Annotated in this window: 57 protein-coding genes and 1 pseudogene (1 of these 58 cut by a window edge); 33 read left to right on the forward strand and 25 right to left on the reverse strand. The window is 70.3% G+C overall.

The genetic code is table 11. The features are described 5' to 3' along the window. From QMK34_RS17635 to QMK34_RS17645, 3 genes are all read right to left on the reverse strand, one after another. A partial coding sequence (locus tag QMK34_RS17635) for a transposase (RefSeq protein ID WP_326415118.1) occupies window positions 1–208 on the reverse strand: 208 nt, incomplete at its 3' end. 478 nt (window positions 209–686) lie between these two features. Then, on the reverse strand, window positions 687–917 hold the full coding sequence (locus QMK34_RS17640; protein ID WP_326415119.1) for a hypothetical protein: 231 nt from the start codon (window positions 915–917) through the stop codon (window positions 687–689). A 41-nt stretch (window positions 918–958) separates the two neighbouring features. Next, window positions 959–2,230, reverse strand: coding sequence for an MFS transporter (locus QMK34_RS17645; RefSeq protein ID WP_326415120.1), 1,272 nt, complete (start codon window positions 2,228–2,230; stop codon window positions 959–961). Window positions 2,231–2,322: 92 nt separating this feature from the next. Between QMK34_RS17645 and QMK34_RS17650 the strand changes: the two genes are divergently transcribed. After that, window positions 2,323–3,327, forward strand: a complete 1,005-nt coding sequence (locus QMK34_RS17650; protein WP_326415121.1) for a DUF5937 family protein — start codon at window positions 2,323–2,325, stop codon at window positions 3,325–3,327. Window positions 3,328–3,336: 9 nt separating this feature from the next. Here the strand turns inward: QMK34_RS17650 and QMK34_RS17655 are convergent, their stop codons facing one another. Then, complete coding sequence (locus tag QMK34_RS17655) at window positions 3,337–4,152, reverse strand: GAF and ANTAR domain-containing protein (protein ID WP_326415122.1); 816 nt, start codon at window positions 4,150–4,152, stop codon at window positions 3,337–3,339. 153 nt (window positions 4,153–4,305) lie between these two features. Continuing rightward, a complete protein-coding gene (locus QMK34_RS17660; RefSeq protein ID WP_326415123.1) occupies window positions 4,306–4,461 on the reverse strand; it encodes a DUF6131 family protein in 156 nt (51 codons plus the stop codon). Between the two features lie 299 nt (window positions 4,462–4,760). On the opposite strand from QMK34_RS17660, the gene QMK34_RS17665 reads away from it, so the two are divergent. Then, the gene (locus tag QMK34_RS17665) at window positions 4,761–5,921 is read left to right on the forward strand and encodes a thioester domain-containing protein (protein WP_326415124.1); all 1,161 of its coding nucleotides are present in this window, start codon (window positions 4,761–4,763) and stop codon (window positions 5,919–5,921) included. Window positions 5,922–5,987: 66 nt separating this feature from the next. On the opposite strand, the gene QMK34_RS17670 is transcribed toward QMK34_RS17665, so the two are convergent. The 4 genes from QMK34_RS17670 to QMK34_RS17685 form a co-directional block, all read right to left on the reverse strand. After that, window positions 5,988–6,461: a DoxX family protein gene (locus tag QMK34_RS17670; protein ID WP_326415125.1), complete on the reverse strand. Its 474-nt coding sequence runs from the start codon at window positions 6,459–6,461 to the stop codon at window positions 5,988–5,990. A gap of 161 nt (window positions 6,462–6,622) precedes the next feature. Further along, entirely contained in the window at window positions 6,623–7,282 is a 660-nt protein-coding gene (locus QMK34_RS17675) for a DUF899 domain-containing protein (protein WP_326415126.1), read from the reverse strand. Next, on the reverse strand, window positions 7,279–7,719 hold the full coding sequence (locus tag QMK34_RS17680; RefSeq protein WP_326415128.1) for an SRPBCC family protein: 441 nt from the start codon (window positions 7,717–7,719) through the stop codon (window positions 7,279–7,281). The genes QMK34_RS17675 and QMK34_RS17680 overlap by 4 nt, the downstream gene beginning before the upstream one ends. Next, window positions 7,712–8,050 carry an ArsR/SmtB family transcription factor gene (locus tag QMK34_RS17685; protein ID WP_326415129.1) on the reverse strand — a complete coding sequence of 113 codons (339 nt, stop codon included), beginning with the start codon at window positions 8,048–8,050 and terminating at the stop codon, window positions 7,712–7,714. Before QMK34_RS17685 ends, QMK34_RS17680 begins: the two co-directional genes overlap by 8 nt. A 144-nt stretch (window positions 8,051–8,194) precedes the next feature. Here QMK34_RS17685 and icmF point away from each other — a divergent pair, with 144 nt between their 5' ends. Then, window positions 8,195–11,431, forward strand: coding sequence for a fused isobutyryl-CoA mutase/GTPase IcmF (icmF, locus tag QMK34_RS17690; protein ID WP_326415130.1), 3,237 nt, complete (start codon window positions 8,195–8,197; stop codon window positions 11,429–11,431). Between the two features lie 69 nt (window positions 11,432–11,500). Here icmF and QMK34_RS17695 read toward each other — a convergent pair whose 3' ends face one another. Beyond that, on the reverse strand, window positions 11,501–12,229 hold the full coding sequence (locus QMK34_RS17695; protein WP_326415131.1) for a class I SAM-dependent methyltransferase: 729 nt from the start codon (window positions 12,227–12,229) through the stop codon (window positions 11,501–11,503). Between the two features lie 110 nt (window positions 12,230–12,339). Here QMK34_RS17695 and QMK34_RS17700 point away from each other — a divergent pair, with 110 nt between their 5' ends. From QMK34_RS17700 to QMK34_RS17710, 3 genes are read left to right on the forward strand one after another with little or no spacing between them, the layout of a single operon-like run. Continuing rightward, window positions 12,340–13,170 carry an LLM class F420-dependent oxidoreductase gene (locus QMK34_RS17700; protein ID WP_326415132.1) on the forward strand — a complete coding sequence of 277 codons (831 nt, stop codon included), beginning with the start codon at window positions 12,340–12,342 and terminating at the stop codon, window positions 13,168–13,170. A 19-nt stretch (window positions 13,171–13,189) separates the two neighbouring features. Further along, window positions 13,190–14,020 (forward strand): LLM class F420-dependent oxidoreductase, encoded by an 831-nt coding sequence (locus QMK34_RS17705; protein WP_326415133.1) that lies wholly within the window; start codon window positions 13,190–13,192, stop codon window positions 14,018–14,020. 21 nt (window positions 14,021–14,041) lie between these two features. Continuing rightward, window positions 14,042–15,034 (forward strand): TIGR03557 family F420-dependent LLM class oxidoreductase, encoded by a 993-nt coding sequence (locus QMK34_RS17710; RefSeq protein WP_326415134.1) that lies wholly within the window; start codon window positions 14,042–14,044, stop codon window positions 15,032–15,034. Window positions 15,035–15,585: 551 nt separating this feature from the next. Here the strand turns inward: QMK34_RS17710 and kstR are convergent. Further along, window positions 15,586–16,227: a cholesterol catabolism transcriptional regulator KstR gene (gene kstR / locus QMK34_RS17715; RefSeq protein ID WP_326415135.1), complete on the reverse strand. Its 642-nt coding sequence runs from the start codon at window positions 16,225–16,227 to the stop codon at window positions 15,586–15,588. 162 nt (window positions 16,228–16,389) lie between these two features. Here kstR and QMK34_RS17720 point away from each other — a divergent pair, with 162 nt between their 5' ends. Genes QMK34_RS17720 through QMK34_RS17730 form a run of 3 tightly spaced genes read left to right on the forward strand, consistent with a single transcriptional unit; the run spans window position 16,390 to window position 22,417 of the window. After that, a complete protein-coding gene (locus QMK34_RS17720) occupies window positions 16,390–18,441 on the forward strand; it encodes an acyl-CoA dehydrogenase (protein ID WP_326415136.1) in 2,052 nt (683 codons plus the stop codon). 44 nt (window positions 18,442–18,485) lie between these two features. Then, window positions 18,486–21,230 carry a DEAD/DEAH box helicase gene (locus tag QMK34_RS17725; RefSeq protein ID WP_442785167.1) on the forward strand — a complete coding sequence of 915 codons (2,745 nt, stop codon included), beginning with the start codon at window positions 18,486–18,488 and terminating at the stop codon, window positions 21,228–21,230. Further along, window positions 21,230–22,417: an SWIM zinc finger family protein gene (locus QMK34_RS17730; RefSeq protein WP_442785168.1), complete on the forward strand. Its 1,188-nt coding sequence runs from the start codon at window positions 21,230–21,232 to the stop codon at window positions 22,415–22,417. The genes QMK34_RS17725 and QMK34_RS17730 overlap by 1 nt, the downstream gene beginning before the upstream one ends. A gap of 241 nt (window positions 22,418–22,658) precedes the next feature. Here the strand turns inward: QMK34_RS17730 and QMK34_RS17735 are convergent, their stop codons facing one another. Then, the gene (locus tag QMK34_RS17735) at window positions 22,659–23,909 is read right to left on the reverse strand and encodes an alpha/beta hydrolase (protein WP_326415138.1); all 1,251 of its coding nucleotides are present in this window, start codon (window positions 23,907–23,909) and stop codon (window positions 22,659–22,661) included. Between the two features lie 95 nt (window positions 23,910–24,004). Here QMK34_RS17735 and QMK34_RS17740 point away from each other — a divergent pair, with 95 nt between their 5' ends. The 7 genes from QMK34_RS17740 (at window position 24,005) to QMK34_RS17770 (ending at window position 30,966) form a co-directional block, all read left to right on the forward strand. Continuing rightward, window positions 24,005–25,405 (forward strand): WS/DGAT/MGAT family O-acyltransferase, encoded by a 1,401-nt coding sequence (locus QMK34_RS17740; RefSeq protein ID WP_326415139.1) that lies wholly within the window; start codon window positions 24,005–24,007, stop codon window positions 25,403–25,405. Window positions 25,406–25,569: 164 nt separating this feature from the next. Further along, window positions 25,570–26,637, forward strand: coding sequence for an acyl-CoA dehydrogenase family protein (locus QMK34_RS17745; RefSeq protein WP_326415140.1), 1,068 nt, complete (start codon window positions 25,570–25,572; stop codon window positions 26,635–26,637). A gap of 2 nt (window positions 26,638–26,639) precedes the next feature. After that, window positions 26,640–27,812 carry an acyl-CoA dehydrogenase family protein gene (locus tag QMK34_RS17750; RefSeq protein WP_326415204.1) on the forward strand — a complete coding sequence of 391 codons (1,173 nt, stop codon included), beginning with the start codon at window positions 26,640–26,642 and terminating at the stop codon, window positions 27,810–27,812. Beyond that, window positions 27,809–28,717 (forward strand): bifunctional MaoC family dehydratase N-terminal/OB-fold nucleic acid binding domain-containing protein, encoded by a 909-nt coding sequence (locus QMK34_RS17755; RefSeq protein WP_326415141.1) that lies wholly within the window; start codon window positions 27,809–27,811, stop codon window positions 28,715–28,717. Before QMK34_RS17750 ends, QMK34_RS17755 begins: the two co-directional genes overlap by 4 nt. Then, window positions 28,714–29,118: an acyl dehydratase gene (locus QMK34_RS17760; protein WP_326415142.1), complete on the forward strand. Its 405-nt coding sequence runs from the start codon at window positions 28,714–28,716 to the stop codon at window positions 29,116–29,118. The genes QMK34_RS17755 and QMK34_RS17760 overlap by 4 nt, the downstream gene beginning before the upstream one ends. Then, window positions 29,115–30,281, forward strand: coding sequence for a lipid-transfer protein (locus QMK34_RS17765; RefSeq protein ID WP_326415143.1), 1,167 nt, complete (start codon window positions 29,115–29,117; stop codon window positions 30,279–30,281). Before QMK34_RS17760 ends, QMK34_RS17765 begins: the two co-directional genes overlap by 4 nt. Window positions 30,282–30,375: 94 nt before the next feature. Continuing rightward, window positions 30,376–30,966: a DUF5134 domain-containing protein gene (locus QMK34_RS17770; RefSeq protein WP_326415144.1), complete on the forward strand. Its 591-nt coding sequence runs from the start codon at window positions 30,376–30,378 to the stop codon at window positions 30,964–30,966. Here QMK34_RS17770 and QMK34_RS17775 read toward each other — a convergent pair. Both QMK34_RS17775 and QMK34_RS17780 read right to left on the reverse strand, forming a co-directional pair. Next, window positions 30,942–31,451 (reverse strand): riboflavin kinase, encoded by a 510-nt coding sequence (locus QMK34_RS17775; RefSeq protein ID WP_326415145.1) that lies wholly within the window; start codon window positions 31,449–31,451, stop codon window positions 30,942–30,944. The genes QMK34_RS17770 and QMK34_RS17775 overlap by 25 nt on opposite strands. A gap of 132 nt (window positions 31,452–31,583) precedes the next feature. Then, window positions 31,584–32,369, reverse strand: a complete 786-nt coding sequence (locus QMK34_RS17780) for a methyltransferase domain-containing protein (RefSeq protein ID WP_326415146.1) — start codon at window positions 32,367–32,369, stop codon at window positions 31,584–31,586. Between the two features lie 114 nt (window positions 32,370–32,483). Here QMK34_RS17780 and QMK34_RS17785 point away from each other — a divergent pair, with 114 nt between their 5' ends. Both QMK34_RS17785 and QMK34_RS17790 read left to right on the forward strand, forming a co-directional pair. Then, window positions 32,484–32,882, forward strand: coding sequence for an NUDIX hydrolase (locus QMK34_RS17785; RefSeq protein ID WP_326415147.1), 399 nt, complete (start codon window positions 32,484–32,486; stop codon window positions 32,880–32,882). A 78-nt stretch (window positions 32,883–32,960) separates the two neighbouring features. Further along, window positions 32,961–33,407, forward strand: a complete 447-nt coding sequence (locus QMK34_RS17790; protein ID WP_326415148.1) for a GNAT family N-acetyltransferase — start codon at window positions 32,961–32,963, stop codon at window positions 33,405–33,407. A gap of 151 nt (window positions 33,408–33,558) precedes the next feature. Here the strand turns inward: QMK34_RS17790 and QMK34_RS17795 are convergent. Next, window positions 33,559–33,867, reverse strand: a pseudogene (locus QMK34_RS17795) (VOC family protein); the annotation flags it as partial. Beyond that, window positions 33,864–34,220, reverse strand: a complete 357-nt coding sequence (locus QMK34_RS17800) for an ArsR/SmtB family transcription factor (protein WP_326415205.1) — start codon at window positions 34,218–34,220, stop codon at window positions 33,864–33,866. The pseudogene QMK34_RS17795 and the gene QMK34_RS17800, both read right to left, overlap by 4 nt. Window positions 34,221–34,413: 193 nt before the next feature. Between QMK34_RS17800 and QMK34_RS17805 the strand changes: the two genes are divergently transcribed. Together QMK34_RS17805 and QMK34_RS17810 are read left to right on the forward strand one after the other, a co-directional pair. Further along, the gene (locus QMK34_RS17805; protein WP_326415149.1) at window positions 34,414–34,923 is read left to right on the forward strand and encodes a mycothiol transferase; all 510 of its coding nucleotides are present in this window, start codon (window positions 34,414–34,416) and stop codon (window positions 34,921–34,923) included. 71 nt (window positions 34,924–34,994) lie between these two features. Then, window positions 34,995–35,144, forward strand: a complete 150-nt coding sequence (locus tag QMK34_RS17810) for a hypothetical protein (protein ID WP_326415150.1) — start codon at window positions 34,995–34,997, stop codon at window positions 35,142–35,144. A 148-nt stretch (window positions 35,145–35,292) separates the two neighbouring features. Here the strand turns inward: QMK34_RS17810 and QMK34_RS17815 are convergent, their stop codons facing one another. From QMK34_RS17815 to QMK34_RS17835, 5 genes are all read right to left on the reverse strand, one after another. After that, complete coding sequence (locus QMK34_RS17815; RefSeq protein WP_326415151.1) at window positions 35,293–35,592, reverse strand: hypothetical protein; 300 nt, start codon at window positions 35,590–35,592, stop codon at window positions 35,293–35,295. Between the two features lie 94 nt (window positions 35,593–35,686). Next, on the reverse strand, window positions 35,687–36,658 hold the full coding sequence (locus QMK34_RS17820) for an NAD(P)-dependent alcohol dehydrogenase (RefSeq protein WP_326415152.1): 972 nt from the start codon (window positions 36,656–36,658) through the stop codon (window positions 35,687–35,689). Beyond that, complete coding sequence (locus tag QMK34_RS17825; RefSeq protein ID WP_326415153.1) at window positions 36,655–36,888, reverse strand: helix-turn-helix transcriptional regulator; 234 nt, start codon at window positions 36,886–36,888, stop codon at window positions 36,655–36,657. Before QMK34_RS17825 ends, QMK34_RS17820 begins: the two co-directional genes overlap by 4 nt. Next, window positions 36,882–37,310, reverse strand: a complete 429-nt coding sequence (locus QMK34_RS17830; protein WP_326415154.1) for a hypothetical protein — start codon at window positions 37,308–37,310, stop codon at window positions 36,882–36,884. Before QMK34_RS17830 ends, QMK34_RS17825 begins: the two co-directional genes overlap by 7 nt. A gap of 135 nt (window positions 37,311–37,445) precedes the next feature. Beyond that, the gene (locus QMK34_RS17835; protein ID WP_442785169.1) at window positions 37,446–37,877 is read right to left on the reverse strand and encodes a MerR family transcriptional regulator; all 432 of its coding nucleotides are present in this window, start codon (window positions 37,875–37,877) and stop codon (window positions 37,446–37,448) included. Between QMK34_RS17835 and QMK34_RS17840 the strand changes: the two genes are divergently transcribed. Further along, window positions 37,876–38,616, forward strand: a complete 741-nt coding sequence (locus QMK34_RS17840; RefSeq protein ID WP_326415155.1) for a methyltransferase domain-containing protein — start codon at window positions 37,876–37,878, stop codon at window positions 38,614–38,616. The two genes, QMK34_RS17835 and QMK34_RS17840, sit on opposite strands and share 2 nt — an antisense overlap. 7 nt (window positions 38,617–38,623) lie before the next feature. Here the strand turns inward: QMK34_RS17840 and QMK34_RS17845 are convergent, their stop codons facing one another. Then, window positions 38,624–39,523: a LysR family transcriptional regulator gene (locus QMK34_RS17845; RefSeq protein ID WP_326415156.1), complete on the reverse strand. Its 900-nt coding sequence runs from the start codon at window positions 39,521–39,523 to the stop codon at window positions 38,624–38,626. Between the two features lie 113 nt (window positions 39,524–39,636). On the opposite strand from QMK34_RS17845, the gene QMK34_RS17850 reads away from it, so the two are divergent. From QMK34_RS17850 to QMK34_RS17900, 11 genes are all read left to right on the forward strand, one after another. After that, entirely contained in the window at window positions 39,637–40,665 is a 1,029-nt protein-coding gene (locus tag QMK34_RS17850) for a YncE family protein (protein ID WP_326415157.1), read from the forward strand. Window positions 40,666–40,758: 93 nt separating this feature from the next. After that, complete coding sequence (locus tag QMK34_RS17855) at window positions 40,759–41,640, forward strand: SIS domain-containing protein (protein ID WP_326415158.1); 882 nt, start codon at window positions 40,759–40,761, stop codon at window positions 41,638–41,640. Window positions 41,641–41,647: 7 nt separating this feature from the next. Next, window positions 41,648–42,586 carry an ROK family protein gene (locus QMK34_RS17860; RefSeq protein ID WP_326415159.1) on the forward strand — a complete coding sequence of 313 codons (939 nt, stop codon included), beginning with the start codon at window positions 41,648–41,650 and terminating at the stop codon, window positions 42,584–42,586. After that, window positions 42,583–43,503 (forward strand): 1-phosphofructokinase family hexose kinase, encoded by a 921-nt coding sequence (locus tag QMK34_RS17865; RefSeq protein ID WP_326415160.1) that lies wholly within the window; start codon window positions 42,583–42,585, stop codon window positions 43,501–43,503. The genes QMK34_RS17860 and QMK34_RS17865 overlap by 4 nt, the downstream gene beginning before the upstream one ends. Window positions 43,504–43,648: 145 nt before the next feature. Further along, window positions 43,649–44,479: a class II fructose-bisphosphate aldolase gene (locus QMK34_RS17870; RefSeq protein ID WP_326415161.1), complete on the forward strand. Its 831-nt coding sequence runs from the start codon at window positions 43,649–43,651 to the stop codon at window positions 44,477–44,479. A gap of 154 nt (window positions 44,480–44,633) precedes the next feature. Continuing rightward, window positions 44,634–46,046 carry an ABC transporter substrate-binding protein gene (locus tag QMK34_RS17875; RefSeq protein ID WP_326415162.1) on the forward strand — a complete coding sequence of 471 codons (1,413 nt, stop codon included), beginning with the start codon at window positions 44,634–44,636 and terminating at the stop codon, window positions 46,044–46,046. Next, window positions 46,046–47,008: a carbohydrate ABC transporter permease gene (locus tag QMK34_RS17880; protein ID WP_326415163.1), complete on the forward strand. Its 963-nt coding sequence runs from the start codon at window positions 46,046–46,048 to the stop codon at window positions 47,006–47,008. Before QMK34_RS17875 ends, QMK34_RS17880 begins: the two co-directional genes overlap by 1 nt. A 10-nt stretch (window positions 47,009–47,018) precedes the next feature. Next, window positions 47,019–47,948 (forward strand): carbohydrate ABC transporter permease, encoded by a 930-nt coding sequence (locus tag QMK34_RS17885; RefSeq protein WP_326415164.1) that lies wholly within the window; start codon window positions 47,019–47,021, stop codon window positions 47,946–47,948. Window positions 47,949–47,960: 12 nt separating this feature from the next. Continuing rightward, window positions 47,961–49,046, forward strand: a complete 1,086-nt coding sequence (locus QMK34_RS17890; protein WP_326415165.1) for an ABC transporter ATP-binding protein — start codon at window positions 47,961–47,963, stop codon at window positions 49,044–49,046. Then, window positions 49,043–50,932 carry a DUF5107 domain-containing protein gene (locus tag QMK34_RS17895; protein WP_326415166.1) on the forward strand — a complete coding sequence of 630 codons (1,890 nt, stop codon included), beginning with the start codon at window positions 49,043–49,045 and terminating at the stop codon, window positions 50,930–50,932. The genes QMK34_RS17890 and QMK34_RS17895 overlap by 4 nt, the downstream gene beginning before the upstream one ends. Beyond that, window positions 50,929–51,714, forward strand: a complete 786-nt coding sequence (locus tag QMK34_RS17900) for a DeoR/GlpR family DNA-binding transcription regulator (protein WP_326415167.1) — start codon at window positions 50,929–50,931, stop codon at window positions 51,712–51,714. The genes QMK34_RS17895 and QMK34_RS17900 overlap by 4 nt, the downstream gene beginning before the upstream one ends. Before the next feature lie 449 nt (window positions 51,715–52,163). Here QMK34_RS17900 and QMK34_RS17905 read toward each other — a convergent pair whose 3' ends face one another. The 3 genes from QMK34_RS17905 to QMK34_RS17915 form a co-directional block, all read right to left on the reverse strand. Continuing rightward, window positions 52,164–52,799 carry a hypothetical protein gene (locus QMK34_RS17905; protein WP_326415168.1) on the reverse strand — a complete coding sequence of 212 codons (636 nt, stop codon included), beginning with the start codon at window positions 52,797–52,799 and terminating at the stop codon, window positions 52,164–52,166. Next, a complete protein-coding gene (locus QMK34_RS17910; RefSeq protein ID WP_326415169.1) occupies window positions 52,796–53,062 on the reverse strand; it encodes a hypothetical protein in 267 nt (88 codons plus the stop codon). The genes QMK34_RS17905 and QMK34_RS17910 overlap by 4 nt, the downstream gene beginning before the upstream one ends. Window positions 53,063–53,215: 153 nt before the next feature. Continuing rightward, the gene (locus QMK34_RS17915) at window positions 53,216–53,656 is read right to left on the reverse strand and encodes a hypothetical protein (RefSeq protein WP_326415170.1); all 441 of its coding nucleotides are present in this window, start codon (window positions 53,654–53,656) and stop codon (window positions 53,216–53,218) included. Window positions 53,657–54,506: 850 nt separating this feature from the next. Here QMK34_RS17915 and QMK34_RS17920 point away from each other — a divergent pair. Beyond that, window positions 54,507–55,795, forward strand: the start of a protein-coding gene (locus QMK34_RS17920; RefSeq protein WP_326415171.1) for a DEAD/DEAH box helicase. It continues 1,600 nt past the right edge of the window; only the first 1,289 of its 2,889 coding nucleotides appear in the window; its start codon is at window positions 54,507–54,509; its stop codon lies beyond the right edge, outside the window.

Genomic DNA, 55,795 nt, shown 5'->3' on the forward strand with positions numbered 1-55,795 from the left:
ACCGATGATGCCGTTTCCACACCGTCTGCCACGGCCCGAAATCGGTGGGCAGGTCCCGCCACGGACAGCCCGAGCGGAACCGCCACCCGATTCCCTCCAGCATCAACCGATGATCACCGAACCTGTTGCCCCGCTTGCCCTCATCCGAGGGCATCACCGATTCGACAGCCACCCAGAACTCATCAGAAATCACACCCACCCGCGTCACCAACCGATCCTCGCTGATCAGGACGCAGATATTTGGGAGACACGGCCCTAGTCGGCAGGCCCCCAGTCGAGGGCAACCAGCTGTGGTCAGCGCCGCCACCAAGGCAGGCCAGGCGATCACCCAGCCGCCAAGGGCCTGGGCCGCACCATCCACACCGTGTCCGGGGCACCGCGCGCGGCACTTCCGGATCAGCATCGCGCAGGGAGCGGCCCTTTCGCCACGTGCCAGCCGAACCAGCGGACGCCGTTGTTGTCGTTGCACCACCACTTTGCCTGCGAGTTGCCGTTGCCGGGTTGTACTTTCGCCGAGTACCAGCAGTTGCCATCGGAGGCGAACTGGATTCCACCGCGGCCCCATCCGTCGTCCGGCACGGACCAAGGCTCGTAATCGCTGGAGCCGTAAGGTCTGATCGCCGCGCCGCCCATTTCAAGAATCTCCCCGAACTGTGCGACTTTCGCCAGCAGGTAGCGGCGCAGTGCTAGTCGGCAGGTCCGCGCAAGGTCAGCACGACCCGCAGGACGTGTTCGACCGCGGAAGGGAACAGTGCCCCGCGCAACTCGCCGCGGGTCGCGAGGTTCCGCGACGCGAACTCCAGCATCTGCTCGGGTCCCGCGCGCCGGACGACGAGCGCCGCGATCTCCTCCAGGTCGAGACCCGGATTGTCCAGCCGTGTCAGCGCGAACTCGACCAGGAGCTCTTCGTCCGTCATGGTCCCTCCCTGGCTACTCCGTCGAGAATAGGCGGCGTGGTTCACGGACGCCGCCGGGATCCCCGCCGTTCGCGACCCGGCCTGTCACCGTGCCCAGTGGGCGAGCTGCTCCCGAGGCGAAGGCGCTTCGTGTGACGGCGAAGCACGGGCACGAGGACGAGCGTCCCGGAACCGGCGAGGACGAAGGCCGCGCGGGCACCCGCCAGGTCGACCAGCAGACCACCGGCCGTGTAAGCGAAGGCGGCTCCCAGCTGGGCGGCGGTCCCGATGGTGCCGAACACCCGGCCCAGAAACGCCCGGGGCACCAGGCACTGCACGAGGGTGTCGTAGCCGATGTTCTCCCCGGCGTTGCCCGCTCCGGCGAGCAGCTGTGCCGCGACGACGACGGCCAGCACCGGGGCCAGACCCGTGAGCGCGGTGCCCGCGCCGGTGGCGGCGGTCGAGACGAGCAGCAGCGCCGCCGGTGAGCGGCCGCGGGCCAGCCGCGTGCACGCTGCCGCTGTCACCAGCATCCCGGCGCCGAACGCGCCGGTCGCGAGGCCGTAGCCCGCCGGTCCGGTGGCGAGCTGGTCGCCGGTGAGGAAAACGAGCGCGACGTTGTCCACCCCGGCGAAGGCGACGATGAGGAACAGGGTGAGGACCAGGACCCGGACCTGCCGGTGCGCCCCGACGTAGCGCAGGCCCGCCGCGGCTTCGGCCCACACCCCGGTGACCGCCTCGGGATCGCGGGCGGGCGCGAGGGCGGGAAGCCGGGCGAGCAACAGCGCCGAGACGACGAAGGTCGCGGCGTCGACCGCCAGCGCCGTGTGGACCCCGCCGGGCCCGGCCGCCAGCAGGCCGCCGAGCCCCGGGCCGACGGCGAGTTGCAGGGTCCGGGCGAGCCCGAACAGCGCGTTGGCCGGGGCGCGGTCGGCCGGGCCGACCAGGACCGGCACCAGTCCGCGCCCGGCCGGGTTCCGGATGGTGGCCAGGGCACCGGCCGCCGCCACGAACGCGACCAGCACCGGCAGTGGCGGCAGGGTGGCCGCGATCAGGCCCGCGACCAGCGCCGAGGCCAGCTCGCAGCGCATCATCAGCGTGCGCGTCACGACCCGGTCGGCGAGCGCCCCGGCCAGCGGCCCGCCGAGGCGAGGTAGCGCGTTCGCGAGGAGCAGCAGGCCCACCCCGGCGGGCCCGTCCTGGTCGGCGGCGAGCAGTACGAGCACCGTGGCGGTGATCCCGTCGCCGGTGAACGACACCGCGCGTGACGCGCACAACGCCCGGAAAGCCGGGTTCCCGCGTAGAAGACGGGCGCGGGCAGCGGGTTCGGCCATGACCGCCAGGCTGCGGCCGTCAGCACCCGGCAGCCAGGATTCGGCGTACACCGAATCCTGCGGTGGCGTCCGGGGCTGTCATCCTGGGCGGTGTGACGCTGGTGTTGAGGTTCGGGCCGGGTGACGCGGCGCGGTGCCGGTTCGCGGTGTCACCGCTGCAGGAGACGATGTCGGCACTGCTGGTGCTGACCGAACCGGGCCGCCACTGCTGGTACCTGCCGTGGCTGCGCGAGGTCGAGCACGTCGTCGCCGGGCTCGACCTGGACCTGCTGCGCGCCGCCGCGCCGGTGCGCGGGCATGGGCCGGATTTCCTGTGGCCGAGCCCGACCGGCCCCCTCACCACGATCGAGGACGACCTCGCCAGGGTGCGGGCCACCGAGCCGGGCGTAGTCGCCGCGGAGCTCGCCGATCAGGTCCGCCGCCTCGATCGGCGCACCCTGCCCGCGAAGCTGTATCGCGTCCTGACCGGCGACCCCGCCGAGGCCCGGGACGAGGTGGTCGCGCAGCAGCGGCTGGTGTGGCAGACCCTGATCGCACCCCGGTGGGACCGGATACGCGGCCTGCTCGACGCGGACATCATCACGCGCGCCCGGCAGCTGGCCGACGGTGGTTTGGAGGGGCTGTTCGCGAACCTGCACCCGCGGGCGGTGTGGGAGAACGGATCGCTGCACCTGACCGGCCTTCGCAGCGGGACGGTCGACCTGCGTGGCCGCGGCCTGGTTCTCGTCCCGACCGCGTTCGGCTGGCCCAACCTGGGAATCGGCCCCACCGAGGACACCGAGGACACCGCCGCCACGGCCCCGGCCCTCGTCTACCCGATGCTCGGCGCGGGGCGGCTCTGGGAGCCGTCCTCGCGGCCGACGGCGATGGCGCGGCTCCTGGGCACCGGACGAGCGGCCGTGCTGGCCGAAACCCTGGTCCCCAGCACGACCGGTGGCCTGGCCCAGCGGGTGAACCTGGTTCCCGCGACCGTCTCGCAGCACCTCGCGGTTCTCCGCGATGCAGGCCTCGTCACCGCCGAGCGTCGCGGCCGCGAAGTGTTCTACCGGCAGACCCCGCTCGCGGCGCTCCTGCACTCGGGCCCCGGGCGCGAATAGCCCGCCAGATCAGCCTGATGGCTTGCTGGGCGTCCGGTCCAGTTCGGCGTGGCGGATGGTGAGTGTCTTCGCGAGGTCCGCCAGTTTGACGTTGAGGTCCTGTGAGGTGCGGCGCAGGACATCGAACGCCTCGTCGGCGGTGATCTTCCGGCGGTTCATCAGGATGCCCTTGGCCTGCCCGATGACGTCGCGGGTGTCGATCGCCTGCCGGAGCTGGACCTGCCGCAGCGCCGCGGTGGTGACGGCCTGGGTGGAGGCGAGCGCGAGGGAGGCGAGGGTGCTCAGCAGGAGCGCGAGGTCCTGATCCTGATCACCGAAGCCTTGTTCCCGGCGGGAGTAGAGGTTGAGCGCGCCGGAGAGCTGGGGTGGCCGCGAGTCGGGCAGCAGCGTGGTGGCCAGCAGCGATCCGTAGCCATGTGCGGCGGCCGCCGGGCCGAAGGTGGGCCAGGTCGCGGTGGTGGCGAGGTTGTCGCAGCGGGCGTGGCCAGGGCCGGACATGCGCGCGGCGTCCAGGCAGGGGCCTTCGAGGGCGGCGTACTGCAGCTGGTCGATCTCCGAGGCCTCGGGCGCGGTTTCGGCCGGGGTGTAGAACGTGCCATCGGGGCCGCGCAGGGTGACGCTGACCAGGTCCGCGCCCGGCACGATCAGCTCGGCCGCGGCGACGACGCGGTTCAGCATCCCGGCGACCGAGCTCGCGTCGAGCAGGGTGCGTGTCAGCTGGGCGAAGTGCCACGCCAGCGGGCCATTCGAGCTTCCGTGACCACCGGCGGCGAAGGCTGCCCTGTCGGCTTCCCAGCCCTCTTCGTGGGCTTCCTGGGTGGACACGGATCCCCTCCTCGTCGGCTGCCGGTGGTGGCTCACGTCATCCAACCACGGGCGGCCCTTCCCGCGGGGACGCCGCGAGAGCGCTGAAAGCCGCAAAAAAGCGGTGGTGGCCGGAACCCCGAGGGTCCGACCACCACCGCCGCGGATTTGCGCTCAGAACCAGTGGGCCCGGCCGCCGACCTTCCGGCCGCTCCGCCCGACCAGGGCGAGGACGGCGCCGATCACGATCAGCACGATGCCGATGGTCCAGAGGATGGAGATCTTCGCGAGGAAGCCGACAAGGAGCAGGATGACGCCGAGCACGATCACAGGTGAACTCTTTCTCGAGGCGAACCGGTGGGGAGGGGTTCGCTGCTGGTGGGGACTGGCGAGTCAAGGGGTACCCACGCGGGGACGGTTCAAACCTGTCGCCTCATGCCGTCTTCCACCGAGAGGGTGAACCGACGCAAAGGGGGACACCCAAAATGACCCTGTGTGTGGCGTGTGTATGCTCCGGTGTCGCTGGAACAGGTGATCATTCACCTACAAGCGGTAGCCGGTTGTGGTCGGGGAATTGGTCATCCCACACGGCTTGTCGTCTTCGTGGTCTGGGCTCGGATAGGAGACATATGCAGGTCAGGTCAGGTCTGGTGCGAGGCGGGATCGCGGCGCTCGCCGCGGCCGCCGCGATGATGGTGGCCGCCCCGGTCGCCGGTGCTGATGACGGCGCCGCGCGGGGCAGGGTCATCGACAGCGCCGGCGCCGACGGGTTCAGCGTCAACTTCGACGGCGGAACGCATTTCGTCGCCAAGTTGTTCGGGCTGAAGCTTTCCGACGGCAGCATGCTCAAGGTGTACTGCGTGCAGATTGACGTCGGGTTGCGCACCGACCAGGACATGATCGAGCGTCCGTGGGCCAAGTACCCCGAGGCGTCCTCGCCGTTCAACAAGAACCGCGACAAGATCAACTGGGTGCTGCACAACGGCTACCCGGGCAACGAGCTGACGGCGCTGGGGAAGACGCTCGCCAAGAAGGGCGCGACGCTCCACGACGGGGTGTCGAAGGAGGAGGCCATCACCGCGACGCAGGCGGCGGTGTGGCACTTCAGCGACGGCAAGAACGTCGACCGCGCGAAGCCGCTGCCGTACGAGGACGCGGACGCGTCGGCCGATGTGCTCGCGATGTACGACTACCTGGTCGGCAGCGACAACGCCGGCATCGGCCAGCAGCCCAAGCCGACGCTGAACATCAGCCCGGCCAAGGCGGACGGCGCGGCGGGCAGCCGGATCGGCCCGTTCAGCGTGGCCACCACCGGTGACATCGCCAACCTCACCAGCGAGCTGCCCGAGGGCGTCCGGCTCACCGACGCCGAGGGCAAGACGCTCAAGGCCGGTGACATCAAGGACGGCACCAAGCTCTACGTCGACGTCCCGAAGGACGCCAAGCAGGGCACCGGCGGCTTCGTGCTGAAGGCGATCGGGCACCTGGACACCGGGCGCCTGTTCGTCGGCGAGAACTACGACAAGGTCCCGGCGCAGTCCTTGATCGTCGCCGAGTCGGAGAAGACGCAGGTGAGCGCCAACGCCGCCGCGAGCTGGACCCCGGCGGCCGTCACGCCGTCGACCAGCGCGACCGCGCCGCCGACGACCCCGGCCGGCGCCCCGTCGGGCGAGGGCCTGGCGAACACGGGTGTCTCCGCCGCGGTTCCGCTCAGCCTCGGCGTCCTGCTGCTCGGCGCCGGTGGCGTGCTGATGCTGCTGGTCCGCCGTCGCCGGAACAGCGCCAGCTGACAAGCGAATTCGCAGTGACGAGCGGGGCCGGTCCACAAGGGACCGGCCCCGCTTCGTGTTCGCGGCTCAAGCGTTCTGCACTTCCTGGGGCGCGTCGACCTGGACGAGGCCGAGCCCGCCGGGAACCGCGTCGAGCGACTTGGCCTGCCGCGCCGCCCTGACGACGCCGCTCAGCGCGTAGGCGCCGGGGCCGGTGATCGCGATCAGCAGCAGCGCCCAGCAGAACAGCGCGGAGGCTTCGCCGCCGTTCGCGATCGGGAGCAGCGCCTTGGGCTGGTGCACCACGAAGTAGGCGTACGCCATCGAGCCGGAGCCGAGCAGCGCCGCGACGCGGGTGCCGAGGCCGAGGGCGACCAGCGCCCCGCCGGTGAGCTGGATCGCCGCGGCCCACCAGCCGGGCCACGCACCGAAGTCCGGGATCGCCTTGCCCGAAGCGGGGATCGCGAACAGGGTGGAAGCACCGTGCCAGAAGAAGAGAAAGCCGATCACCACGCGGAACGCGGCAATGCCCTGGCTCTCGAAACGGGTGCGCACAGTCATGTCTGGCTCCTCGGCATAAGTTGGTGTGCTCACGAAGGTAGGAGCACGCACCCGGCCGGGAGCCGTGGTTTTCCGCTTGTTGCAACGCGTGCGCGACGTGGTCGGCAAGACGTGGTCGGCAAGAGGTGGTCACCCGAACGGCCGATACGCCGGAAGTCTTGTCAGGACGTGGTTTCGTACTGGTCGTGCGGCCGCCACCAGGAGCTCGGGGCGTCGTCGCGGCCGCGGCCGGACTCCTCCCAGTCCTCCTGCCTGCCCATCGGGGTCAGGTCCAGGTAACGCAGGGTCGTGACCAGCTGGTCGCCGCCGCGGCCGGTGGTGAAGTAGGTGCGGAAGACGCGGTCGCCGTCGCGCAGGAACACGCTGATCCCGAAGCCCGCGCCGACGCCGCAGTCCGCCGTGAAGTCCGTGCCGCCGGAGGAGAACCAGGGGACCGTCCAGCCCATCCGCTCCTTGACCGGCTCGGCCTGGGAGAGCGGGGCGGGGGCGACCACGACGAGGGTCGTGTCGCGGGCGTGCAGGGGCGCGGGGTCGCCCATGGTGTCGACCACGAACGAACAGCCGGGGCACTGGTGATCGGAGCCCGGATGCATCATGAAGTGGTAGACGATCAGCTGCTCGCGACCGTCGAACAGGTCGAGCAGCGACACCTTGCCGTCCGGGCCGTCGAGGAGGTACTCCTTGGCGAACTCGACCATGGGCAGGCGGCGGCGCTGCGCGTTCACCGCGTCCGAGGCCTTGGTCAGTTCCTTCTCTTTGACGAGCAAGGCGTCGCGCGCCGTCTGCCATTCCTCCGGGGAAACGATCTCGGGCAGGGTCATCGTGACTCCTTCAGGTTCGCCGCGAGCTTGCCGAAGGCCGAGTTCCAGCCGTCCACGTGGCAGTCGCGTTGGTGGGTGGAGCTGAATTCGGCCTGGTGGAACGTCATCTCGGTCTTGTCGCCGACCTCGGCCAGCGTGATCGTCACCAGGGTCTGCTCGACGAGTTCGCCGCCGCGGTCCCAGGCGAAGGTGAACACCAGCAGGGACGGCTCGTCGACCTCCCGGTAGGTCCCGCACATCCACTGCTCGCCGCCGTCGTCGGCGAGCAGGCAGGCCCGCCAAGCGCCGCCGGGGGCCAGGTTGACGGTGACCGCCGTCCCGGTGAAGCCCTCGGGTCCCAGCCAGCCGGCGAAGCGTTCGGGGTCGGTCCACGCCCGGAACACCAGCTCCCTCGGCGCGTCGAAGAGCCGGGTGATGGTCAGCTCCCGGTCAGTCATCCCGCTGTCCCCCTTGGATTTCTTTCAGTTGCTCTTCGAGCCGGTCGAAGCTGCCGTCCCAGAACCGCCGGTACCGCGCCACCCAGCCGGAGACGTCCTCGAGCGGGCCGGGCTCCAGCCGGCATGGCCGCCATTGCGCGGTGCGGCCGCGGGAGATCAGCCCGGCGCGCTCCAGCACCTTGAGGTGTTTGGACACCGCCTGGAGGCTGACGGCGAACGGCTCGGCCAGCTCGTTGACCGTCGCCTCCCCGGTGGAGAGCCTGCTGAGGATCGCGCGCCGGGTCGGGTCGGCCAGCGCGGCGAACGTGGCGCTGAGCTGGTCTGCTGGCATTGTGCTCAACCATTCAGTTGATTAAACGTTAGGTTGAATATACTGCTGGCAGGCGTGCTGTCAAGAGGGGAGTGTGACCGACGAGACTCCGTGCGGCGCGGTGCACGGGTTTCCAATAGTAGGAAGTCCTAGTATTTTGGGGTGATGAAGACTGACCTGCACCGACCCGTGAACCCCGTCCGGTTCGTCACGGCGTCCAGTCTGTTCGACGGCCACGACGCCTCCATCAACATCATGCGGCGCATCTTGCAGTCGCAGGGCGCCGAGGTCGTGCACCTCGGGCACAACAGGTCCGTCGACGAGGTCGCCACCGCGGCCATCGCCGAAGACGTCCAGGGTGTCGCGATCAGCGCCTACCAGGGCGGGCACGTCGAGTACTTCAGCTACCTGGTGGAGCTGCTCAACGAGCGCGGTGCGGGCCACATCAAGGTGTTCGGCGGCGGCGGCGGGGTGATCGTGCAGGAGGAGATCGACCTGCTGCACTCGCGCGGCGTCGCGCGGATCTTCTCGCCGGAGGACGGCTACGAGCTGGGCCTGCCGGGCATGATCAACCTGATGATCAGGGCCTGCGACACCGACCTCTCGGCGCAGTCGCCGGACTCGGTCGAACGGCTCCTGTCCGGGGACATCCCGGCGCTCGCGCGGGTCATCACCCAGCTGCAGCGCGAAGCCCTCCCGCGGGACTGGCACGACGCGATCGCCGAAGCCGCCAAGACGCGTGCCGCCCCGGTCCTCGGTATCACTGGAACGGGTGGTTCGGGCAAGTCCTCGCTCACCGACGAGCTCATCCGGCGCTTCCGGCTCGACCAGCAGGACAAGCTCCGGATCGCGGTACTGGCCGTCGACCCGTCACGCCGCAAGGGTGGGGGAGCGCTGCTGGGCGACCGGATCCGGATGAACTGCCTCGACGGCAGCCCGGTCTACTTCCGCTCGATGGCCACCCGGACCGCGAACGGCGAGATCCCGACCGGCCTGTCCGAGTCCATCCTGGCCTGCAAGGCCGCCGGGTTCGACCTGGTGATCGTCGAGACCCCGGGGATCGGCCAGGGCGACGCCGGGATCGTCGACTACGTGGACAAGTCGCTGTACGTGATGACGCCGGAGTTCGGCGCCGCGTCGCAGCTCGAGAAGATCGACATGCTCGACTTCGCCGACGCCGTGGCGATCAACAAGTTCGAGCGCCGAGGCGCCGAGGACGCCCGCCGCGACGTCGCCCGCCAGCTCGTGCGCAACCGCGAGGCGTTCAGCTCGGACCCCGGGGAGATGCCGGTATACGGCACCAGCGCGGCCAAGTTCAACGACGACGGCGTCACCGCGCTTTACCAGTACCTGCGCGACATGCTCGCCGAGAACGGCCTTTCGGTGTCCGCGGGCGTGCTGCCGCACGTCGACGGCAAGGTCTCGACCGACGCTAGCACGGTCATCCCGGCGAGCCGGTCGCGCTACCTCGCCGACATCGCCGACGCGATCCGCGGGTATCACCGCGAGACCGGCAAGCAGGTCGCCGCCGTGCGCCGGCGCGAGCACCTGGCCGCGGCGAAGGAGGAGCTCGCCGCCGTCAACGCGGGAACCGACGCGCTCGACGGGCTGCTCGCCGCCGCGGAGTCCGCTGTGGAGGGTGAGCCGACCGCCCTGCTCGCGCGCTTCCATGAGCTGGCCGAGTCCTACCGCGCCGACGAGCTGGTGGTGAAGATCCGGGACAAGGAGCTGCGCACCCAGCTGTGGCGCGAGACGTTGTCCGGCACCAAGATCCCGCGAGTGGCGCTGCCGCGCCACACCGAGTCCGGTGAGCTGCTCTCCTTCCTTCGCCGCGAACACCTTCCCGGATACTTCCCTTACACCGCCGGGGTTTTCCCGTTCAAGCGGGAGGGTGAGGACCCGGCCCGGATGTTCGCCGGCGAGGGCGACCCGTTCCGCACCAACCGGCGGTTCAAGCTGCTTTCGGCGGATTCCGAGGCCAAGCGCCTGTCGACGGCGTTCGACTCGGTGACCCTCTACGGGCACGACCCGGACACCCGCCCCGACATCTACGGCAAGGTCGGCACCTCGGGGGTGTCCATCGCTTCGCTGGAGGACATGAAGGTCCTCTACGACGGCTTCGACCTGACCTCGCCCTCGACCTCGGTGTCGATGACGATCAACGGCCCCGCGCCGACGATCCTCGCCTACTTCCTGAACACCGCGATCGACCAGCGCGTCGAGGCGTTCAAGGCCGAGCACGACCGCGAGCCGACCGGCGAAGAGGCCGCCGGGCTGCGCGAGTGGGCGCTGGCCAACGTCCGCGGCACCGTGCAGGCGGACATCCTCAAGGAGGACCAGGGGCAGAATACCTGCATCTTCTCCACGGAGTTCAGCCTGCGGATGATGGCGGACGTCCAGGAGTGGTTCATCCAGAACGCCGTCCGCAACTTCTACTCGGTGTCGATTTCCGGCTACCACATCGCCGAGGCCGGGGCGAACCCCATCTCGCAGCTGGCGTTCACGCTGTCCAACGGGTTCACCTACGTCGAGTCCTATCTCGCGCGGGGCATGGACATCAACGACTTCGCGCCGAACCTGTCGTTCTTCTTCTCCAATGGGATGGACGCCGAGTACTCGGTGCTGGGCCGGGTGGCGCGGCGGATCTGGGCGGTCGCGATGCGCGATCGCTACGGCGCCAACGAGCGCTCGCAGAAGCTCAAGTACCACGTGCAGACCTCCGGCCGTTCACTGCACGCGCAGGAGATGAGCTTCAACGACATCCGCACCACGCTGCAGGCGCTGTGCGCGCTGTACGACAACGCGAACTCGTTGCACACCAACGCTTTCGACGAGGCCGTCACCACGCCGAGCGTCAGTTCGGTGCGCCGCGCGATGGCCATCCAGATGATCATCAACAAGGAATGGGGCCTGTCGAAGAACGAGAACCCCCTGCAGGGCTCGTTCATCATCGACGAGCTCACCGAGCTGGTGGAGGAGGCCGTGCTCACCGAGTTCGACCGCATCTCCGAGCGCGGCGGCGTACTGGGCGCGATGGAGACCGGCTACCAGCGCGGCAAGATCCAGGACGAGTCGATCCGCTACGAGCGCATGAAACACGACGGCAGCCTGCCGATCATCGGCGTGAACACCTTCCGCAACCCGAACGCGGGCGACGACGAGCACGAGGTCGAGCTCGCCCGCGCGACCGAGGACGAGAAGAAGTCGCAGCTGGCGCGCCTCGACGAGTTCCAGCAGCGCCACCACACCGACGCGCAGCAGGCGCTGAAGTCGCTGCGCGAGGCCGCGACCAGGGGCGGTAACCTGTTCGGCGAACTGATGGACGCCGCCCGCGTGTGCACGCTCGGGCAGATCACCGAGGCCTTCTTCGAGGTGGGCGGCCAGTACCGCCGCAACGTCTAGAGAGTGTCATGAAAGGGTCTTTCAGGGCAATTTTTGCCCTGAAAGACCCTTTCATGACACCCGCGCGAGCTACGAGCGTCGCGCGGTGAGCTTCCATATCGGGAGCTTCAGGTGGCCGTCGGGGTCGAGGGGCAGGGTGTCGAGGGACGCGAGGTCCGGGGTGGGCACCTCGTGGTCCGGCATCATCAGGTGGAAGTACTCGAAGAAGCCCGCCGGGGTCATCGACGTGAGGTAGTCGGCCTTGGTGAGCCCGGTGATCGTCCAGCCGGTGCCGACGGTTTCCCGCAGGTTCCGCTCGCTGATCCGGAACGGGCCGGGGAGACTCTCCGGCAGGTCATCCGCGAAGCAGAATATGTGCAAGGTGGCGCCGGGTTTGGTGGCGCGCAGGAGCGCGGCGATGTAGTCGTGCCGCGCTTCCTCGGTGAGGCAGTGGTAGAGCGCGCTGTCGACGACCGTGTCGAAGCGGCCATCGAGGCCTTCCAGCTTGGTCGCGTCGGCTTGGATGAACTCGACCTCGACGCCTTGCGCGGCGGCTCGTTCGCGGGCTGTGCGCAGGGCGCTTTCCGCACCGTCCGCGCCGGTCACCCGGTAGCCGTGTGATGCGAGGTAACTGGCGTTGTTGCCCAGTCCGCAGCCGATGTCGAGCACCTCGCCGCGGATCTCGCCGGCTTCCTCGACCGCCACCAGCACCGGCTGGGGCCTGCCGATGTCCCACGGCATGGGGATGTCCTGAGTGGAACCGCCCTGGTAGACGGCCTCGAAGTCGACGTCTTCGATGGCTGTGCCCGGCTCGGTCACGTGATCCTCCGATGGTGTATTCAACGGTTGATGAGTTTCATGGTCCACCTCGTGGGTCGAAACTGTCAACCTCGGGAATACGGGGGAACCGGCGTGGGTAGTTGATGGACATGAAGTTCGGTATCGCGACGTTCGTGACTGACGAAGGCATCCGCCCGGACGTGCTGGGCAAGGCACTGGAGGAGCGCAGGTTCGACTCGCTGTTCCTCGCGGAGCACTCGCACATCCCGGTGAGCAGGCAGAGCCCCTATCCCGGCGGCGGGCCGCTGCCGTCCAAGTACCAGCGCACGCTGGACCCGTTCGTGGCGCTGACCGCGGCCGCGATGACCACCGAGCGCCTGCTGCTCGGCACCGGGATCGCGCTGCTGATCCAGCGCGACCTGATCCACACCGCCAAGGAGGTCGCCAGCCTCGACCTGCTTTCAGGCGGGCGCGTGGCCTTCGGCGTCGGGGTCGGCTGGAACCGCGAAGAGATGGCCAACCACGGCACCGATCCCCGTACCCGCGGCGCGCTGATCAACGAGCAGCTGGCCGCGCTGAAGGAGATCTGGACCACCGACGAGGCCCAGTTCCACGGCGAGCACGTGGACTTCGACCCGATCTTCGCCTGGCCCAAGCCCGTCCAGAAGCCGCATCCGCCGATCTTCATCGGCGGCGAAAGCCCCGCCGCGCTGGAGCGACTGCTCACCTACGGCGATGCGTGGCTCCCTCGGGGTAGCTCGACCGAGGCAGAGCTCCGCCAGGTCCGAGAATGGCTCACCGAGCGTGGCCGGGGCGACGTCCCGTTCACCGTTTTCGGTGGCTCGGAGAAGCCGGAGATCCTCGACGGGTTCGCGAGCGCCGGAGTGGAGCGGGTGACGCTCCTGCTGGAGACGGCTCCGGAGGCCGAGTCGCTGCGGGAGCTCGACCGGCTTGCCGCGATCGCGGCACGGCACGGCTGATCCGTGGTTCGATGATCTCATGAAGTTCGGGATCGGCACTTTCGTCACGGATCAGGGCAGCCGCCCCGATGTGCTGGGCAAGGCGCTCGAGGAGCGGGGTTTCGACTCGCTCTTCGTCGCCGAGCACTCGCACATCCCCGCGAGCCGGGAGAGCCAGCACCCCGCCGGTATCGAGCTGCCCGAGGTCTACTACCGCACCTATGACCCGTTCGTGGCACTGACCGCGGCCGCGGTGGTCACCACCAAACTGCTGCTGGGCACCGGCGTCGCGTTGCTCGCGCAGCGGGACGTGATCTACACGGCCAAGGAGGTCGCGAGCCTCGACCACCTCTCCGGCGGCCGGGTCCTGTTCGGGGTCGGCGTCGGCTGGAACCGCGAGGAGATGGCCGACCACGGCACCGATCCGCGCACCCGCGGCAAGCGGCTCGACGAGCAGCTCATCGCGATCAAACGGATCTGGACCGAGGACGAGGCCACCTTCCACGGGGACTTCGTGAACTTCGACAGGCTCAAGGCGTGGCCGAAACCGGTGGCCGCGCCGCACCCGCCGATCTACGTCGGCGGCAACAGCCCGGCCGCGCTCGCCAGGCTGGCCGCGCACGGCGACGTCTGGACACCCACCGCCGAACCCGGGGTCGCGGGGTTCGCGTCCTTGATGGCACTGCGCGAAGAGCACGCGCCGGGCGTGCCGGTGTCGATGTTCGCGGTGAGCACAAAGAACGAAGAGCTGCTCGAGGCCTACGCGGCAGCGGGCGTGCAGCGGTGCACGTTCCACCTCGCCACCAGGCCGGAAGCCGAAACACTGGGCAAACTGGACGAACTCGTGAAGTTCGTCGAGCGGTATCGCTGATCAGAAGGGTTGGACAAACGCGTGAGTGACGTTCAAATCGGTCTTGCCGCGGCGCTGGAGCAGTTCTCGCCACGGGAGTCGATCCGGCTGGCGGCGCTGGCCGAGCAGCACGGGTTCTCCGGCCAGCTGGCCGCGGACCATTTCCAGCCGTGGGTTCCCCAGCAGGGTGAGGCCTCGTTCGTGTGGAGTGTGCTGGCTTCGCTGGCCGAGAACACGACCGGTGACATCGGGCCTGGCGTGACGTGTCCGTCGTTCCGGTTGCACCCGGCGATGGTGGCGCAGGCCGCGGCGACGCTGGAGGCGACGTATCCGGGGCGGACGTGGCTGGGGATCGGGTCGGGTGAGGCGCTCAACGAGCACGTCATCGCCGGGTACTGGCCGGAGGCGCCGGAGCGGGTGCGGCGCATGTTCGAGGCGTTGGAGATCATCCGGAAGTTGTTCACCGGTAAGGATGTCAAGCATTCCGGTGAGTTCTTCAAGCTGCACACTTCGCGGTTGTGGACGTTGCCGGACGGTCCGCCGCCGCCGGTGTACATCGCGGCTGCCGGGCCGTATACGTCGCGGAAGACCGGTGAGCTGGCGGACGGGTTGATCACGCCCGGTGCGTCGTTGGAGAAGCTTCAGGGGATCTTGGACAACTTCGGGCAGGGCGCGAAGAAGGCCGGGAAGAACCCCGATGAAATGGCGAAGCTGCTGCAGGTGCATTTGTCCTGGGCCGAGGATGACGAGACGGCCTGGGCCAACGCGATGGACCAATGGCCGAATGGGGGGATGAAGTTCCCCAAGGCCGACGTGCGGTCGCCGTTCGACTTCGCGCAGATGGCCAAGCTGGTCAGGCGTGAGGACTTCGAGGGGCGGATGGTGGTGTCGTCTGATCCGGACGTGCACCGGGCCGCGCTGCAGAAGTATGTGGATGCTGGGTTCAGTCGGATCTATGTGCATAACGTTGGGCGGAACCAAGACGCCTTTATCGAGACCTTTGGGCGGGATGTTTTGCCGAAGCTGACTGCTTAGTTTTTGGTTTAGTCCTGAGGTGCGGCTAGAAGCCTGTGTTTTTTGGCCAGCGCGCTCACAAACTCGCGCCGCCAGGTCGCCCCTGGCACCGTGCGTAAGTGCGGGTTTTGTTTGTAGGGGGGCGACCTGCCGTCGCGAGTTGGGAGGCCCTGGCGGGCCTGAAAGAGGGCGCGCGGCGGTGAAGTCTCCACTCGCAGGGCTCGCGGAGACGCTGTGGTCCCGGATAGCGGTGGCCGGGTTTTGGTGGTGTGTGTCGGGGGCGAGTCTTGGTGGCCGGTGAGTGGCGTGGCTGGGTGTGGGTGGTTCGGCGCGCTGTGAAGTCTTGGGGTCTGAGGCCGGGCGTGGCTGAGTCTTGGTGGCCGGTGAGTGGCGTGGCTGGGTGTGGGTGGTTCGGCGCGCTGTGAAGTCTTGGGGTCTGAGGCCGGGCGTGGCTGAGTCTTGGAGGCCGAGGCTAGGCGGGGCTGGGTCTTGGTGGTTTCGTACGTCGTGAAGTCTTGGGGGTGGTGACGGGCGGGGCTGGGTCTTGGTGGTCTGGGCGCCGTGACGTTTGGTTATTTGTCCAGGAGGAGGTGGACTGCTAGGTCTAGGCGGTTGGCTACGTCGGCTGCTGAGGCTCGGCGGGTTACCCAAGCTACTAGGTTGGCCATCCAGACGTCCGCTATCACGTGGAAGACGTCGCGGTCCGCTTTGGTGGGCTCGGGTATGCCCATCGCCTTGGCGAACATGTTCTCCATCAGGCGGCCCACCTGCTCGACCTCCGCGGCTGCCGTGGTGTCCGCGAACATGAACGCGCGGACCATCGCCTCCGTCAGGTGGGGGTCTCGCTGCATGAGGCGCGTGTTGCGGCCCAGCACGAACATGAGGCGCTCGCCAGGGGTGTCGCCGGGGATGGTCACGCGATCCAGTTTTTCCTGCGCCCGCTCGAACTCGCGTGCCAGGCCCGAGACCAGCAGGTGGATTTTCGAGGGGAAATAGCGGTAGAGGGTACCCAGGGCCACATCCGCTTTCTCCGCCACCGCGCGCATCTGGACGGCGTCGTAACCGCCCTTCGCCGCCAGGACCAGGGTCGCGTCGATGATGCGGCGGCGGCGGTCACGCTGCGCGGCCGAGCCGAGCTCGTCGGCGCCGAGCGCCGCGAGTGCGTTCGCGCCGCGTGTCCTGGGCGTCGCGGGCGCCTTGGCCTTGCCTGGCATCGGGTGCTCCCCCGTCTCTTTCCCGGGTCGATCTTGGGAACTTGTTCCAGTTTTGCTCTGTAGCGTACCTAACTTGGTCAACTGTTCAAGTTGGGGTTCACTAGCCAGAAAACTGGAACACGTTCTACACTCGTCGGTAAGCTTCGGGCGAGGAGGTTCGTGGTGCCGATCGCGATCACCGAGGAGCAGCGCGCGCTGGCGGGCTCCGTCCGGGACTGGGCCCGCTCGGCCCGGCCGGTGGACACCGTCCGCGCGCAGGAGACCGGTGGCGACGCCACTGCCCTGCCCGCTGGGCTGGCCGCGCTGGGACTGTTCGGCGTCGCCGTGCCCGAGAGGTTCGGCGGTGCTGGTGGGGACGTCGTGGACCTCGCCTCCGGGCTCGCCGAGGCCGCCGCGGCGCTCGCCCCGGGTCCGGTGCTGGGCACGCTCCTCGGCGGGCTGCTCCTGTCGTCCGTCGCGGACTCCGCCGTGGTCAAGGAGCTCTTGCCCGCCGTTGCCGAGGGGACCGAGAGGCTGGCGGTCGCGCTCGGCGAGGACGGTCCCGTGCTCGACGCGCACCCGGCCGCCTGGCTGCTCGTCCCGCGCGGGGACGGCCATCTCCTGCTGCCGCCCGGCGCGTCGAGCGTGTCCGTGGAACCGGTGCGGCCCTTCGATTTCTCCCGTCCGATCGCCCGGGTCCGCCTGCTCGACGCGGACGCGGGCACCCCACTCGCCGGGCTGGCGCCGGTCGCCGAACTGGCCGCGACGCTCGCCGCGGCGGAGGCCGCCGGAGTCGCCGGCTGGTGCCTGCGGACCGCGGTGGAGTACGCCAGGGTGCGCGAGCAGTTCGGCCACCCGATCGGGTCTTTTCAAGCGGTGAAGCACCTGTGTGCCGAGATGCTCTGCCGAGCCGAAGCCGCCGCGGCGCTCGGCTGGGACGCGGCCAGGGCCGTGGGCGAGCCCGGGCATTCGCTGGCCGCCGCGACCGCCGCGGCCGTCGCGCTCGACGCTGCTGTGGACAACGCCAAGGACTGCGTGCAGATCCTCGGTGGCCTCGGTTTCACCTGGGAGCACGACGCCCACCTGTACCTTCGCCGCGCCGTCGCGCTGCGTCAGTGGCTCGGCGGCTCCGGACGCTGGCGTCGCCGGGCGGCCGAACTCGCGCTGGCCGGGACCCGGCGCACCCTCGCCGTGGACGCCGTCGCCGTCGACGTCGGCGGGCTCGGCGCTGTCGTCGCGGAAATCGCGGCCCTGCCCGAGGACGAACGCCGGGTCAGGCTCGCCGACACCGGCCTGCTCGCCCCGCACTGGCCGCAGCCGTACGGCCTGGGCGCCGCCGCCGGGACCCAGCTGGGCATCGACGCCGCCCTCACCGCGGCGGGCGTCCGGCGGCCGGACCTGGTCATCGGCGCTTGGGCGATCCCGACGATCCTCGAACACGGGTCCGCGGCCCAGCGCGACCGGTTCGCCGGGCCGACGTTGCGCGGCGAGCTCATCTGGTGCCAGCTGTTCAGCGAACCCGAGGCCGGTTCCGACCTCGCGTCCCTGCGGACCGTGGCCTGCCGCGTGGACGGCGGCTGGCGGCTCACCGGGCAGAAGGTCTGGACTTCCCTTGCCAGGGAAGCGGATTGGGGCATCTGCCTGGCCCGCACCAACCCGGCTGTGCCGAAACACCAGGGCATCACGTACTTCCTGGTCGACATGCGCGCGAGCGGGATCGACCCCCGGCCGCTGCGGGAGATCACCGGCGACGCCGTGTTCAACGAGGTGTTCCTCGACGAGGTCTTCGTCCCGGACGACCAGGTCGTCGGCGAGGTCGACGGCGGCTGGCGGCTCGCGCGGACCACGCTGGCCAACGAACGGGTCGCGCTCGGCAGTGGCTCGGCCGTCGGCGAAGGCGTCGAGAACCTCTTGGCGGGCCTGACGGAAGTGCCCGACGTCGAACTCGAGCGGCTCGGCGAGGTGATCGCCCAGGGCAGCGCGTGTTCGGTGCTGGAGCTGCGTGCGACCTTGCGGCGGCTGGCCGGGCAGAGTCCCGGTGCGGAGTCAAGTGTGCGCAAGCTGCTCGGGGTCCGGCACCGCCAAGACGTCGCCGAACTCGCGCTGGAACTCGGCGACACCGGCGCGGCCAGGCACGAGTTCCTCCTGACGCGGTGCCTCAGCATCGCGGGCGGCACCACCCAGGTGCTGCTCACCCTCGCCGCGGAAAGGCTGCTCGACCTGCCGAGGCGATGACCCGGTACCGCCGTTTGTCGGTACCGTGCTCTAACGTGCGGTGCGTGGAGTTCGACACGCGCACCCAAGCCACCTACGTCCCGTCAGATCCGCCGCGGGACGGGGTGCTCGCGTTGTGGGGTGAGGGCGTCGAGGGCGACACCCCGATCGAGCTCGTTCTCCCGGTGGGCAAGGCGTTCCGGCGCACCAAGGTCAGCGCGGACGTCGTCCCGCTCTCCCGCGCGGTGCCCCGGCTGCTGACCGCCGAGGGCGAGCTCAGCCCGGCGATCGCGGCCTGGTCCGCGGCCGTCAACGCCGGGGTCAACCTCATCGCGCGCGGCAGGCTGCTGCCCGCGGTCTCGCCCGGCGGGCTCGATTCGTGGCGGGTCGGGCCGCTCGACGTGGCCGACGAGGAGCAGCTGCGCGGGCTCGCCGCGGCCCTGCCGCCGGAGGCGCACGCGCTGCCGCTGTCCGGGCTCAAACGCATCCGGCTGCATTCGCCGGAGTCGCTGATCCGCGCCCTGTGGGACGCCACGGCCGACGTGCTGGTCCGCGGTCCCGCGGCCGGTGTGGCCGCGGGCGGGCCCGCGTTCGCCGCCGCGGAGCCCACGCTGGTCGGCCCGGACGGCGCGGCGTGGCTGGCCGAGTTGGGCGCGCAGGAGTCCTCGGGCGCGCAGCTCGTGCTGCGCGTGGAAGTCGTCGAAGGTGAGCAGCCGTCGTTCGCCGGGGTGCTGGCGATGCGCAGCGCCGCCGATCCGAGCCTGGTGGTCGAGGCGGCGACGTTGTGGGACGCGCCGGACGCGGTGCTGGAAAGGCTGGGCGAGCAGGTCGAGACCCAGCTGCTGCTCGGCCTGCGGCGTGGCGCGCGGGCCTGGCCGCCGCTGGCCAGGGTGCTGCGGGCCGCCGCGCCGACCGGGCTCGAACTGTCCGACGAGGAGGTCGTCGACCTGCTCTCGCACGGTGGCCGGGCGCTCGGCGCGGCCGGCATCGAGGTCCTGTGGCCCAAGGGGATGTTAGATGGCGAGCTCAAGGCGAAGGCGAGCGCCACGCAGGTGCCCGGCAGCGTCACCGGCCCGGTGTTCACGCTCAAGAGCCTGCTGGCGTTCCGCTGGCGGCTGAGCCTGGGCGGTGACGAGCTCACCGAGCAGGAGGTCACCGAGCTCGCCGAGGCGAAACGTCCGCTCGTGCGGCTGCGCGGCCAGTGGGTCAAGGTCGACGCCGCGATGCTGGCGAAGCTGCGCGCCCGCCGGACCAAGAAGCTGACCGGCGCACAGGCGCTGGCCGCGACGCTGACGGGCGAGCTCGAGCTCGACGGCGAGAAGGTCGAGTTCGCGGCGCCGTCCGCGCTGGCCGGCCTGGCGCGCCGGATCCGGGAGAGCGCGGCAGAACCGATCGAGCCCTCGCCCGACCTGCACGCGACCCTGCGGCCGTACCAGCGCGCCGGGCTCGGCTGGCTGGCCACGATGACCGGGCTCGGGCTCGGCGCCTGTCTCGCCGACGACATGGGGCTCGGCAAGACGATCCAGCTCATCGCGCTGCACCTGCACCGCCGCGAGCTCGGGGCGGGGCCGACGCTGGTCCTGTGCCCGACGTCGCTGCTGGGCAACTGGGAGCGGGAGTTCGCCCGGTTCGCCCCCGGCGTGCCGGTGCGGCGGTTCCACGGCGGCGGCAGGCATCTCGACGACCTCGGCGCGGACGAGGTCGTCCTCGCCACGTACGGCGTGCTGCGGCGGGACAGGGCCACTCTGTCCGAAGTGGACTGGGGACTGGTCGCGGCCGACGAGGCGCAGCACGTGAAGAACCCGCTTTCGGTGACGGCGAAGGAATTGCGCAAGGTCCCGGCGGCCGCGCGCGTCGCGCTCACCGGCACCCCGATGGAAAACCGGCTGACCGAGCTCTGGTCGTTGATCGACTGGACGACGCCGGGGCTGCTCGGCCCGCTCGACCGGTTCCGGCGGACCGTCGCCCGGCCGATCGAGCGCGACCGCGACACCGCCGCCACCGAGCGGCTCGCCGCGACAGTGCGGCCGTTCTTGTTGCGGCGCAAGAAGACCGACCCCGACATCGCGCCCGAGCTGCCGCGCAAGACCGAGACCGACCGGTTCGTCCCGCTCACGGCGGAGCAGACGACGCTGTACGAGGCGGTGGTGCGGGAGAACCTCGCGATCATCCGGGAATCGCAGGGCCTGCAGCGGCAGGGCCAGGTGCTCAAACTGCTGACCGAGCTCAAGCAGATCTGCAACCACCCGGCCCAGTACCTCAAGGAGCCGGGGGTGCTGCGCGGCCGGTCCGGCAAGCTCGCCGCGTTCGAGGAGCTGCTCGACGTCATCCTCGACGAAGGCGACAGCGTGCTCGTGTTCAGCCAATACGTGCAGCTGCTCAAACTCCTGGAGACCAGGCTGGCCGAGCGTGGCCTGCCCGCCGCGCTGCTCTCGGGGCGGAACTCGCCGAAGGAGCGCGAGGAGATGGTCGCCCGGTTCCAGGCGGGGGAGGTGCCGGTGTTCCTGCTCTCGCTCAAGGCGGGCGGCGTCGGCCTCAACCTGACCAGGGCCACCCACGTGATCCACTACGACCGCTGGTGGAACCCCGCGGTGGAGGACCAGGCGACCGACCGCGCGTACCGCATCGGGCAGGACAGGCCGGTCCAGGTGCATCGCCTGATCGCCGAGGGCACCCTGGAGGAGCGCATCGCCACGGTGCTGGAGACCAAGCGTGGCCTGGCCGAAGCCGTCATCGGCGCCGGGGAGAACTGGATCACCGAGCTGTCCGACGCCGAGCTGACCGAGCTGGTCCGGCTGGACGGTGACTGATGGTCAGGCGGACCTTCGGCAACACCTGGTGGGGCAAGGCCTGGGTGGAAGCGCTCGAACTGCGCGCGAAGCTGGACCCGAACCGGCTTCCCCGTGGACGTACGTACGCGCGCAAGGGCACGGTCAGCGGGCTGAAGGTGACCAGCGGCGAGATCACCGCGCGGGTGCGCGGCAGCCGGTCCGTGCCGTACCGGGTCACCATCCGGATGCGCGGGTTCACCGGCGAGCAATGGGAGTCGCTGCTGGTCACGGTCGGTGCCCGGCTGGGGCACGCGGCCGCCCTGCTCGACGGGGAGCTGCCCGCCGAGCTCGCCGTCCGCGCCAGGGCAGCGGGCGCGGACCTGTTGCCGGGGCCGGGTGATCTGGGGCCGAAGTGTTCCTGCCCCGACCCGGCGAATCCGTGCAAGCACGTCGCGGCCGTCTACTACCTGGTCGCCGACGAGGTCGACGCCGACCCGTTCGTCCTGTTCCTGTTGCGCGGCAGGACCCGCGAGAAGGTCCTGGCCGAGCTGCGGGCCCGGCGGGCTCCGGCCCGCCCGCGTGGCAAGCCGTCGCGGCGCGTGGTGGATCCCGGGCTGGCGCCGCACGAAGCGTTCGCGAGGCGCCGCGCGCCCGTTCCCCGGCGGCGCCCGGTGCCGGACGAGCCGGGTCCGCCCGCCGTGCTCGCCGTGGATCCGCCCGCGGCGACGGGATGGAGTGCCGGTGTGCTGGCCGCCTTGGCGGCGGACGCGGCTTCGCGGGCCTGGGAGTTGCTCGCGGATCCGTCGCGGGCCGCCGCCGAGCTGTCGATCGAGGAGGATCTGGCGCGCCGGGTCGTCGCCCGCCCGGCCGGGCTCGGTGCTCTCGCCACCGCCTCCGGGGTGCCACCGAAAGACCTCCAGCGCTGGGCGTACGCCTGGCGAGAGGCAGGGCGCGGCGGCGTGGCCGCGCTGGTGGAGAGCTGGCAGCCCGCGCTCGCCCCGCTCGAAGAGGCGAAGGCCGAGCTGGCCGAGTCGGGGCTGCCCGGCCAGGTGAAGGCCTGGCGGAACAGGCTCACCCAGGGAGAGCTTCAGCTGCGGCTGGGCCGTGACGGGCGGTGGTACCGCTTTGTCCGCGACCAGGCGACCTGGCGGCTCGACGGCCCGGCCGCAGACCGGCCCGCCGACGTCAGCTACCCCGTGAACCCCCTGGGTTCGGAAGACCTCTGAAGGCCACCATGACGGCGTTAAACGCCGTCATGGTGGCCTTCAGAGACTTCCCGAGACCCCTCCATGCGCCCCAAAGTGGCATTCGGTGCGTCCAACGCAACCAATGCCACAGTCGGGCCACGCAGCAGGCCCCAGACCCCCGAAAACGGCAGCAAAGGTCCCTTGCTCCCGCGCCCGAAGGTCCCTGAAGGCCACCTTCACAGCGTCTAACGCCCTCAAGGTGGCCTTCAGAGCACATCGGCTATCCGGTGGACCGGCCCGTCGAGGCGGGGGAGGTGCGGTAGGCCCATTCGAGGAAGCGCTCGGCGCCGCGGACCACGTGTGCGCCACGGATCGAGGAGAAGGTCTCGAAGGCGTGCTGCGCCCCGGGGATCTCGGCGTAGGCGACCGGGTTCCGGGACTTCTCCCGCAGCCGCCGCACGAACTCGCGCGCCTCGCGGACCGGCACCATGGTGTCCCGTTCGCCGTGCACGACGAAGAACGGCGGTGCCTCGTCGATGATCCGGTCGAGTGGCGAGGCGGCGAGGTAGTCGTCGAGGAACTCGGCCGGACCCCGGTCCGGCTCGAAGACGTGTTTCGTGATCAGCGTCTTGAGCCTGGCCTTGCTCGCGCGCGAACCGGAGGTCGCGGCGAAGTCGTACACGCCGTAGAACGGGACGCAGGCGTTGACGCTCGTGTCGGCTTCGGTGAAGCCCGGCTGGAGCGTGGGGTCGTTCTGGGTCAGCGCGAGCAGCGCCGCGAGGTGCCCGCCCGCCGAGCCGCCGGTCGCGGCCACGAACGCCGGGTCCCCGCCGTAGGTCGCGATGTTCTCGTGGATCCAGGCCAGCGCGCGTTTCGCCGCGATGATGTGCGCGGGCCAGCGCGCGGCGGGGGAGAGCGGGTAGTTGATCGCGACGCAGACCCAGCCTCGCTTGGCCATCTGCAGCATCAGCGGCAGGCCCTGGTGGTCCTTGTCGCCGATCATCCAGGCGCCACCGTGCACCTGAAGCAGCACCGGGGCCCCGGTGACGGGCTCGCGCGGGCGGTAGACGTCCAGGAGGAAGCGTTTGCCCCCGGGCGCGTAGGCGATGTTCCGGTCGCGGCGGACCTCCGGGTCACGCAGGCGGAAGGGCAGGGCCAACTGGCCCCACGGCGTGGCCAGGTCCTTCGGGCTCGGCGGGTGGGCCAGCTCGTCGAGATAGGCCGTGCCGATGCTTTCGGTGAGCGCGGTCTCGATCACGCCGCGGGCCTTCTGGGAGTTCGCGATGAGCGCGCCGAGCCCGGCCATCGAGAGTCCGGCCAGCGCGAGGCCCGCCTTGCTTTTCGGGCCGCGCCCGAGCAGGTGCGCGGCCGTGTCGGCGGCGGTGAGGGTCAGCAGGTGGGGGGCGAGCTCGTCGGTCAGCCACCCGGCGAAGAACGCCGGGATCGACGTCCGCGCGCCTCGTGGCGGCTTGAGCGCGTTGGCCACCAAGGCGAGCTGCAGGGCACGGCGAGTGGCGAAGTTCGGCTGCACGGAGGCTATGTTACTCGCGCGTAGCCCAGAGTAGAACCGGAGTAGAACCACAGTAGAACCGGTTGCACCCGGCCGGGGGGCTTACGCTGGCGGACATGCAGAGACTGAGCGGCCTCGACGCGAGTTTCCTCTATCTGGAGACCTCGTCACAGCTGCTGCACGTCTGCGGGTTGATCACGCTCGACGGTACGACCGTGCCGGGTGGCTACGGCTTCGAGCGGCTCAAGCGCACGCTGGCCGAGCGGGTCCGGCTGATCCCGGCATTCCGCCGCAAACTGCACAATCCACGCTGGAACCTCGGACATCCGGTCTGGGTCGAGGACGAGGAGTTCGACCTCGACCACCACGTCCACCGCGTCGGCCTGCCCGCGCCGGGCGGCCGCGCCGAGCTCGCCGGGTTCTGCGCCCACGTCGCCGGTCAGCAGCTCGACCGGGCACGGCCGCTGTGGCAGCTCTACGTCATCGAGGGGCTCGCGAACGGCGAGGTGGCCGTCTTCCTCAAGATGCACCACGCGAGCGTCGACGGTGTCAGCGGCGCGAGCCTGATCACCTACCTGTCCGGCCTGTCGCCCGACGCGCCGCCGCCGGAGATCGGCGGGGACGTGCGCCACAACGGCGATGTCCCGGCCCGGCTGGACCTGCTGCGCAGCAGCGTGACGTCGTTCGCGAAGCGGCCGCTCGAGCTCGCCAAGCTGGTGCCGGACCTCGTCGAGCTCGTCCCCCGCTGGGTCGGCAAAGCCTTGCGCGGCAAGGGAATGCCCGTCCCGTTCACCGCGCCGCGCACCTCGCTCAACGGCACCATCACCAGCCATCGCTCTGTCGCGTACGCGCAGCTGGAGCTCGACGACGTGAAGACGGTGAAGAACGCCTTCGGGGTCACGGTGAACGACGTCGTGCTCGCGCTGGTCTCGGGCGCGCTGCGGCGTTTCCTGTCCGAGCGCGGCGAGCTGCCGGAGGATCCGCTCGTCGCGACCGTGCCGGTTTCGGTGCACGAGCGGACCGAACGCGACCACGGCAGCAACAAGGTGTCCGCCTTCTTCGCCTCGCTGCCGACCCACCTGGCCGACCCGGCCGCGCGCGTGTTCATGCTCGCCGAGTCGAACCGGCTGTCCAAGGACCACCACTACGACATCGACGCCGACATGCTCCAGGACTGGGCGCAGTTCTCCGGCGCGACCGCGTTCGGCCTCGCCGTGCGCGCGTACTCGGCGCTGCGCCTGGCGGAGAAACATCCGGTGGTGCACAACCTGGTGGTCTCCAACGTCCCCGGCCCGCCCATGCCGCTGTACCTGCTCGGCGCGCGGATCACCGGGCTCTATCCGCTCGGGCCGGTGTTTCACGGCGCCGGGCTGAACGTCACGGTGCTGTCCAACGCGGGCAAGGTCGACGTCGGCCTGATCGGCGCCGAGGAGCTGGCTGGCGACCTGTGGCCGCTCGCCGACGCGCTGCCCGACGCGCTCGAGGAACTGCTCAAGGCCGCGCCCCAGCCCGGCTGACTCGTTCGGCGTCAGCGGGCGTGGACCGAGGTGCGGGCGGCCAGGCCACCGAGTGCAGCGGCACCGTCGCTCCCTTTCGGTGAAGGGGTTGCCCTTCCCGGCCGTTCCGGTTAAGACTAGAACAGGTTTCAGTATTTGCCCATTCGGCGAGGTTGGGAGCCGGTGTGGACTTCACCCTGGACGACACGCAGACCGAGATCGTCTCGCTGGCGGCGAGCGCGCTCCGCCGGTCCGCGGATCCCGGCGAACAGTGGCACGCGCTCGCAGGCACCGGCCTGCTTTCGCTGTCCCTGCCCCCGGAACTGGACGGCGACGGCCTCGGCGTCGCGGAGGTCGCGCTCGTGCTGACCGAGGTGGGCCGCGTCGCCGCGGCCGTGCCCGCCTTCGCCGCGCTGGCACTGGGCGTCCTGCCGCTCGGCGCGCTGGGCAGCGCGGCGCAACGCGCGGAGTTGCTCAGCCCGGTCGCGGCGGGGGAGGGCCTGCTCACCGCCGCCCTGCACGAACCGTCCGCCCCGCTGACCACCACGCCGTCCACGACGGCGACGGCCGCACACGGCGACTGGCGGCTCAGCGGGACGAAGGTCGGCGTGCCCTGCGCGGCCGAGTCGTTGCGCGTGCTCGTCCCGGCGTCGATGCCCGGTGGCGCCGGTGTTTTCCTGGTCGACCCGCACGCGCCAGGGGTGTCCCTCAGCCGGACCCGGAACTCCGCCGGGACGCCCGAGCACACGATGGTCCTGGACGCGGTCCGGGTCGCCGAAGCCGATCTCCTCAACGACCGGAGTCCCGGCGAGGCGGTCGCGACCGTGCACCGGTTCGCGCTCGCCGGGGCCGCCGCACTGGCCGACGGCCTGATCGCGGGCGCGCTCGCGCTGACCACCCGGCACCTCGGCGAACGCGAGCAGTTCGGCCGCCCGCTGGCCGCGTTCCAGGCGGTGGCCCAGCAGATCGCGGACGTCTACGTGGCGTCGAGAACCGTGCACCTGGCCGCTCAGTCGGCCGTCTGGCGGCTGTCCGCCGGGCTCGACGCGGACGCCGAACTCGACATCGCCGCGTACTGGCTCGCCGGGCAGGCGCCCGCCGCACTGGCGATCTGCCACCACCTGCACGGCGGGGTCGGCGTCGACGAAACCTATCCGCTGCACCGCTTCTACTCGGCGGTAAAGGATCTGGCGCGGCACGTCGGCGGTGCCACGCACCGGCTGGACCGGCTCGGCGAACTGGTGGCGGGATGACGATGCGACTGGACCTGACCGCGGCACAACGCGAACTGCGCGCGGAACTGCGGAAGTACTTCGCCGGGCTGATCAGCCCGGACGAGCGGTGGGCGATGCTGCGGGAACGGCACGGGCCGGTGTACCGCGAGATCGTCCGCCGGATGGGCGCCGACGGGTGGCTCGGCGTCGGCTGGCCGGAACGCTACGGCGGCCGCGGCTTCGGCGAGATCGAGCAGCACCTGTTCGTCGACGAGGCCGCGCGCGCCGACGTCCAGCTGCCCTCGGTCACGCTGCAGACCGTCGGCCCGACGCTGCAGACGTTCGGGACCGAGGAGCAGAAAGCGTTGTTCCTGCCCAAGATCCTGGCCGGGCAGGTGCATTTTGCGATCGGCTACACCGAGCCAGAGGCCGGGACGGATCTCGCGTCGCTGCGGACCACCGCGGTGCGGGAGGGCGACGAGTACGTGGTCGACGGGCAGAAGATCTTCACCACCGGCGGCCACGACGCCGACTACGTCTGGCTCGCCGTGCGGACCGCGCCGGACGCGCCGAAGCACAAAGGCATCTCGATCCTCATCGTCGACACCCGCGACCCCGGCTACTCGTGGACGCCGATCATCACCTGCGACGGCGCGCACCACGTGAACTCGACCTACTACTCCGGCGTGCGAGTGCCCGCGAACATGCTGGTAGGCAAGGAGAACGAGGGCTGGCGGCTGATCACCGCCCAGCTCAACCACGAGCGTGTGATGCTCGGCCCGGCCGGGCGGATCGGCGGCCTGTACGACCGTGTCCGCGACTGGGCCGTCACCCGCGAGACCCCGGACGGGACGCCGCTGCTCGACCTGCCGGACGTGCGGGCCGCGCTCGGCGAAACCCTCGCCACCGCGCGGATCAACGAGCTGCTCAACTGGCAGGTCGCGGCGTCCTCGGCGGCCGGGCCGGTGACCGTCGCCGACGCCTCGGCCACCAAGGTCTTCGGCTCGGAACGGATCCAGCGCGTCAGCGGTCTGCTGGAGGAAATCCTGGCGCGCCACGGTGATCCGGCCGACCCGGACACCGCGGACCTCGCGGAGTGGCTCGACGTGCTGGCCAAACGAAACCTGGTGCTCACCTTCGGCGGCGGGGTCAACGAGATCCAGCGCGAGCTGATCGCCACCGCCGGGCTCGGCCTGCCGAGGGTGCCGCGATGAGCCTCCAGGAGACAGCGGAAAAGCTGGCAGCGCAAGGGGAATCCTCGCGTCGGCCCGCACGTGACGTGGTGAACCAGGCGATGGTCAACAACTGGGTCGAGGCGCTCGGCGACGCCAACCCGGTCTACACCGACCCCGCGTTCGCCGCCGCGAGTGTCCACAAGGGACTCGTCGCGCCCCCGGCGATGGCGCAGGTGTGGACGATGAACGGCCTGCACGGCACCCGGGCCGCGGACGACCCGCTCGGCGCGATGATGGAGGAACTCGACGGCGCCGGGTTCACCTCCGTGGTCGCCACCAACTCGGAGCAGACCTACCACCGCTATCTGCGCCACGGGGAACTGGTGTCCGCCACCACCCGGCTGGAGAACGCCGCCGGCCCGAAGCGCACGGCGCTGGGCGAGGGCTGGTTCGTCACCACCCGCACCATCTGGTACGTCGGTGACGAGGTCGTGGCGGAGATGATGTTCCGGGTGCTCAAGTTCGCGCCACCGGACGCGAAACCCCCGGCCGCGCCGGTCCTGCGGCCGGTGATCAGCCTCGACACCGCGTTCTTCTGGGAAGGACTGAAGGCGGGGGAGCTGCGGATCCAGCGCTGGGGTGACGTCCTGCGGCACCCGCCGGGCCCGATGCCGCCGGACGGCGCTCTGGACGCGGTCCCGGATTACGTCGTCGCGAGTGGACTCGGCACCGTCCACAGCTACGTCGTGCACCATCATCCGCCCTTGCCCGGTAAGGAACTCCCGTTCGTCGTGGCGCTCGTCGAGCTGGACGAAGGCGTCCGCGTGCTGGCCGAGCTGCTCGACGTCCCGCCCGGCGAGGTCCACATCGGACAGCGCGTCGAAGCCGCGTTCGTCCACGTCGACGACGACCTGACCCTGCCCGCCTGGAGGCTCGCGCGATGACCGTCCCCTGCGCCGTCGGCACCGAACTGCCGCCGCTGACCATCGAGGCGACCCCGACGTTCGTGGTGAGCACCGCGCTCGCCACCCGGGACTTCCAGGATGTCCACCACGACCGGGATTCCGCCGTGGCCAGGGGATCGAAGGACGTCTTCCTCAACATCCTCACCGACACCGGCCTCGTGCAACGGTTCGTGACCGACTGGGCGGGCCCGGAAGCGCTCGTGCGCTCGGTCAAGATCCGGCTCGGGGTGCCGTGCTACGCCTATGACACGCTCACGTTCTCCGGCCGGGTCGTCGAACGGGACGGGGCGGACGTGGTGGTCGGGGTCAGCGGCATCGGCGTCCTCGGCGAGCACGTGACCGGGACCGTCGCGGTCACGATGCCGGGCGGACCGTCATGAGCCTGTCCGGCAAAGCGGCCATCGTCGGCATCGGCGCGACCGAGTTCTCCAAGGAGTCCGGGCGCAGCGAACTCCGGCTCGCCTGTGAAGCCGTGCTGCACGCGCTGACCGACGCCGGGCTCCGTCCATCCGATGTGGACGGACTGGTGTCGTTCACCATGGACGGCAGCAACGAGATCTCGGTCGCGCGTGAGCTGGGGATCGGTGAGCTCGAGTTCTTCAGCCGCGTCCACTACGGCGGCGGCGCCGCGGCGGCGACCGTGCAGCAGGCGGCGATGGCGGTGGCCACCGGCGTCGCCGAGGTGGTCGTGGCCTACCGCGCGTTCAACGAGCGGTCCGGGCAGCGGTTCGGCCAGGTGTCCGCGGCCGCCGCGCAGCAGGTGAACACCTCCGGGGTGGACAACGCGTTCCACTACCCGGTGGGCATCGCCACCCCGGCCGCGACCGTCGCGATGCTCGCCAGGCGGTACATGCACGACTACGGCGCCACCAGCGAGGATTTCGGGCGGATCGCCGTGCTCGACCGCAAGCACGCGGCGACGAACCCCCGCGCGTGGTTCCACGGCAAGCCGATCACGCTGGAGCAGCATCAGGCGTCGAGATGGGTCGCCGAACCGCTGCACCTGCTCGACTGCTGCCAGGAGAGCGACGGCGGCGTGGCGCTGGTCGTCACCAGCGTGGAACGCGCCCGCGACCTGGCCCGCCCGCCCGCGGTGATCGCCGGGGCGGCCCAGGGCAGCGGGCCCGACCAGTACGTGATGACCAGCTACTACCGCGACGAGCTCGCGGCGCTGCCCGAAATGGGCGTGGTCGGGCGCAGGCTGTGGGCGCAGTCCGGGCTGCGACCGTCCGATGTGGACGTCGCCGTGCTGTACGACCACTTCACCCCGTACGTGCTGATGCAGCTGGAGGAACTGGGATTCTGCGGCCGCGGCGAGGCCAGGGACTTCATCGCCGGGGACACCCTGGAACTGGGCGGCGCGCTGCCGCTCAACCCCCACGGCGGGCAGCTCGGCGAGGCCTACATCCACGGGATGAACGGCATCGCCGAGGGCGTGCGTCAGGTCAGGGGGAGCTCGGTGAACCAGGTCGCCGGGGCGGCGCGGGTGCTCGTCACCGCGGGCACCGGCGTGCCGACCAGCGGGCTGGTCCTCACGGCTTAGCCCCGCGTCGTCACCTCATTGACGGCTGGTGCCCGGCGGCGGTTCCTGCCACGGTGAGACGAACGTCCGGCGACCGAGCGTGAGGGGGCGGCCTGTGCACGGCCCGGTGGTGGTGGCGTGGATCCTGACGGTACTGGTCGGCCTTCTCGCCCTGCCCTGCGTGCTGCGGCTCGCCCGGCTCGACTACGTCCGGCTCGGCCAGCGCGTGCGCAACGGCGACGTCGCCGAATTGCTGCTCGTGTTCGCCATGGTCGCCATGCTGTCGCCGGTCGGCGGGCCGGTCCCGGCCGCGGGCTGGCAGGCGGTCTTCGCGCTCACCGCGGCCTGGTTCGCGATCTCGTGGTGGCGCGGCCGCCGCCCCGGCGGTCTCCACCAGGCGCACGGCCAGTGCTCGCACCACGCGATCTCCGCGCTGGCCATGCTCGCCATGCTGACCGCGATGCCGCACGGCGGCGCGGCACACGGACCGTGGCTGACCATGTCCGCGATGGCCGCCCCGGCCGGACCGGCGTGGCCGGTGCTCGCGATCGCCGCCGCGGCCTACTTCGCGGTGGACGCCGTCAGGGCGGGGGTGCTGGCCGTGCGGGCGGAGGGTTATCGCGGCCCCGACGGCCTGGTCTCCCGTGCGGTCTGCCGGTCCGTGATGGGCGTCGGCATGGGTTACATGCTGCTGGCGGCGCTCTGAGCGGGGTTGTGCGGAGGGTTTCGAGCGTGAACGCCTCGCACCTCGCCCGGCCGCAGTCCGTGGCCTGGGTCGGGCAGCGCGTCGGCCGGGTGGTCGTCGCTCCACGAGCGCGCGGTCTCGATGTCGTGGTCCAGCGCCTTGATGAGTTCCTCGGCCGAGTCGTACGCCCGCTGTTCGCGCAGGTGGCACCCGAGCCAGACGGTGAGCTCCTCGTCGTAGAGGTCGGCGGTGAAGTCGAGCAGATGGGCTTCGAGCAGGCGGTAGCCGTCGGCGCCGTAGTAGGTGGGCCGCCGCCCGACCGACACCGCGGCCGCCACTCTGGTGCCGTCGGCGCGCTGCACCCAGCCCGCCCACACGCCGTCGCCGAGCTCCCCGCGCTGGTCGGCCAGCGCGATGTTGGCCGTCGGGAAGCCGAGCTCCCGGCCGCGCTGATCGCCCGTTTCGACCGTGCCGCGCACGACGAAGAACGCGAATTCGGTGGTCATCTCAGTGTCCGTTCTCCCGGTTCCGTCCATGGTTACATCAACCACGGCAGCGGGTCGAGTCTTCCCACCGCCTGGCCGGGGTGAGCCCGCGCACGGCGGCGGCGGATTCGTCCACTGTGTACAGACGGGGGATCACCGGCCGCTCACCACCAGCCGGTAGCCGAGATCGAGCTCGCCGAGCTCCAGCAGCCGCCCGTGCCTGCGGTGCCAGGTGCCGTCGGCGAGGTCGGCGGCCAGCCGGGTGATCCCCGCGGCGACGACGCCCGGGTCGAGCAGCGCCAGCCCGGACATCGCCGTGCGCACCCGTGCGGACAGGTAGGCCTCCGGGCGTCGCCAGTAGGCGCCGAGGAAGCCGTCCACGCAGTCGGCCGGCACCGGCACCGGCAGCACCTCCGGTGCTTCGAGGCCCGCGCACACGGCGTCGAGGCAGGCGAGTCCCCGTTCGTGCGCGGCGACCTCGGGGAGGTAGTCCCTGACCAGCCAGAACCCGGCGACCAGCGCCGGGTCCCAGGTCAGCACCACCTGTCGCCGGGAGACGCGGCGGAGCTCGGCGAGCCCGGCCGCGGCATCGGTCCAGTGGTGCACGGTGAGCACTGCGAGACCCGCGTCGAAGGACCTGTCGCGGAACGGCAGGTGCTCGGCGTACGCGCGCACGGCCGGGGCCGCCGCGGGCGGGCGCTGGGCGATCATCCGGGATGACGGCTCGACGGCGACCACCTCGCGGCCGTCGGGCTCGTAGGATCCGGCGCCCGCGCCGACGTTGACCACCGTCGTGGCGTCCCCGAGCGCGGCGGTGATGGCGGCCGCGACGCGCGGGTCGGGGAGGCGCCGGGCGGCGTAGCCCTGCCCGAGCACGGCGTACGGGTCTGGCACGGCGTAGGGGTCGCCACTGCGCTGTGGTGCTTCTCCGCTGACCATGTGTCTCCCCCTGGTGGCCAGGCACACCGGCAGCCAGTCTAACCACAAAGGTTACCGGCGGGTAGAGCCGTTCCCGGCTTGCTGTGCCACCCCGATGGCGAGTTCACTGCACCCGTGACGACCATCGACAAGATCGCCTGGATCCAGCTGGAAGCCGGCAAGATCCTCGGCACCCGATCGCGGGGCAAGGACGTCTTCTACCTGCCGGGGGGCAAACGGGAGATCGGCGAGACCGATGTCCAGACCCTGGTGCGGGAGATCCACGAGGAGCTCACCGTCGGGATCACGCCCGCCAGCGTGACCCAGTTCGGCACCTTCCAGGCGCAGGCGCACGGCCAGGTGGCGGGCACCGCGGTCCGGATGACCTGCTACACCGCCGAATACCGGGGAACGCTCAAGCCGAGCAGCGAGATCGAGGAGCTCGCCTGGCTGACCTACGCCGACCGGGACCGCGTGTCCCCGGTGGACCAGATCATCTTCGACCACTTGCACCACACGGGCCAGCTCGCCTGAATCGGCCCGCCGGAGTTCGCCGATCGCGCCGCCGATTGGCCGTTCCGCCGCGCGGCGGGCGCGGTCAGGATGATCGGCATGATCGAGATCAGCCCGGTGCGCCCGGGGGACCGGCCGGGCTGGGAAGTGCTGGCGCGCGGCTACAAGGCGTTCTATCGCACCGAGGTGTCCGACGCCGGTTACGACGAGGCGTGGCGGGGGTTGCTGCGCGACGACGAGGTGCACGGGCTTGTCGCGCGCCTCGACGGGAACGTCGTCGGCATCGCCCACTACCTGGTCCACGCCGACATCTGGTCGCCCGGCGCCTGCTATCTGCAGGACCTCTTCGTCGACGAAAGCGTGCGAGGCCAGGGTGTCGCGCGCGGGCTCATCGAGCGGGTCGCCGAGCTGGCACGGGACAAAGGCCTCTCGCGGCTGTACTGGACCACTCGGCAGGACAACGCCCGTGCCCGCGCGCTCTACGACAAGGTCGCGGACTTCCGCGGTTTTCTTCGTTACGACTACCCGCTTTCGCCGATTTCGTAGGCCTCCTCCAGTAGCGCCGCGAATCCGTCGAGACCAGCCAGGCGCTCCGGCCAGAACCGCGTCGTGGTGCCGTCGCCCATCCCAGCTGGGACAGCATGATCAGGTTGCCGCAGGTGTCGTCGAGCAACGCCTGCGTGACCGGGCCCATCCGGACGGGCTCCTGGGTGAACGTGACGCCCAGCTCGCGCAGCCGGGCGTACTCGGCGTGGACGTCCTCGGTGCCGAAGGTGGTGATCGGCACCCCGGCGGCCCGCAGCCCTTCCTGGTCGGCCTGCGCGATCGGGTTCGCGCTGGGTTCCAGCACCAGTTCGACGTCCTGTCCCGGCGCGCCGACGGTCAGCCAGCGGAACTCGCCGAGCGGGATGTCGGCGCGGTTCTCGAAGCCCAGCTTGCCGGTGTAGAACTCCAGCGCCTTGTCCTGGTCCTGGACCGGGACGCTGGTGACGATGAGCTTGATCATGGGTTCTCCTGCTCGGGGGTGGGTTCGGTGCGGCGTGCCTGCTCGCCACTGGCCGATTCGGTGGCGAGCGCGTCCGGCGGCCGCGACCAGAACCGGCGGTAGCGCTGCAGCCAGTCGTCGATCTCGCGCAGCGGGGCGGGATCCACGGTGTAGAGCCGGCGCGTGCCGTCGGGCCGCACGGTCGTGAAGCCGTTCTCCCGCAACACCCTGAGGTGCTGGGAGACGGCGGGCTGGGTGATCCCGAACTCGGCCCTGACCCCGGCCGTCACCGCACCGGAAGCCTGTTCGCCGTCGGCGAGCAGCTCCAGGATGCGGCGGCGGACCGGATCGCCGAGGACGTCGAACGCGTGCAGGCTTGCCGTGTGCCCTGATGGGAGCCTTCACGGCGTTTAACGCTGTCATGGTGGCCTTCAGGGCACGCGTGAAACGGTCGTGGCGGTATGGAGGGTAAGCGGCTTCGAAGGACAGGCGCCCGAGGCTTCGAGCGGCGGCCGCTGCGACACTAAGGTGGGTTCGCAGGCTACGGACGACGGGAAGTGGGCTCTGATGACGGTGGCGGACGTGCTGGTCGACGGATTCGACCGGATTCGCGAGGTGGTGCACGGCGCGGTCGAGGACCTGTCCGCCGCGCAGCTGGCCGAGCGCCTCGACGGCGACGCGAACTCGATCGGGTGGCTCGTCTGGCACCTCACCCGGGTGCAGGACGATCACCTCGCCGGGCTGACCGGCGCGGAACAGGTCTGGACCGCCGGTGGCTGGGACGAGCGGTTCGGCCTGCCCTTCCCCGCCGCGGACATCGGCTACGGCCACAGTTCCGACGACGTCGCGGCCGTGCGCGTCGAGTCGCCGGACCTGCTCACCGCCTACCACGACGCCGTGCACGACCAGACGGTCGCGTGGGTGGGCAAGCTGACGGAGTCCTCCCTCGACGAGGTCGTCGACGAGAACTGGGAGCCGCCGGTGACCCTGGCCGTGCGGCTGGTCAGTGTGCTGTCCGACGACCTGCAGCACGCCGGGCAGGCGGCGTTCACCCGCGGGATCCTGCTCCGCCGCTGACGCGTACGCGCCGACGCCAGGTACCTCAGCGCGGCATCGTCGCCGAGGAGCTGGCCAGGCTGGCCCGCCGCGTGCCCGGCCTCGGCGCACGGGAACTGGGGGAGATCGGCCGGGAACTCGACCGGCTGGTGGAGGACCTGCTCGTCACACCCGCGTCGGCGATGCCCGCGCGGACCGGACAGCTGCGACGGGTCTTCGGGTTACCCGCGGAGGCGGCATGAGCACGTGGTGGCTGGCGAAAAGCACCCGAAAAACGGTGCTGGTGTTGCACATCCTGTCCTCGGTCGGCTGGCTCGGGCTCACCGTGGGCAACGTCGTGCTGATGTTCACCGCCGTCCTGACCGAGGACGCGGCGCCGCAGCACGGCGCCTACCTCGCCATGGGCAGGGTCGGTGACCTGCTGCTCGTCCCGATCAGCCTGCTCGCACTGGGCACCGGCGTGGTGCTCGGGCTCGGCACGCGGTGGGGGTTGGTCCGGTACTGGTGGGTGCTGGTCAAGGTCTTGCTCACCTCGATCGCGGTGCTGCTCACGCCGTTTTCCCTGCTGCCCGGCCTGCACGAGGCCGTGGCGCTCGTCAGGGCGGCGCCGCCGGGGGTGCTCGCCGACGTCGCGGACCTGCGCGTCGGCGAGCTGTCCGCGGTGTGGGTCTCGTCCGCGACGTACCTCACGATGCTGGTGCTGTCGGTGGGCAAACCCGGGGGGAGGATCAGGAAAAAGGTCGCCGGACCGGGGCGGACCCCGGGCGGTGGTGACCGCTCACCGTCACACCGTGACGACGACCTTGCCGCGCGTGTGTCCTTTGTGGACGTAACGGATGGCGTCGGGGACCTCGGCGAGGGAGTACGTCCGGTCGATGACCGGCGTGACCTCCCCCGCCTCGACGGCCTTCCGCAGGAATTCGAGGTCGTCCTGGCGTTCCACCGCGAACATCCCCCGGAGTCGCTGACTCACGAACGGCGTCAGCAATGCCGCGCGCAGCAGGCGTTCCGTGCCGCCGAGCCACTTCCCGCCGCCCTCGCCGCCGACGATGACCAGGGTGCCGTCCCTGGTCAGTGCCCGGCGGAGGTGGGACAACGGGCGGTTGCCCGCGGTGTCGAGGATGAGGTCGTAGCGGCTTGACCCGTCCGCGAAGTCTTCGCGGGTGTAGTCGACGACCTCGTCCGCGCCGAGCGAACGGACCAGATCCGCCTTCGCCGTGCCGCACACCCCGGTGACCCGCGCGCCGAACAGCTTGGCCAGCCGCACAGCGAACGTCCCCACCCCGCCCGACGCGCCGATGACCAGGACGTGCTGCCCCGGCCGCACCTTTCCCGCGTCGCGAAGTGCCTGCAGGGCGGTGATCGCGGAGATCGGCACGGCCGCCGCCTCCTCGAACGTGAGGTTCGACGGCTTCGGCGCCACCTTGTCCTGCCTGGCGCACGCGTACTCGGCGAACGCGCCTTCACACCAGCCGAACACCTCGTCACCCGGCCGGAACCGGGTCACGCCCTCGCCGACGGCTTCGACCCGGCCCGCGAAGTCACGGCCCCGGATCCGCACCTTCGGCGCGCGCAGGCCGAAGCCCATCAGGCGGATCAGATACGCCTTGCCGGTCATGAGGTGCCACACGCCCGGATCGACGCTCGCCGCCCGCACCCGCACGAGCAGCTCACCCGGCCCCGCCGCCGGTTCCGGAACGTCCTTGAACTCCAGCACCTCTGCCGAGCCGTAGCTGTCCTGCACGATGGCCTTCACGGTCTCTCCTCGGTGCTGTCCGGGTACTGGAACACGTCGTCGAGCGGCACGCCGAACACCCGCGCGATGCGGAAGGCCATCTCGAGGGAGGGCGAATACCGGCCCGCTTCGATGGCGATGACGGTCTGGCGGGTCACGCCGATCCGCTCGGCCAGGTCCGCTTGGGTCATTTCGCCGCCTGCGAACCGCAGTGCGCGGATCACGTTGGTGACCTTGGTCGGCTTCACCATGGCTGGAATCCCCGGCGGTAGGCGACGATCTTGGCGGCGGAGCCGAGGATCGCCGAGAGGAAGAACGCCAGGCAGACCGCGTTGGCGATCCAGAAGTAGCGCACCTCGGCCAGCGCCATGACGAGTGCCGCCACCGCGCCGAGCACGACGAACGACTGCCCGAGGTGCTCGCCGAACCGGCCGATCTCCCGATCCCGCTGGTCGGCCCTGCCGGAGTCACGGGGCGACGCGATCCTGGCCACGATGTTGAGCACGATCGTCGCCAGGATCGCGGCGCCGACCGTCCACAGCAACGCCGTCACATAAGGCACTTCGGCGAGCGGACGGCCGCTCGCTCTGGCGAGAACGACGGCCAGGTACACCGCGTACGCGGCGACGGCGACCACCGCCATGATCCACGCACGCTTCTCTTCGTAGGCCACGGCCGACTCCCAGGTAAAGAAATGTTGACATCTAGAAGGTAAAACAACCCAGACATCATGTCAAGTTTTCTTGACTTTCCGCTGGTGGGGCCGCCAATCCCGCGCTGCCGCGCGAAGTCACGGAGCGACCCTGCCTCAGGGTGTGACCAGCTCGGCGACGCTCTGCCTGAAGTGAGGGCAGGTCGTCAGGTCGGGGTGCGGGCAGTCGAGCGCGTGGCCGAGCAGGTCGAGCGACGCCTGCGCGCGGGCGATGCGTTCGGTCAGCGCGGCCCGCTGTCGCTCGAGGATTTCCTTGCGCGCCAACGGCTTGGCGACAGTGAGCAGCTCGCGGATGTCGTCGAGTCCCAGCCCGGCCTCCTTCGCGCGCAGGATCACCGCGACCCGGTAGAGCTCGTCGTGTCCGTAGCGGCGTCGCGCCCCGGTGACCCGGACCGGCGAGAGCAGCCCGACGCTCTCCCAGTGCCGCAGGACATGGGTCGCGAGGCCGAACCGCGCGGCGATCTCCCCGATGCCGAACGTCGCGTCGCTTGACTTCATGCCGACATTAAGTCCGATCCTGCTGGTCATGTCCATCGAAAACCTGCTCGCCCTGCTCGATCGCGCCGACACCCTGCCCGGCGCCGCCGCGCACCGCGCCCGGTCCTACGAACTCCTCGAACCGGGCCGCGGCGCCCGGGTGGCCGACGTCGGCTGCGGCGGCGGCCGGGCGGTGCGGGAGCTGCTCGGCCGGGGCTGCCGGGCCGTCGGCGTCGACGTCGACGAGCGGATGCTCGACGCCGCGAGGAAACGCTGTCCCTCCGGCGAGTTCGTCCTGGCCCCGGCCGATCGGCTGCCGTTCGGCGACGGCGAGCTCCACGGCTACCGCGCGGACAAGGTCCTGCACGAGATCCCGGATCCGGCCCCGGTGCTCACCGAGGCCCGCCGCGTGCTGGCCCCCGGCGGCCGGATCGTGCTCACCGGCCAGGACTGGGACGCGTTCGTCCTCGAATCCGACGACCCCGGCCTCACCCGCGAGATCCTCCGCGCCCACGCCGACCTGATCGCGCGGCCCCGAGCCGCGCGGAGCTACCGCACCTGGTTGCTGGACCACGGTTTCACGCGGGTGTCGGCCGAGGTGCGCGCGAGCGTGTTCACCGGCGATACCCTGTTGCCGATGCTTTCCGGGGTGGTCGACTCGGTGCGCGCGGCCGGGGTGATCACGGCCGAGCAGGCCCGGGGCTGGCTCGGCGAGCAGGCCGAGCGCGCGCGGGCGGACCGCCTGTTCCTGATGATCCCGCTGGTCACCGCTGCCGCCAGCCGGCCGTGAGGCGGGCTCAAGGCGCCGCGGTGAACACCTGCCGGACGCGGTCGCGCAGCCAGCGGTGCGTGCGGTCGGCGTCGTTGCGCGGGTGCCAGGCCATGCCCAGCTCGAACGGCGGCAGGTCGAGGGGGATCTCGAAGGTCCGCAGGCCGAACGCGTCGAGAGCCTCGCGTCCGGTGTCGGCCGCCGCCAGGCAGACCACGTCCGAATCGCGGGCCATCAGCAGCGACGCCGCGTAGGTCGGGACGACCGCGGCCACCCGGCGCACCAGGTCCAGTTCGGCCAGCCGGTCGTCGATCGGGCCGCGGGCCCGGCCGCGCCGGGAGACCACGAGGTGGTCGGCGGCCGCGAAGCGCCGGGGCGTGACCCGGCCCCGGGTGAGCGGGTGGGTGGCTCGGACGACGCCGATCATCCGGTCGGTCGCCAGTGTTTCGGCGCGGGTTTCCGGATCGCCGTCGCCGAGCACCCCGATCTCGAGGTCGACTCGGCCCTCGCGCAGCGCGGGCGTGTCCTCCAGGCTGTCCGGCACGAACCGCAGGCTGATGCCCGGCGCCGCCTTCCGGACGTCCGCGATCAGCCCGGCGCCCACCGTCGCCAGGAACAGATCGCTCATCTGCAGCGAGAAGACGCGGGTCACCTTCGCCGGGTCGAGATCCTGCGCGGGCACGAACAGTCTTCGTGCCCGCGTCACGACTTCATGTGCCTCGGCGCGCAGTTCCAGCGCGCGCGGCGTGGGGACCAGGCCGCGCCCGGCGCGGACCAGGATCGGGTCGTCGAGGACGCGCCGGAGCCTGGCCAGCGTGCGGCTCATCGCGGGCGCGGAGGTGTGCAGCACGGCCGCCGCCGTGGTGACGCTGTTCTCCGCCAGCAGCGCGTCGAGGGCGGCGACCAGGTTCAGGTCCAGTGCTTCCATCCGCCGATTATCACAGATGGAATTACTTCGTACCATCCTTGCACTGGAGTCAACGATGGTTTCGCCCTAGCTTCGAAGGTGTCGGACACCCGAAGCCACGAAAGGCACCGAAGATGAACTCCCGCACCGAAGACGTACTCGCCGTCGTCAGCCAGCTGGGCCGCGCGGTCAGCTTCCACGACCTCACGACCTACGCCCTGCTCGCCAACGTCGAGGTGAAGGCCGAGCCGCACGAGCTCTCGTTCGACGCTCGACGCCGTCTCCTCTATGTCAGCCACACCTATGACTCCGGCTGGTACTTCCACAACGGCGGCCGCGGCCACGAGGTCAGCGTGCTCGACGTCGACACGCGCGAAGTCGTCGGCACGATCGACCTCGGCCCCGCGCACGGCCCGCACGGCCTGTGGCTCGACGCCGAAGCCGATCTGCTCTACGTCAGCGTCGAGGCGGACGACTCCGCGCCCGGGGCCCTGCTGGTCGTCGATCCGGAGAGCCGGACCGTGCTGGACCGGATCGACGTCGGGGTGCACGGGCCGCACTGGTTCGCGGTCACCCCGGACCGCACCAGGGTCTACACCGCCAACAAGGAGGCACCCTTCCTGTCCGTGGTGGACGTCGCGACCCGCCGGATGACCGGCCGGATCGAGGTGCCCGGCAGCGAGGGGATCGCCGTCTCGCTCGACGGCGCCCGCGTGTTCGTCGCCGGTCCCGCGTACACCCCTGACAACCTCGCGGGGGAGACCGGCCTCAGGGTGATCGACACCGCGACCGACACCGTGGTGCGGACCATCCGGACCGAGCACCGGCTCAGTGCGGTCCACGTCACAGCCGCCGGGCTGGTCCTGACCACGGAGATGCGGATCCCCGAGGGGGGCGGGCACGCCGACGCGACCGACGGCGAGCTCCGGGTGTACTCGGCGGACGCCGGTGAGCTGATCGGCATGGCGCCGATCGGGAAAGCGCCGCTGACCTTGACTTCTTCGCCCGATGGCTGGGTCGGCTACGTGGCCAACAGCGGGTCGGCCACGGTCACCGTCGTCGACCTGCGGAGCTGCCGGACGCTCCACACGATCGAGGCCGGTCCCGGCGCCCATGGCCTGGCGTATCTGCCCGCGAGTGGCAGCTCTGCACAGCCAGAGTGACATAAACTGTTCGAAACGGTGGTTGACCGTGCATATAGACGCAACTAGGGTGGCGTTCGTTGCGCATTCGACCTCGTTACGGAGGGGAAGTTCATGAGCCGGTCTTTCATGGCTGAGGAGATCGCGAGCCAGCCTGAGTGCTGGCGCCGCGCGGCAGGGCTGGCGGCGGCGTCCAGCGGGCAGCTGCCCGCTCCGGGCAGCCGGGTCGCGATCGTCGGCTGCGGGACCTCGTGGTTCATCGGCCAGGCCTACGCGGTGCTCCGCGAATCCGCGGGTCTCGGCGAGACGGACGCCTTCGCGGCCTCGGAGTTCCCGGTCGGCCGCAAGTACGACCACGTCCTCGCGTTGTCCCGCTCGGGCACCACGACCGAGGTGCTCACGCTGCTCGACCGGATCCGCGGCACGAGCCCGACCACCGCGATCACCGGGGTGCCGAGCGAGATCTCGGCCTCGGCGGACGCGATCGTCGACCTGTCGGAGGTCGACGAGAAGTCCGTGGTGCAGACCAGGTTCGCGACCACCGCGCTCGCCGTGCTGCGCGCGCACCTGGGTGAGGACCTGGCGCCGGTGGTCGCGCAGGCCGAGCAGGTGCTCGCCGAACCGGTCGACCCCGCGCTGAGCGGCGCGGAGCAGTTCAGCTTCCTGGGCATCGGCTGGTCGGTCGGGTTGGCCAACGAGGCGGCGTTGAAGTTCCGCGAGGCCTCGCTGTCCTGGACCGAGTCGTACCCCGCGTGGGAGTACCGCCACGGCCCGATCAGCATCAGCGAGCCGGGCCGCGTGACCTGGATGTTCGGCACCGCGCCGGACGGCCTCGCCGACGACGTCCGCCGCGCGGGCGGCACGTTCGTCGAAAGCGGCCTCGACCCGCTCGCCGACCTCGTGCGCGCGCAGCTCGTCGCGGGCGCGATCGCCGAGCGCAAGAGCCTGGACCCGGACAACCCCCGGAGCCTGACGCGCTCCGTCGTCCTTTCCTGACCCCGCGATGGCCGCCAACCTGGTCGCCGCGGTGGACGTCGGGGGAACCTCCGTCAAGGCCGCTGTGTACGAGGGAGTGTTCGAGGGCCGGGGGTTCGATGGCGAGCGACCCCATGTGGTCGCGAGCCTGCGCGCCGCCACCGAGCTGAGCGGGGACCCCGCGGGGTCGGTCACCCGCCAGGTCGCGCGGATGATTGGCGAGCTGACCGCCGCGACGGGCCCGGTGCTGGCGGCCGGGGTCGTCGTGCCGGGCATCGTCGACGAAGCGGCCGGGGTCGCGCGGTTCGCGGCCAACCTCGGCTGGCGGGACGCGCCCCTGCGCAAGATGCTCGAGGCGCTGCTCCCGTCGCCGGTCGCGTTCGGCCACGACGTCACCGCGGGCGGACTGGCGGAGTACCGGATCGGCGCCGCCCGCGGGTTCGGCAGCGCCGCGTTCGTGCCGGTCGGCACCGGGATCGCGGCCGCGCTGGTGCTCGACGGCAAGCCGTACCGCGCGGCCGGTCACGCCGGCGAGCTCGGCCACCTCGACGTCGGCCACGGGGTGCGCTGCGGGTGCGGGGCGACCGGCTGCCTGGAGGTGGTCGCGTCCGCGTCGGCGCTGGCTCGCCGATACGCGAGGAGAACGGGGAAGGTGGTAGCCGGGAGCCTGGAGGTCGTGGCTGCCGCCCGAACCGGTGATCCCGACGCCGAGGCCGTGCTGGCCGACGCGGTGGCGGCGCTCGGCGACGGGCTCCGCACCCTCGTCACCCTGCTGGCGCCGGACGTCGTCGTGCTCGGCGGCGGCCTGTTCCGCTCGGGGGAGTTCCTGCTCGGCCGGGTGCGCCGCCGCCTGGCCGACGGGCTCACCTTCCAGCCGTTGCCCGAGGTGCGGCTCGCCGAACTCGGCGACGAGGCCGGTTGCCTTGGCGCCGGGCTGCTCGCCGCGGATCTGGTGGCGGGCCGATGATCCTCACGGTCACACCCAACTCGGCACTCGACGTCACTTACACCGTGCCCTCGCTGCGGCCCGACGCCGTGCACCGCGTCGGCGAGATGTGGCACCGCGCCGGGGGCAAGGGGATCAACGTCGGGCGGGTGCTGCACACGCTCGGCGAGGACGTCCACCTGATCGCCACCGCGGGTGGTCCCGCCGGTGCCCGGTTCGCCGAGGACCTGCTGGCGGCCGGGCTCTCGGCCGAGCTCGTCCCGATCGCCAGCGAGACCCGCCGCACCACCACCATCCTGTCCACTGTGGACAGCTCGGTCACCCTGCTCAACGAGCCCGGCCCGAAACTCAAGCCCGCGGAGTGGGCGGCGCTGGTCGAGACCGTCCGCGAGGCCGTCGGCCGCGCGTCCGTGCTCGTCTGTTCCGGCAGCCTCCCGCCGGGCGCGCCACCGGACGGCTACGCCCAGCTGCTCGCGCTCGCCGACGGAATCCCGACGATCCTCGACGCCTCGGGCGACGCGTTCCGCGCCGGGCTACCTGGTCGTCCCACCGCGGTGAAACCCAACGCCGAGGAGCTGCGGGAGGTCACCGGCCTCGCCGACCCGCTCGTCGGCGCGGCCGAACTCCGGCGGCTCGGCGCCGCGGCGGTACTGGTCTCGCTCGGCGCGGACGGCCTGCTGGCGTCCACATCGGACAGTGACTGGCAGGCCAGGCCGTCCGCGGTCCTGACCGGCAACACCACCGGCGCGGGCGACGCGGCGGTGGCCGGGATCGCCCTCGAACTCGCCCGCGGCGGCTCCTGGCCGGACGTCCTGCGCCGCGCCGTCGCCCTGTCCGGCGCGGCCGTCCTCGGCCCACTGGCCGGCGACATCGATCTCGACCACTACCACCGCGAGCGACCGGCGGTCGAGCTGCTGCCGCGCTCACGGTCCCGCTGAACCCCCACCACCCGCCCGTCGCGCCCCCGGCTCTCCAGTGTCATGAAAGTGACTTTACGGGCCAAAATTGCCCGGAAAGTCACTTTCATGACACCCGGCACCAAGCGAGCCCGGACGGCGCGGCCGACAAGTAAGGAGCACCGAAATGCCGCTCGTGTCCACCGGCGACGTCGTCGGCCCGGCCGCGGACCATGGCCGGGGCTGCGGGGCGTTCAACGCCATCCAGCTCGAGCACATCACCGCGATCATCGAGGGCGCGCAGGCCGCGAACACACCGGTCATCGTGCAGCTGAGCCAGAACGCCGTGGCCTACCACGGCGCGCTGGCGCCCATCGGCGAAGCGGCGCTGGCCGCCGCGCGGGCCGCGAAGGTCCCCGTGGCCGTCCACCTCGACCACGCGGAGTCCCAGGACCTCGTCCGCGAGGCCGTCGCGCTGGGCTTCGGCTCGGTCATGTTCGACGCGTCCAAATTGGACTACGGCGACAACGTCCGGGAGACCCGGGACATGGCGCGGTACTGCCACGACCACGGCGTCTGGATCGAAGCCGAGCTCGGTGAGGTCGGCGGCAAGGACGGGGTGCACGCGCCCGGTGCGCGGACCGATCCCGGTGAGGCCGCCGAGTTCGCGGCCGCCACCGGCGTGGACGCGCTGGCGGTGGCTGTCGGCAGTTCGCACGCGATGCTGACCAGGGACGCCGAGCTCGACTTCGAGCTGATCGCCCGCCTGCGGGACAAGGTGGGCGTGCCGCTGGTCCTGCACGGCTCGTCGGGGGTGTCCGACGAAGGACTCGCCGCGGCCGTGCGGGCCGGGATGACGAAGATCAACATCGCCACCCAGCTGAACAAGGTGTTCACCGCGGCCGCCACGCAGGACTGGCGGGCGCATCCCGAACGGGTGGATCCGCGTAAGTACCTGGGCGCGGGGCGTGACGCGGTGGCCGCCGAAGTGCGAAGGCTGCTGAACGTGCTTGGGTGAAGCCTGTATGTGCTGTCACGGGTTGGCCTCAAGATGACGATTACGCAGGTTTTTTGGGTCCTACTTGTTGACAGATGCGTGAAACCGAACAAAACTGCGCGCTAACGCGCAAGAAGTGCGTGAAGCGATGACTCTCTCGATCAGGTGGGTGGCCATGCGGGTAGCTCGTGGCAGGTCCGGCAAACTCAGCGTGCTGACAGTGGGCGCCGCTGTCAGCCTCGTGCTCGCCGGTTGTGGTTCCGGCGCTGACACGACAGCGGGCGGCGGCGAGAACGCGCTGCCCGGCGTCCAGCAGTATCTCGACGCGCCCTGTCCGGAGGCGGGCACCAAGCCGCAGACGGACAAGGAGTTCACCTACTGGTCGATGTGGACGGCCGACGAGCCCCAGGGCAAGGTCCTGCAGAAGGCCTTCAAGTGCTTCCAGGACAAGACCGGCGTCAAGGTCGACGTCCAGTGGCTCGGCCGCAAGGCCTACACGCAGAACCTGGCGCCGGCGCTCAACACCGACAACGTCCCGGATCTGTTCGACCAGGACGTCAGCAAGGTCGGCGCGGCGATCATGACCCCGGGCGGCACGCAGGGCGTCGACGACGTGTTCGCGATGAAGGTCGGCGAGGGCGACAAGACCGTCAAGGACGTGCTCTCGCCCAGCTCGTACGATTTCCCGCAGAACAAGGACAAAGAGGGCAAGAACTTCATGGTGCCGTACACGCTGCAGAGCAGCGCGTGGTGGTACAACAAGGACAAAGTCGCAGTCAAGGACTTCGCCGAGCCGAAGACCATGACCGAGCTGACCGCCCTGTTCGACAAGGCAGGCAAGAGCGCGATCAGCCTCGACGGCGACATCCCGTTCTACAACATGTACTACTTCACCCAGCTCGCCGAGCGCTACGTCGGCCCCGGCGGTCTGTACAAGGCCGCGACCGACAAGACCGGCCAGAGCTGGAAGACCGACCCCGGTTTCCTCAAGGCCGCCACCGAGACCGCGAAGCTGCCGAAGTACCTCATCGACGGCTGGGACGCGGCGAAGTTCCCGCAGATCCAGCAGCGCTGGGCCGACGGCGACTCGTCCTACCTCTACGTCGGCAGCTGGGCGCCGAGCGAGACCCGTGAGTACCTCGACAAGCAGGGCTCCGGGCAGAAGATCAACTACGGCTCGTTCCAGTTCCCGAAGCCGGACGGCGCCACGCACGACACGGTCGAGCAGATGTCGATCGGCTTCTCGGTGACCAAGAAGGCGAAGCACGCCGAGGGCGCGAAGGCGTTCATGGCCTACTTCCTCAACAAGGACATCCTGTCGGGCATCCCGGCCGTCGCCGACAACCTGGTGCCGCGCACCGACCTCGCCGTCCCGGACGACCTCAAGGCGCTCAAGACGGTGATGGACGACCCGAAGAAGGAACACGTCCTGCAGTACGACGGCATCGACGGCATCGCGGGCGGCAAGTGGCAGACCGACGTCTTCGACCCGGCCGACACCTCGCTGCTCAAGGGCAAGCTCGACCCCCAGCAGTTCGTCGACCAGCTGGCGGCCAAGGGCGCCGGGTTCTGGAAGACCCAGGGCTGATGAGCGCTCCCACGGACACGGTGGCGCGGGCGGCAGGACCCGGCCGCGCCACCGGCTCACGCGGCGGGCATCTGACGCGCAAGCGCCGGCTGTTCTGGCCGTTCATGATCCCGGCGTTGGGGCTGTACCTGGCTTTCCTGGTGCTGCCGACGCTGGCCACCGTCGTGCTCAGCTTCACCAAGTGGGCGGGCTCCGGTGACACGCCGGAGCCCAACGGCGTCGACAACTACGTGCAGATGTGGAACAACGACTCGTTCCAGTACTCGTTCCAGAACACCCTGATCTACGTGTTCGCGGGCGGCATCGGCACGTTCCTGCTGGCGTTCCTGTTCACGATGGTGCTGCGGGACATGCGCGGTGGCAAGGCGATCCGCGCGATCCTGTTCTTCCCGAACATCGTCGCGCCGGTGGCGCTGGGCATGTTCCTCGGCTTCGTGTTCAAGTACCAGCCCGGAAAACAGGGCCTGGCGAACTTCATGCTGGAGCACGTCGGCGCGAGCGCGGCCAAGTTCCTCGACCCGGCCAACGTGACCTGGGTGGTGACGGCGTCGATCATCTGGGCCAGCTCAGGGTTCTTCATCACGATCCTGATGGCCGCTGTCGACCGCATCCCGCCGTACCTCTACGAGGACGCCGATCTCGCGGGCGCGTCGCCGTGGCAGAAGTTCCGCAACATCACGCTGCCGCTGACCTGGGACGTCATTGGCGTCGCCGGGGTGCTGTGGACGATCAACGCGCTCAAGATCTTCGAGCTCGTGTTCGTGCTCGCGGGACCCGGTACCTACTCGCCGCCGAACCAGGCGTGGACGCTGGGCATCTACGTGTTCGACCGGACCTTCGGCTCGAACGGCACGCCTGACTTCGGCGCGGCCTGTGCCTGCGCCGTCGCGATGATCGCGCTGGTGTCCTTCCTCGTCGTCCTGCTGCGCCGCCTCATGCGCCGCGACGTCATCCAGTTTTAGGAGCTAGCCCGTGACTACGAGGGTAATGACGCCACCACCGCCTCGCGTGGCGAAGCCCGTGCGCAAACCACCGCGCAAGCCCAAGGCCGCTCCGGGCTCGCGGCGGCTGAGTCCGTTGCGGCTGCTGGGTTCGGTGATCGTCTGGGCGTTCACCGCGTTCAACATCCTGGTGCTGTACTGGCTGATCAGTGCGTCGTTCAAGACGCCGGTGGAGATCTTCACCAAGCCGTTCGCCCTGCCGTACCAGTGGTTCCACCTCGGCAAGCCGTTCCGCAACTTCGTCTATGCCTGGAACAACGCCGGGTTCGGCGACGCGGTGATCACCACCGTCGTCCTGGTCACGCTCGCCACGGTGGTCACGGTCGCGGTGTCGGCCCCGGCCGCCTACGCGCTCACCCGGCTGGGTGTACGCGGTTCCGGCGGGCTGACCAACGTGATCGCGATCGGCATGGGCGTGCCGTTCCAGACCGTGATCATCCCGTTGTTCGTGGTGATGAGCAAAATCCAGCTGGACAACGAATACGGGCTGTTCTTCATCTACGTCGCCCTGTCGATCCCGTTCACGGTCTTCCTGCTGACCGGGTTCTTCCGCTCACTGCCGGACGAACTCGAAGAAGCCGCCGCGATCGACGGCGCGTCGCCGACCAGGACGTTCTTCTCGGTGATGCTGCCGCTGGCGCGCGGTGGCCTGATCACCGCGCTGATCCTCAACGCCATCGGGCTGTGGAACGAAACCTTGCTGGCGATCGTGTTCCTCAAGGACCAGTCCAGTTTCACGCTGTCGCGCGCGTTGTTCACCTTCTACGGCGCCGCCAGTTACCAGTCGGAATACGGCGGCCTGATCGCCGGTGTCGCCATCGTGGTGCTGCCCATGCTGGTGCTCTATCTCTTGCTCGCCCGCCGGATCATCACCGGCCTCACGCTCGGCGCCGGAAAGTAGGGACTCGAAACCATGGCAACCGTGAGCTTCCGGGACACGACCCGGTACTACGCCGGGGTCGACCGGCCCGCGGTCGACGGCCTCGACCTCGAAGTCGCCGACGGCGAGTTCCTGGTGCTGGTCGGGCCGTCGGGCTGCGGCAAATCGACCACGCTGCGCATGCTCGCCGGGCTGGAGGGCGTCGACTACGGGCAGATCCACATCGGCGACCGTGACGTCACCGACCTGCCGCCGAAGGACCGGGACATCGCGATGGTGTTCCAGAACTACGCGCTCTACCCGCACATGAGCGTCGGCGAGAACATCGGCTTCCACCTCAAGATCGCCAAGATGCCCAAGGCGGAGCGCGAAAAGCGCGTCCGCGACGCCGCCGAGCTGCTCGACCTCACGCAGTATCTCGACCGCAAGCCCGCGAAGCTCTCTGGCGGGCAGCGGCAGCGCGTCGCGATGGGGCGCGCGATCGTGCGCGAACCGAGCGTCTTCCTGATGGACGAACCACTGTCCAATTTGGACGCGAAGCTCCGGGTGCAGACACGCACCCAGATCGCGTCGCTGCAGCGTCGCCTCGGGATCACCACCATCTACGTCACGCACGACCAGGTCGAGGCGATGACGATGGGGGACAAGGTCGCCGTGCTCAAGGACGGCCTGCTCCAGCAGTGCGACACCCCGATCGGCCTGTTCGCGCGCCCGGTGAACCTGTTCGTCGCCGGGTTCATCGGCTCGCCCGCGATGAACCTGCTGCCCGCGACGGTCGACGTCGACGGCGTGGTCGTCGGCGGGACGCGCCTGCCGCTCACCACCGCCCAGCGCTCCGGGCTGACCAGTGACAAGGTCGTCGTCGGTGTGCGGCCGGAGGGCTGGGACACGGTGGACCCGGAGAGCGGGATCACCGGCGTGGTCGAGGTCGTCGAGGAACTGGGCAGTGATCAGTATCTCTACTGCAAGTCGACCTACGGCGGCCCGGACCAGGTCCTGACCGTGCGGACGCCCGGGATGGCGCCGTGGCAGCGTGGCGAGAAGATCAGTCTCACACCGAAAGCCGGTGCCGTACACCTCTTCGACGAGGCTTCGGGCGCTAGGCTCATGGACTCGTGAGCACCCGACTTTTTCGTGAGGACCTCGTCCTTCCCGTGGCCGAGCTGGGGCCGGAGAACCCGTTGCCCCCGCTGGTCAAGCCCGAGCAGGTCCAGCAGGTCGCCAACCTCGGCGAGCTGCCCGCCGACCTCGCCGACGGCCTCGAGTACGGCCGCCTGGACACCGTGTTGCCTTGTCGGCTTCAGGACGGCTACACGCGGGAGCGCGCCGAACGCGCCGTTCCCGCGCTGATCCTGGAGAACGACCGGGTCCGCGCGACCATCCTGCCCTCGCTCGGTGGCCGCCTGTACTCGTTGTACAACAAGGAAACCGAGCGCGAGCTGCTGTACCGCAACCCGGTGCTGCAGCCCGCCAACCTGGCCCTGCGCGACGCGTGGTTCGCGGGGGGTGTCGAGTGGAACCTCGGTAGCACCGGGCACACCACGATGACCTGCGCACCGATGCACGCCGCCGAGGTCGAGGGCCCCGACGGCACGCCGGTGCTGCGGCTGTGGGAGTGGGAGCGCACGCGCGACCTGCCCTACCAGCTCGACTTCTGGCTGCCGGACGGTTCGGACTTCCTGCTGGTGGGCGTCCGGATCCGCAATCCGCACGCGCACGAGGTCCCGGTGTACTGGTGGTCCAACATCGCCGTCGAGCGGACCGAGGACGGTCGGGTGCTCGCGCCCGCGGACCGCGCCTGGCACTACGGCTACAGCGGCAGGCTGGACCTCGTCGACGTGCCCGGGGAGATCACCTACCCCGCGCGGCACACCGACGCCGCCGACTACTTCTTTGAGCTGCCGGAGGAGTCCCGCCGCTGGATCGCCGCGGTGGACGGCGACGGCGCCGGGCTGGCGCAGCTCTCGACCGAGCGTCTGCGCGGACGGAAACTGTTCGTGTGGGGCGAATCCCCGGGCGGTCAGCGCTGGCAGGAGTGGCTGGCGCCCGGCGCGGGCGGCTACCTGGAGATCCAGGCCGGGCTGGCCCGCACTCAGCTGGAGCACCTCCGGCTGCCCGCGGGGGAGTACTGGGACTGGCTGGAGGCGTACGGTCCGGTTCAGGTGAACTCCACCGCGCACGGCGAAGACTGGACTGCCGCGACAGCGGAGGTGGAACGCCGCCTGCCCGACGCCGAGACGCTGTCACGCCTCTTCGCCGCGTGGCGTGGCGTGGCCGACGAGACCCCGGGTCCGCTGCTGTACCGGGGTTCCGGCTGGGGCGCGCTGGAGCTGCACCGGATGCTCCTCGAACTGCCAGGCACGCCGTTCCCGCCGGAGCTGATGGACGACGAGCAGGCGCCGTGGCTCGCCCTGCTCGACGGCAAACCGCTCGACGGCGACCCCGCGGCCCCGCCCGCCGCGACACTGGTCAACGCGCATTGGCGTGAGCTGCTGGAATACACGCCGGAGAGCTGGGAGAGCTGGTACCACCGGGGTGTCGCGCGCTGGCAGGCCGGGAACCGCACGGCCGCCGTGGTGGCCTGGCTCGAGTCCGTCGAGCGGGCCGAAAACCCCTGGGCACTGCGGAACCTGGCCGTGGCGGCGGACTCGGCCGCGGAATCCGCGCGCCTGCTCGATCGCGCGCTGGCGCTCGCCCCCGGCGTCCGGCCGCTGGCCGTCGAGGCGATCACCGCCCAGCTCACCGCCGGGCTGCCGGCGCGTGCGGCGGAGCTGATCGGCGGGCTGCCCGATGAGTCCCGTATGGACGGACGGATTCGCTTGCTGGAGGCGCAGTCCCTACTCGCACTGGGCGACCGGGCGGGTGCGCTGGCGATCTTCGAGCAGGGCTTCGAGGTGGCCGGGGTCCGGGAAGGCGAGACCTCGCTGTCCGACACCTGGGCCGCGCTTTCGCCCGGCAGGCCCCTGCCGCAGCGGTACGACTTCCGGATGTCGGCGTCGCGGTGAGCAGGCACGATCGGCTCAGCGGGGTGCTGCGGATCGTCGGCGAGCGCGGCAAGGTCGAGGTCGACGACCTCGCGGGCGAGCTCGCCGTCTCCCCGGCGACCGTCCGGCGCGACCTCGACCACCTCGCCGCGCAGCAGCTGCTCACCCGGACCCGCGGCGGCGCGGTGTCGGCCAACGTGTCCTACGACCTGCCGCTGCGCTACAAGACCGCCCGGCACGCGCCGGAGAAGTCCCGCATCGCCCACGCCGTCGCCGCGCTTGCCCAGCGCGGCGGCGTGATCGGCCTGAACGGCGGCACGACGACGACCGAGATCGCCCGCGCCCTGCTCGCCCGCGGCGACCTGAGCAACGGCGGAAGCGGCCCGGCGCTGACCGTGGTCACCAACGCGCTCAACATCGCGAACGAGCTCGCGGTCCGGCAGAACATCAAACTCGTGGTGACCGGCGGCGTGGCGCGGGCCCAGTCCTTCGAGCTGACCGGCCCGCTGGCCACCAAGGTCCTCGACCAGATCGCGATCGACCTGCTGATCCTCGGCGTCGACGCGCTCGACCCGGTGGCGGGCGCGTTCGCCCACAACGAAGGCGAGGCGAACATCAACCAGCTGATGGTCCGCCGCTCGGCCCGCGTCGTCGTCGCCGCGGACTCATCCAAACTCGGCCGCCGCGCCTTCGCGGGAATCTGCCCGATCAGCGCGGTCGACGTCGTGGTCACCGACGCCGACATCCCCGCCGAGCTCTCCGCCCGCTTCACCGCCTCCGGCGTCACGGTGCACGTCGTCTAAACAGCTTCGCGCACTGCCCCGGAGGCGGGAGCAAGGGACTTTTGTTTCCTGGGGTGATGCCACCCAGGAGTGAAGGCCCATTTTGGCCTTCTAGCTGCGGGTTTAGTGCCCTGTTGCACCTTGTGGTTCTCTGTGATGCCCGGTGGTTGACGGCCTGTGCACGGCCTGAGACTGCCGGGTTGGGCGGTCGTGGCGAGGCAGTTTTCTTCGTCACGACCGCCTCTGCGAGTTCCTCGAGTTTCGCACGCCTCGCGCGATCATCCCTGGACCGCCACCGGAAGAGTCCGATGTGACTGAGCCCTGATAATCGGTGACCGTATCCGTGCATCTGCCATGCGCCGTGCCTGCTCCACAAGTTCGGGTCGAACATCGCGGCGACCGACTAGTCGTCGAGCGCGAGATAGGGCGCGTAGGGCTTGTGCGATGAGCAGCGAGGGTGGCGGTGCTGGTCATCGCTGCTCCCTAGGTGTCCCGGGCGTCTTGTCGTCGCCGGAGGCGGCGCGGATGGCGTGGACGTGTCGGTGCGCGGTGGTGTAGTGGATGCCGAGCCTGCGGGCGATGTCCGCGGTGTTGAGGGGTTCGCCAGCGGCGGCTGCGCCCTGGAGGAGTTGTCGGACGCGTGCGGGGATGTCGGCGCGCGGTGTGGTGTCGGCGCGGCCGGTGGGGCGTCCCCCGCCATGGTGTGGGGCGGTGCGGGTGTGTCGATGCTTCTCGAGGGTGTCGCGGTGCCACCACGGCATGCCGAACAGTTCGGCGTCAGGCGGCGGGACTCGCTCGCGGTAGGTGTCGCGTCGCCACGTTTCAACCTCAACCCCGACGACACGGGCAGCCTCAATGCGGTCGAGTAGGTCGCGACCGTGGGGGACGTGTTCGGGGAGCTCGGGCACCGGGTGGCCGTGGGCGAAGGTCTCGGCTTGTTCGGTGTCCCACAATGTCGGGCGGCCGTGGGTGGCGCGGCCGGTGGTGATCGGCGCGGGGTGCCCCGGCTGGTTCCAGGGTTGGGCCCGGCGGGCTTGGCGGGTGGTGAGCTGGTGCAGCGCGGCGATGCCGGTGTGGTCGAGGGCTCGGCGGCCGGCGCGGATCACGCGCGTTCACGATGGGCGGCGGCGAGCGCGTCTCGCCCGGTGTCGATGGCGTCGAGGGTGGCGGCGAGGTCGGCGGCGTGGTTCCCGCTGTCCCCTGGCCGGAGGGTGGAGGTGTCCCCGTCGACGGTGAGCGTGATCAGGGTCGGCACGTGGTCGCGCACCAGGTCGGTGGCGGCGTCGTGGGCGGCGTTCCACGCGTCGGCGGGGGTGGTCGCGGTGCCGGTGTGGTGGCCGGTGTCGGTGGTGACGGTCCAGGTGGCCACGGGGGTCCTTTCTGTCGAGGGGTGCTGCGGTTTGAGGGTGCCAGCCGCGGCGCGGCTTCGACGATATCCGGCGGCCATCCTGTGGATAACTCCACACTTCTGTGGATAACCGGGCTGGGGTCGCCTGCGTGGCAACCCCGGCCCGGGGGTCGGTCAGGCGAGCAGGTCTTCCAGTCGTTCCCATAGTTCGCGGGTGCGGCTGTAGGCGGCGCGGTCCATGATCAGCCAGACGATTGGGCCGACCTGGATGCGGATGTGCGTGGGCAGGGTCGCGGTGGCGGGGATGAGGTCCTGGCGCACGGCGGCGTCGGGGCCGATCCGCACGACGAGCCCGGCCGGGCATTGGGTTCGTGGGTCGCCGTGTCCGGCGAAGCCCGCGTCGGGCACGAGGCGGTGGGTGTGGATCGCGGCGTCGCGCCAGATCGCGGCCAGGCGCTGGGCGGTGAGCAGGTCGCTGACGCGGGCGAGGACCGACCCGATGGTGGCGTGGGCTTGGGCGCCTGGGGTTCCCGCGTTGGTGATGTCGAGGTTGGTGTGCACGGTTCCGGCGGTGCGGATGGCGGCGAAATGGATGGTGGTGGTCCACGTGGGCATGGCGGGCTCCTGACGAGTGTGTTGTCACGGGTGCCGGGGTGGGGCTGGAATCCCTCCCGACACCAATAACTATAGCACAATTAGAGACCACTTGGCGGTGTTTTCGCTGGTCAGATACCCTGAGTTCGCTCCTTTATTGTCACGGGAGTGTGGTGTGTTCGGCGCTGGAAACCGCGTCACCGCGGAGTCGGGCACACCGGCGGCGGGCCTCGGGGTGTCGTGCTCCGGGGCCCGTTGTCGCGGCCGGAGGCGCTCGGCGCGGTGTTCACGCTGGTGGTCTTGGTTCTCCCCCGTTCCCTTCGTCCTAGCCCCGCTTGTGTGCCGAGTCGATCGGGTCAAGTGCTGTCCTTGACGCGGTTGGCTCGGTATATGACGATCGAGGCGAGAAGGGGACTCCTCCGCCGCAGGTCTCCCCAACGCATTTCACGCTTGGGTATCGGCAATCGAGCGATCTTTGTCGCCCACTGGTGTTGGTCAGCCGGGGTGTTCCGGTGATCGGGATACCATGCCTGGTTTCGCCGGAAGGAGTAACCAGGTGGCGGCTCGTTGGCGTTCGCCCGAGGTCTGGGCGCGGGCGGAGACGTTCGAGGGCAACGCTGTTCGACAGCTCCTCGTACCGGTTTCGAGCGACTTTCTGCTGACAGACAGGGAAGGAACCTCGACTCTGTTCGCCGACAACCGGTTCGGTGTGTGGCCGGCAGCGCTACCGGGGCGACCGGTCGACGAGGGCGTTCTGACGTTGCGAGTGGGATTGGGAAGTGAACCTGGGCAGCGAGTAGGCAGCGGTGAGTGGACTGGGCCTCGCGAACGGACGGCTCCGGCTGAGGTCACGACGTCTTACGGCCATGCCTTGGGCTTTCAGGAAGCAGCCGACGGGCAGCCAGGATTGCGCCGCCCGCAACTGGGGGCCGTGCATTCGGTTCTGGGGTACTGGACGACAGGGCGCGTCGCGCCGGTGACCGTGGTGATGCCCACCGGCACAGGCAAGACCGAAACCATGTTGGCGCTCCTGGTCGCGGGGACGCTGCCTCGACTACTGGTGCTCGTGCCCTCCGACGTGCTGCGTGACCAGATCGCGGACAAATTCATCGCCCTCGGCGTGCTGCACAAATACGGCATCGTGGCCCCATCCGCGCTGCGGCCGGTGGTGGGACGCGTCACCACCGGGTTCCGCGACGCGGAGCAGGCACTGGCGTTCGCCGACAGTTGCAACGTCATCGTCACCACCCCGCACGCTCTCCAGGCGTGCGCACCGACCGCGCGGCAGGCGTTGTTGGCCGCCTGCTCGCACCTATTCGTCGACGAGGCCCACCATGTCGTTGCCCGCACCTGGGCCGAACCACGGGAGGCGTTCGCGGACCGGCCCGTCGTCCAGTTCACCGCCACCCCGTTCCGTGAGGACGGACGACACGTCGAGGGACAGATCGTCTACGACTTCCCGCTGGAGCAGGCGCAGCGCCAACAGTATTTCGCTCCGATCAACTACACGTCAGTGATCGATTTGATCGATACCGACCGTGCCTTGGCGCAACAAGCGGTGCGGCAGCTTCGCCGGGATGTCGAGGCGGGTTTGGATCACTTGCTGATGGTGCGGGCCAAGAGCACTCGCCGCGTCGACGAGCTGCTGCCGCTCTATGAAGAACTCGCGCGGGACTACGCACCGGTCGCGTTGTACTACCAACTGTCCGCGACGGCGAAAAAGAAGGCACTGCAAGCGATCCGAGGCAGGACTTCCCGGATCGTCGTCTGCGTGAACATGCTCGGTGAGGGGTTCGACCTTCCCGAGCTCAAGATCGCCGCGGTGCACGATCCTCAGAAGAGCCTCGGTGTGACCTTGCAGTTCGTCGGCCGCCTCGCGCGCGTTGTCTCTGGTGGGCGTCTCGGCGACGCGTCGGTGTTCGTGGCCCGCACCGAGTACCACGTCGACGAGCGCCTGCGGTCGTTGTACGCGGAGAACGCCGACTGGAACCTGGTGCTGCGCGATCTGTCGCAGGCCGCGGTGGCGGAGCAGCGGGAGATCAGCGAGTTCGAGGCGGGTTTCACCAGCAAACCGGCCGCGGTCACGCTGCGCAACATCGAACCCAAGCTGAGCACCGTGGTGTACCGCACCCAGTCCGATGAGTGGACACCCGAATCGAT

This window comes from Amycolatopsis sp. H20-H5 (assembly GCF_035828755.1).
GTDB lineage: Bacteria > Actinomycetota > Actinomycetes > Mycobacteriales > Pseudonocardiaceae > Amycolatopsis.

Coding starts and splice junctions, on each gene's coding strand:
- QMK34_RS17685 (WP_326415129.1), bottom strand. CDS start 8,050: ATGCCAGCAGACCAGCTCAGCGCCACGTTCGCCGCGCTGGCCGACCCG.
- QMK34_RS17740 (WP_326415139.1), top strand. CDS start 24,005: ATGCAGAGACTGAGCGGCCTCGACGCGAGTTTCCTCTATCTGGAGACC.
- QMK34_RS17825 (WP_326415153.1), bottom strand. CDS start 36,888: ATGGTGAAGCCGACCAAGGTCACCAACGTGATCCGCGCACTGCGGTTC.
- QMK34_RS17880 (WP_326415163.1), top strand. CDS start 46,046: ATGAGCGCTCCCACGGACACGGTGGCGCGGGCGGCAGGACCCGGCCGC.
- icmF (WP_326415130.1), top strand. CDS start 8,195: ATGAAGACTGACCTGCACCGACCCGTGAACCCCGTCCGGTTCGTCACG.
- QMK34_RS17915 (WP_326415170.1), bottom strand. CDS start 53,656: ATGCCCACGTGGACCACCACCATCCATTTCGCCGCCATCCGCACCGCC.
- QMK34_RS17670 (WP_326415125.1), bottom strand. CDS start 6,461: ATGACTGTGCGCACCCGTTTCGAGAGCCAGGGCATTGCCGCGTTCCGC.
- QMK34_RS17840 (WP_326415155.1), top strand. CDS start 37,876: ATGTCCATCGAAAACCTGCTCGCCCTGCTCGATCGCGCCGACACCCTG.
- QMK34_RS17645 (WP_326415120.1), bottom strand. CDS start 2,230: ATGGCCGAACCCGCTGCCCGCGCCCGTCTTCTACGCGGGAACCCGGCT.
- QMK34_RS17870 (WP_326415161.1), top strand. CDS start 43,649: ATGCCGCTCGTGTCCACCGGCGACGTCGTCGGCCCGGCCGCGGACCAT.
- QMK34_RS17705 (WP_326415133.1), top strand. CDS start 13,190: ATGAAGTTCGGGATCGGCACTTTCGTCACGGATCAGGGCAGCCGCCCC.
- QMK34_RS17755 (WP_326415141.1), top strand. CDS start 27,809: ATGAGCCTCCAGGAGACAGCGGAAAAGCTGGCAGCGCAAGGGGAATCC.
- QMK34_RS17780 (WP_326415146.1), bottom strand. CDS start 32,369: ATGGTCAGCGGAGAAGCACCACAGCGCAGTGGCGACCCCTACGCCGTG.
- QMK34_RS17700 (WP_326415132.1), top strand. CDS start 12,340: ATGAAGTTCGGTATCGCGACGTTCGTGACTGACGAAGGCATCCGCCCG.
- QMK34_RS17665 (WP_326415124.1), top strand. CDS start 4,761: ATGCAGGTCAGGTCAGGTCTGGTGCGAGGCGGGATCGCGGCGCTCGCC.
- QMK34_RS17855 (WP_326415158.1), top strand. CDS start 40,759: ATGAGCCGGTCTTTCATGGCTGAGGAGATCGCGAGCCAGCCTGAGTGC.
- QMK34_RS17860 (WP_326415159.1), top strand. CDS start 41,648: ATGGCCGCCAACCTGGTCGCCGCGGTGGACGTCGGGGGAACCTCCGTC.
- QMK34_RS17730 (WP_442785168.1), top strand. CDS start 21,230: ATGGTCAGGCGGACCTTCGGCAACACCTGGTGGGGCAAGGCCTGGGTG.
- QMK34_RS17750 (WP_326415204.1), top strand. CDS start 26,640: ATGCGACTGGACCTGACCGCGGCACAACGCGAACTGCGCGCGGAACTG.
- QMK34_RS17850 (WP_326415157.1), top strand. CDS start 39,637: ATGAACTCCCGCACCGAAGACGTACTCGCCGTCGTCAGCCAGCTGGGC.
- QMK34_RS17775 (WP_326415145.1), bottom strand. CDS start 31,451: ATGACCACCGAATTCGCGTTCTTCGTCGTGCGCGGCACGGTCGAAACG.
- QMK34_RS17760 (WP_326415142.1), top strand. CDS start 28,714: ATGACCGTCCCCTGCGCCGTCGGCACCGAACTGCCGCCGCTGACCATC.
- QMK34_RS17805 (WP_326415149.1), top strand. CDS start 34,414: ATGACGGTGGCGGACGTGCTGGTCGACGGATTCGACCGGATTCGCGAG.
- QMK34_RS17875 (WP_326415162.1), top strand. CDS start 44,634: ATGCGGGTAGCTCGTGGCAGGTCCGGCAAACTCAGCGTGCTGACAGTG.
- kstR (WP_326415135.1), bottom strand. CDS start 16,227: ATGCCAGGCAAGGCCAAGGCGCCCGCGACGCCCAGGACACGCGGCGCG.
- QMK34_RS17640 (WP_326415119.1), bottom strand. CDS start 917: ATGACGGACGAAGAGCTCCTGGTCGAGTTCGCGCTGACACGGCTGGAC.
- QMK34_RS17865 (WP_326415160.1), top strand. CDS start 42,583: ATGATCCTCACGGTCACACCCAACTCGGCACTCGACGTCACTTACACC.
- QMK34_RS17890 (WP_326415165.1), top strand. CDS start 47,961: ATGGCAACCGTGAGCTTCCGGGACACGACCCGGTACTACGCCGGGGTC.
- QMK34_RS17845 (WP_326415156.1), bottom strand. CDS start 39,523: ATGGAAGCACTGGACCTGAACCTGGTCGCCGCCCTCGACGCGCTGCTG.
- QMK34_RS17680 (WP_326415128.1), bottom strand. CDS start 7,719: ATGACTGACCGGGAGCTGACCATCACCCGGCTCTTCGACGCGCCGAGG.
- QMK34_RS17765 (WP_326415143.1), top strand. CDS start 29,115: ATGAGCCTGTCCGGCAAAGCGGCCATCGTCGGCATCGGCGCGACCGAG.
- QMK34_RS17675 (WP_326415126.1), bottom strand. CDS start 7,282: ATGACCCTGCCCGAGATCGTTTCCCCGGAGGAATGGCAGACGGCGCGC.
- QMK34_RS17835 (WP_442785169.1), bottom strand. CDS start 37,877: ATGACCAGCAGGATCGGACTTAATGTCGGCATGAAGTCAAGCGACGCG.
- QMK34_RS17790 (WP_326415148.1), top strand. CDS start 32,961: ATGATCGAGATCAGCCCGGTGCGCCCGGGGGACCGGCCGGGCTGGGAA.